Source organism: Aeromonas sp. R4-3 (assembly GCF_040908275.1).
Lineage (GTDB): Bacteria > Pseudomonadota > Gammaproteobacteria > Enterobacterales > Aeromonadaceae > Aeromonas > Aeromonas rivipollensis.
In genome coordinates this window covers 58,632-114,648 of record NZ_JBFODK010000061.1, presented here as the reverse complement: position 1 = coordinate 114,648, position 56,017 = coordinate 58,632, and the positions used below count along the sequence as shown (strand labels likewise).

The 56,017-nt window shown below is 63.7% G+C and carries 51 protein-coding genes (1 of these 51 running past the window's edge); 20 read left to right on the top strand and 31 right to left on the bottom strand.

Translation table 11 applies throughout. The features are described 5' to 3' along the window. The 8 genes from fbaA to AB5Y91_RS19245 form a co-directional block, all read right to left on the bottom strand. A protein-coding gene (fbaA, locus tag AB5Y91_RS19280; RefSeq protein ID WP_368170562.1) for a class II fructose-bisphosphate aldolase crosses the window boundary here: on the bottom strand, window positions 1–1,029 show its 5' portion. The gene continues 51 nt to the left of window position 1, outside the view; the window shows 1,029 of its 1,080 coding nt (coding positions 1–1,029); its start codon is at window positions 1,027–1,029; the stop codon falls past the left edge of the window. A 116-nt stretch (window positions 1,030–1,145) separates the two neighbouring features. Further along, the gene (locus AB5Y91_RS19275; RefSeq protein WP_005332815.1) at window positions 1,146–2,309 is read right to left on the bottom strand and encodes a phosphoglycerate kinase; all 1,164 of its coding nucleotides are present in this window, start codon (window positions 2,307–2,309) and stop codon (window positions 1,146–1,148) included. A 66-nt stretch (window positions 2,310–2,375) separates the two neighbouring features. After that, complete coding sequence (epd, locus tag AB5Y91_RS19270; RefSeq protein WP_111910490.1) at window positions 2,376–3,386, bottom strand: erythrose-4-phosphate dehydrogenase; 1,011 nt, start codon at window positions 3,384–3,386, stop codon at window positions 2,376–2,378. A 49-nt stretch (window positions 3,387–3,435) separates the two neighbouring features. Then, window positions 3,436–4,365 (bottom strand): ROK family protein, encoded by a 930-nt coding sequence (locus tag AB5Y91_RS19265; RefSeq protein ID WP_368170561.1) that lies wholly within the window; start codon window positions 4,363–4,365, stop codon window positions 3,436–3,438. A 187-nt stretch (window positions 4,366–4,552) separates the two neighbouring features. Next, on the bottom strand, window positions 4,553–5,620 hold the full coding sequence (gene hemE, locus AB5Y91_RS19260; RefSeq protein WP_368170560.1) for a uroporphyrinogen decarboxylase: 1,068 nt from the start codon (window positions 5,618–5,620) through the stop codon (window positions 4,553–4,555). 150 nt (window positions 5,621–5,770) lie between these two features. Continuing rightward, entirely contained in the window at window positions 5,771–6,550 is a 780-nt protein-coding gene (gene nudC / locus AB5Y91_RS19255; protein ID WP_368170559.1) for an NAD(+) diphosphatase, read from the bottom strand. 168 nt (window positions 6,551–6,718) lie between these two features. Next, on the bottom strand, window positions 6,719–7,324 hold the full coding sequence (locus AB5Y91_RS19250; RefSeq protein WP_025328281.1) for a TIGR04211 family SH3 domain-containing protein: 606 nt from the start codon (window positions 7,322–7,324) through the stop codon (window positions 6,719–6,721). 153 nt (window positions 7,325–7,477) lie between these two features. Continuing rightward, a complete protein-coding gene (locus AB5Y91_RS19245; protein ID WP_368170558.1) occupies window positions 7,478–8,299 on the bottom strand; it encodes a potassium channel family protein in 822 nt (273 codons plus the stop codon). Between the two features lie 32 nt (window positions 8,300–8,331). On the opposite strand from AB5Y91_RS19245, the gene AB5Y91_RS19240 reads away from it, so the two are divergent. The 4 genes from AB5Y91_RS19240 (at window position 8,332) to AB5Y91_RS19225 (ending at window position 14,861) form a co-directional block, all read left to right on the top strand. Then, window positions 8,332–9,582, top strand: coding sequence for a methyl-accepting chemotaxis protein (locus AB5Y91_RS19240; RefSeq protein ID WP_234690845.1), 1,251 nt, complete (start codon window positions 8,332–8,334; stop codon window positions 9,580–9,582). 437 nt (window positions 9,583–10,019) lie between these two features. Then, a complete protein-coding gene (locus AB5Y91_RS19235) occupies window positions 10,020–10,460 on the top strand; it encodes a GNAT family N-acetyltransferase (RefSeq protein WP_368170557.1) in 441 nt (146 codons plus the stop codon). A gap of 138 nt (window positions 10,461–10,598) precedes the next feature. Further along, on the top strand, window positions 10,599–13,493 hold the full coding sequence (gene glnE / locus AB5Y91_RS19230) for a bifunctional [glutamate--ammonia ligase]-adenylyl-L-tyrosine phosphorylase/[glutamate--ammonia-ligase] adenylyltransferase (protein WP_368170556.1): 2,895 nt from the start codon (window positions 10,599–10,601) through the stop codon (window positions 13,491–13,493). A 330-nt stretch (window positions 13,494–13,823) separates the two neighbouring features. Further along, a complete protein-coding gene (locus tag AB5Y91_RS19225) occupies window positions 13,824–14,861 on the top strand; it encodes a type I restriction endonuclease (protein ID WP_246866488.1) in 1,038 nt (345 codons plus the stop codon). Between the two features lie 50 nt (window positions 14,862–14,911). On the opposite strand, the gene AB5Y91_RS19220 is transcribed toward AB5Y91_RS19225, so the two are convergent. From AB5Y91_RS19220 to AB5Y91_RS19210, 3 genes are all read right to left on the bottom strand, one after another. Next, the gene (locus AB5Y91_RS19220) at window positions 14,912–15,646 is read right to left on the bottom strand and encodes an SDR family oxidoreductase (protein ID WP_163137640.1); all 735 of its coding nucleotides are present in this window, start codon (window positions 15,644–15,646) and stop codon (window positions 14,912–14,914) included. Between the two features lie 144 nt (window positions 15,647–15,790). Further along, window positions 15,791–17,947 carry an AsmA family protein gene (locus AB5Y91_RS19215; RefSeq protein WP_368170555.1) on the bottom strand — a complete coding sequence of 719 codons (2,157 nt, stop codon included), beginning with the start codon at window positions 17,945–17,947 and terminating at the stop codon, window positions 15,791–15,793. A gap of 192 nt (window positions 17,948–18,139) precedes the next feature. Next, window positions 18,140–20,287, bottom strand: a complete 2,148-nt coding sequence (locus AB5Y91_RS19210; RefSeq protein ID WP_368170554.1) for a prolyl oligopeptidase family protein — start codon at window positions 20,285–20,287, stop codon at window positions 18,140–18,142. 183 nt (window positions 20,288–20,470) lie between these two features. Between AB5Y91_RS19210 and AB5Y91_RS19205 the strand changes: the two genes are divergently transcribed. The 3 genes from AB5Y91_RS19205 (at window position 20,471) to AB5Y91_RS19195 (ending at window position 22,669) form a co-directional block, all read left to right on the top strand. After that, the gene (locus AB5Y91_RS19205; RefSeq protein ID WP_368170553.1) at window positions 20,471–21,664 is read left to right on the top strand and encodes an MgtC/SapB family protein; all 1,194 of its coding nucleotides are present in this window, start codon (window positions 20,471–20,473) and stop codon (window positions 21,662–21,664) included. Window positions 21,665–21,743: 79 nt separating this feature from the next. Beyond that, window positions 21,744–22,334 (top strand): sugar O-acetyltransferase, encoded by a 591-nt coding sequence (locus AB5Y91_RS19200; protein WP_368170552.1) that lies wholly within the window; start codon window positions 21,744–21,746, stop codon window positions 22,332–22,334. Continuing rightward, window positions 22,331–22,669 (top strand): DUF1294 domain-containing protein, encoded by a 339-nt coding sequence (locus tag AB5Y91_RS19195; RefSeq protein ID WP_106885790.1) that lies wholly within the window; start codon window positions 22,331–22,333, stop codon window positions 22,667–22,669. The genes AB5Y91_RS19200 and AB5Y91_RS19195 overlap by 4 nt, the downstream gene beginning before the upstream one ends. 134 nt (window positions 22,670–22,803) lie before the next feature. Here the strand turns inward: AB5Y91_RS19195 and ptsG are convergent, their stop codons facing one another. From ptsG to AB5Y91_RS19175, 4 genes are all read right to left on the bottom strand, one after another. Beyond that, on the bottom strand, window positions 22,804–24,258 hold the full coding sequence (gene ptsG / locus AB5Y91_RS19190) for a glucose-specific PTS transporter subunit IIBC (protein WP_368170551.1): 1,455 nt from the start codon (window positions 24,256–24,258) through the stop codon (window positions 22,804–22,806). A gap of 108 nt (window positions 24,259–24,366) precedes the next feature. Next, entirely contained in the window at window positions 24,367–25,614 is a 1,248-nt protein-coding gene (locus tag AB5Y91_RS19185) for an ABC transporter substrate-binding protein (protein WP_368170550.1), read from the bottom strand. Next, on the bottom strand, window positions 25,607–27,049 hold the full coding sequence (locus AB5Y91_RS19180) for a HAMP domain-containing sensor histidine kinase (RefSeq protein ID WP_262111881.1): 1,443 nt from the start codon (window positions 27,047–27,049) through the stop codon (window positions 25,607–25,609). The genes AB5Y91_RS19185 and AB5Y91_RS19180 overlap by 8 nt, the downstream gene beginning before the upstream one ends. Continuing rightward, on the bottom strand, window positions 27,039–27,743 hold the full coding sequence (locus AB5Y91_RS19175) for a response regulator (RefSeq protein ID WP_005891778.1): 705 nt from the start codon (window positions 27,741–27,743) through the stop codon (window positions 27,039–27,041). Before AB5Y91_RS19175 ends, AB5Y91_RS19180 begins: the two co-directional genes overlap by 11 nt. 196 nt (window positions 27,744–27,939) lie before the next feature. Here AB5Y91_RS19175 and AB5Y91_RS19170 point away from each other — a divergent pair, with 196 nt between their 5' ends. Further along, the gene (locus AB5Y91_RS19170; protein ID WP_025328300.1) at window positions 27,940–28,152 is read left to right on the top strand and encodes a hypothetical protein; all 213 of its coding nucleotides are present in this window, start codon (window positions 27,940–27,942) and stop codon (window positions 28,150–28,152) included. A 150-nt stretch (window positions 28,153–28,302) separates the two neighbouring features. Here the strand turns inward: AB5Y91_RS19170 and AB5Y91_RS19165 are convergent, their stop codons facing one another. The 4 genes from AB5Y91_RS19165 to AB5Y91_RS19150 form a co-directional block, all read right to left on the bottom strand. Then, window positions 28,303–28,953: an FMN-binding negative transcriptional regulator gene (locus AB5Y91_RS19165; protein WP_368170549.1), complete on the bottom strand. Its 651-nt coding sequence runs from the start codon at window positions 28,951–28,953 to the stop codon at window positions 28,303–28,305. Window positions 28,954–29,094: 141 nt separating this feature from the next. Further along, window positions 29,095–29,622 (bottom strand): DUF4865 family protein, encoded by a 528-nt coding sequence (locus AB5Y91_RS19160; protein ID WP_368170548.1) that lies wholly within the window; start codon window positions 29,620–29,622, stop codon window positions 29,095–29,097. Further along, a complete protein-coding gene (locus tag AB5Y91_RS19155) occupies window positions 29,619–30,011 on the bottom strand; it encodes a tautomerase family protein (RefSeq protein ID WP_163147162.1) in 393 nt (130 codons plus the stop codon). The genes AB5Y91_RS19160 and AB5Y91_RS19155 overlap by 4 nt, the downstream gene beginning before the upstream one ends. After that, complete coding sequence (locus AB5Y91_RS19150; protein WP_234676740.1) at window positions 30,002–30,328, bottom strand: carboxymuconolactone decarboxylase family protein; 327 nt, start codon at window positions 30,326–30,328, stop codon at window positions 30,002–30,004. The genes AB5Y91_RS19155 and AB5Y91_RS19150 overlap by 10 nt, the downstream gene beginning before the upstream one ends. Before the next feature lie 96 nt (window positions 30,329–30,424). Between AB5Y91_RS19150 and AB5Y91_RS19145 the strand changes: the two genes are divergently transcribed. Then, a complete protein-coding gene (locus tag AB5Y91_RS19145) occupies window positions 30,425–31,315 on the top strand; it encodes a LysR substrate-binding domain-containing protein (protein ID WP_368170547.1) in 891 nt (296 codons plus the stop codon). A gap of 109 nt (window positions 31,316–31,424) precedes the next feature. Here the strand turns inward: AB5Y91_RS19145 and argH are convergent, their stop codons facing one another. The 5 genes from argH to argC all read right to left on the bottom strand — a co-directional run bounded on the left by argH (window position 31,425) and on the right by argC (window position 37,389). Then, window positions 31,425–32,810 carry an argininosuccinate lyase gene (gene argH / locus AB5Y91_RS19140; protein ID WP_368170546.1) on the bottom strand — a complete coding sequence of 462 codons (1,386 nt, stop codon included), beginning with the start codon at window positions 32,808–32,810 and terminating at the stop codon, window positions 31,425–31,427. A gap of 541 nt (window positions 32,811–33,351) precedes the next feature. After that, a complete protein-coding gene (locus tag AB5Y91_RS19135) occupies window positions 33,352–34,587 on the bottom strand; it encodes an argininosuccinate synthase (RefSeq protein WP_005324853.1) in 1,236 nt (411 codons plus the stop codon). A 54-nt stretch (window positions 34,588–34,641) separates the two neighbouring features. Continuing rightward, the gene (locus AB5Y91_RS19130; protein WP_368170545.1) at window positions 34,642–35,553 is read right to left on the bottom strand and encodes an ornithine carbamoyltransferase; all 912 of its coding nucleotides are present in this window, start codon (window positions 35,551–35,553) and stop codon (window positions 34,642–34,644) included. Window positions 35,554–35,578: 25 nt separating this feature from the next. Further along, window positions 35,579–36,358: an acetylglutamate kinase gene (gene argB, locus AB5Y91_RS19125; RefSeq protein WP_171276872.1), complete on the bottom strand. Its 780-nt coding sequence runs from the start codon at window positions 36,356–36,358 to the stop codon at window positions 35,579–35,581. A 23-nt stretch (window positions 36,359–36,381) separates the two neighbouring features. Continuing rightward, on the bottom strand, window positions 36,382–37,389 hold the full coding sequence (gene argC, locus AB5Y91_RS19120) for an N-acetyl-gamma-glutamyl-phosphate reductase (protein WP_368170544.1): 1,008 nt from the start codon (window positions 37,387–37,389) through the stop codon (window positions 36,382–36,384). 261 nt (window positions 37,390–37,650) lie between these two features. Here argC and argE point away from each other — a divergent pair, with 261 nt between their 5' ends. Beyond that, on the top strand, window positions 37,651–38,796 hold the full coding sequence (gene argE / locus AB5Y91_RS19115; RefSeq protein ID WP_368170543.1) for an acetylornithine deacetylase: 1,146 nt from the start codon (window positions 37,651–37,653) through the stop codon (window positions 38,794–38,796). Between the two features lie 216 nt (window positions 38,797–39,012). Further along, the gene (gene ppc / locus AB5Y91_RS19110) at window positions 39,013–41,646 is read left to right on the top strand and encodes a phosphoenolpyruvate carboxylase (RefSeq protein ID WP_111910512.1); all 2,634 of its coding nucleotides are present in this window, start codon (window positions 39,013–39,015) and stop codon (window positions 41,644–41,646) included. Between the two features lie 78 nt (window positions 41,647–41,724). Here ppc and AB5Y91_RS19105 read toward each other — a convergent pair whose 3' ends face one another. Then, window positions 41,725–43,206, bottom strand: coding sequence for a diguanylate cyclase (locus AB5Y91_RS19105; RefSeq protein WP_368170542.1), 1,482 nt, complete (start codon window positions 43,204–43,206; stop codon window positions 41,725–41,727). A gap of 200 nt (window positions 43,207–43,406) precedes the next feature. Between AB5Y91_RS19105 and ybaK the strand changes: the two genes are divergently transcribed. Then, window positions 43,407–43,871: a Cys-tRNA(Pro) deacylase gene (ybaK, locus tag AB5Y91_RS19100; protein WP_163147155.1), complete on the top strand. Its 465-nt coding sequence runs from the start codon at window positions 43,407–43,409 to the stop codon at window positions 43,869–43,871. A gap of 109 nt (window positions 43,872–43,980) precedes the next feature. On the opposite strand, the gene AB5Y91_RS19095 is transcribed toward ybaK, so the two are convergent. From AB5Y91_RS19095 to AB5Y91_RS19085, 3 genes are read right to left on the bottom strand one after another with little or no spacing between them, the layout of a single operon-like run. Then, the gene (locus AB5Y91_RS19095) at window positions 43,981–44,706 is read right to left on the bottom strand and encodes a GNAT family N-acetyltransferase (protein ID WP_368170541.1); all 726 of its coding nucleotides are present in this window, start codon (window positions 44,704–44,706) and stop codon (window positions 43,981–43,983) included. Then, window positions 44,696–45,145, bottom strand: coding sequence for a rhodanese-like domain-containing protein (locus tag AB5Y91_RS19090; protein WP_289976470.1), 450 nt, complete (start codon window positions 45,143–45,145; stop codon window positions 44,696–44,698). Before AB5Y91_RS19090 ends, AB5Y91_RS19095 begins: the two co-directional genes overlap by 11 nt. A gap of 17 nt (window positions 45,146–45,162) precedes the next feature. Beyond that, complete coding sequence (locus tag AB5Y91_RS19085) at window positions 45,163–45,630, bottom strand: OsmC family protein (RefSeq protein ID WP_338890370.1); 468 nt, start codon at window positions 45,628–45,630, stop codon at window positions 45,163–45,165. Between the two features lie 142 nt (window positions 45,631–45,772). Here AB5Y91_RS19085 and AB5Y91_RS19080 point away from each other — a divergent pair, with 142 nt between their 5' ends. The 3 genes from AB5Y91_RS19080 to AB5Y91_RS19070 all read left to right on the top strand — a co-directional run bounded on the left by AB5Y91_RS19080 (window position 45,773) and on the right by AB5Y91_RS19070 (window position 48,348). Further along, window positions 45,773–45,910 (top strand): hypothetical protein, encoded by a 138-nt coding sequence (locus tag AB5Y91_RS19080; protein ID WP_368170540.1) that lies wholly within the window; start codon window positions 45,773–45,775, stop codon window positions 45,908–45,910. Beyond that, window positions 45,907–47,334 (top strand): PLP-dependent aminotransferase family protein, encoded by a 1,428-nt coding sequence (locus AB5Y91_RS19075; RefSeq protein ID WP_368170539.1) that lies wholly within the window; start codon window positions 45,907–45,909, stop codon window positions 47,332–47,334. Before AB5Y91_RS19080 ends, AB5Y91_RS19075 begins: the two co-directional genes overlap by 4 nt. 102 nt (window positions 47,335–47,436) lie before the next feature. Next, a complete protein-coding gene (locus AB5Y91_RS19070; protein WP_368170538.1) occupies window positions 47,437–48,348 on the top strand; it encodes a hypothetical protein in 912 nt (303 codons plus the stop codon). 3 nt (window positions 48,349–48,351) lie between these two features. Here AB5Y91_RS19070 and AB5Y91_RS19065 read toward each other — a convergent pair whose 3' ends face one another. Next, window positions 48,352–49,236: a LysR family transcriptional regulator gene (locus AB5Y91_RS19065; RefSeq protein WP_168235840.1), complete on the bottom strand. Its 885-nt coding sequence runs from the start codon at window positions 49,234–49,236 to the stop codon at window positions 48,352–48,354. Window positions 49,237–49,361: 125 nt separating this feature from the next. Between AB5Y91_RS19065 and AB5Y91_RS19060 the strand changes: the two genes are divergently transcribed. Next, a complete protein-coding gene (locus AB5Y91_RS19060; RefSeq protein ID WP_163154671.1) occupies window positions 49,362–49,763 on the top strand; it encodes a CidA/LrgA family protein in 402 nt (133 codons plus the stop codon). Next, entirely contained in the window at window positions 49,756–50,445 is a 690-nt protein-coding gene (locus tag AB5Y91_RS19055) for an LrgB family protein (protein ID WP_111910520.1), read from the top strand. The genes AB5Y91_RS19060 and AB5Y91_RS19055 overlap by 8 nt, the downstream gene beginning before the upstream one ends. A gap of 67 nt (window positions 50,446–50,512) precedes the next feature. Here the strand turns inward: AB5Y91_RS19055 and AB5Y91_RS19050 are convergent, their stop codons facing one another. Further along, the gene (locus AB5Y91_RS19050) at window positions 50,513–52,981 is read right to left on the bottom strand and encodes a bifunctional aspartate kinase/homoserine dehydrogenase II (protein WP_368170537.1); all 2,469 of its coding nucleotides are present in this window, start codon (window positions 52,979–52,981) and stop codon (window positions 50,513–50,515) included. Beyond that, window positions 52,981–54,159 (bottom strand): cystathionine gamma-synthase, encoded by a 1,179-nt coding sequence (metB, locus tag AB5Y91_RS19045; RefSeq protein ID WP_368170536.1) that lies wholly within the window; start codon window positions 54,157–54,159, stop codon window positions 52,981–52,983. Before metB ends, AB5Y91_RS19050 begins: the two co-directional genes overlap by 1 nt. Window positions 54,160–54,453: 294 nt before the next feature. Between metB and metJ the strand changes: the two genes are divergently transcribed. From metJ to AB5Y91_RS19030, 3 genes are all read left to right on the top strand, one after another. After that, window positions 54,454–54,777 (top strand): met regulon transcriptional regulator MetJ, encoded by a 324-nt coding sequence (gene metJ / locus AB5Y91_RS19040; protein WP_005327165.1) that lies wholly within the window; start codon window positions 54,454–54,456, stop codon window positions 54,775–54,777. A gap of 35 nt (window positions 54,778–54,812) precedes the next feature. Continuing rightward, window positions 54,813–55,559 carry a helix-turn-helix domain-containing protein gene (locus AB5Y91_RS19035; RefSeq protein ID WP_368170607.1) on the top strand — a complete coding sequence of 249 codons (747 nt, stop codon included), beginning with the start codon at window positions 54,813–54,815 and terminating at the stop codon, window positions 55,557–55,559. An 84-nt stretch (window positions 55,560–55,643) separates the two neighbouring features. Continuing rightward, on the top strand, window positions 55,644–55,982 hold the full coding sequence (locus AB5Y91_RS19030; protein ID WP_106885764.1) for a tRNA-binding protein: 339 nt from the start codon (window positions 55,644–55,646) through the stop codon (window positions 55,980–55,982). The last annotated feature ends 35 nt before the right edge of the window (window positions 55,983–56,017 follow it).

The following is a 56,017-nucleotide window of genomic DNA, read 5'->3' as shown; positions in this document are numbered from 1 at the left end:
GATCATGGAAGTCTGACCGGCACGCAGCCATACGCGCGGATCGTAGAACTTCTTGTTCGGCTTGTCGGCGCCTTCCGGGTTGCCCAGCTGGCCTTGCAGGTAGGCTTCGTTGGTCTTGTAGAAGTTCAACAGACCTTCCCAGGTAGCCCACTGGGTGTCGGTGTCGATATTCATCTTCACCACGCCGTAGGAGATGGATTCGCGGATCTCATCCAGGGTGGAACCTGAGCCACCGTGGAACACGAAGTCCAGGGACTTGGCAGGCAGACCGAACTTCTCGGAAACGAACTTCTGGGAAGCATCCAGGATGGACGGGGTCAGCTTGACGTTACCCGGCTTGTATACACCGTGTACGTTGCCGAAGGAGGCAGCGATGGTGAAACGCGGGCTGATCTTGGACAGACGCTCGTAGGCGTAAGCCACGTCTTCCGGCTGGGTGTACAGGGCGGATTGATCCATGTGGCTGTTGTCCACACCGTCTTCTTCGCCACCGGTGCAACCAAGTTCCAGCTCCAGAGTCATGTTCATCTTGGCCATGCGGGTCAGATACTCGCAGCAGATGTCGATGTTCTCTTCCAGAGACTCTTCGGACAGATCCAGCATGTGGGAGGAGAACAGCGGCTTGCCGGTTTCAGCGAAGTGCTTCTCGCCCGCTTCCAGCAGACCGTCGATCCACGGCAGCAGCTTCTTGGCGGCGTGGTCGGTGTGCAGGATCACGGGAACACCGTAAGCTTCGGCAACGGCGTGCACGTGCTTGGCACCGGAGATGGCACCGATGATGGCAGCCTGCTGGCCTTCCAGCTTCAGACCCTTACCGGCGGTGAACACGGCACCACCGTTGGAGAACTGAACGATGACCGGGGCTTTGACCTTGGCGGCAGCTTCCAGCACGGCGTTGACGGAGTCGGTACCCACGCAGTTCACGGCAGGCAGAGCGAAGCCGTTCTCTTTAGCGATGGCGAACACTTTCTGAACGTCATCACCAGTGATCACGCCGGGTTTTACGAAGTCGAAAATTTTCTTAGACATGTTTAATCGTCCTGTTCTCGTATGCCGTTAATAAAAAATGGGGGGTTCATCATGAACCGGCACAACGGCCACATGATAAACGAAACGGGAGGCTTTTGCCCCCCGTCCCGGGTCAATTAGGCTTTGGCGCGTTCTTCAAGAATCGCGACAGCCGGCAGTACCTTGCCTTCTACGAACTCCAGGAAGGCGCCGCCGCCGGTGGAGATGTAGGAGACCTTGTCGGCGATGCCGAACTTGTCGATGGCAGCCAGGGTGTCACCACCGCCAGCGATGGAGAAGGCCGGGGAAGCGGCGATGGCTTCGGCGATCACCTTGGTGCCTTCGGCGAACTGGTCGAACTCGAACACGCCGACCGGGCCGTTCCACAGTATGGTCTTGGCGTTCATGATGATGTCGGCCAGGGCCTTGGCAGAGTCAGGGCCGATGTCGAAGATCATGTCACCGTCGGTCACATCGCTAACGGACTTGATGGTGGCCGGAGTGGACTCGGAGAACTCGGTACCCACGACCACATCAGTGGTCACCGGAATGTTGGTCTCGGCAGCCAGCTTCTTGGCGGTGTCGATCAGGTCGTGCTCGCACAGGGACTTGCCAACGTTGTGACCGGCAGCGGCGATGAAGGTGTTGGCGATGCCACCACCGACCACCAGCTGGTCAGCGATCTTGGAGAGAGATTCCAGCACGGTCAGCTTGGTGGAGACCTTGGAGCCGCCAACGATGGCAACCATGGGGCGCTCGGGCTTCAGCATGGCCTTGCCCAGGGCATCCAGTTCACCGGCCAGCAGGGGGCCTGCACAGGCAACCGGGGCGAACTGGGCCACACCGTAGGTGGAACCTTCGGCGCGGTGAGCAGTACCGAATGCATCCATTACAAAGACGTCACACAGGGCGGCGTATTTTTTGGCCAGCTCTTCGGTGTTCTTCTTCTCGCCTTTGTTGAAACGGCAGTTTTCCAGCACAACCAGCTCACCGGCGGCGACATCTACGCCATCCAGGTAATCCTTGGCCAGGCGCACCGGGCAGGACAGAGCGTCTTTCAGATAGTTGACTACCGGGGCCAGGGAGAATTCTTCGTTGTATTCACCCTCGGTCGGACGACCCAGGTGGGAAGTGATCATCAGCTTGGCGCCCTTTTCCAGAGCCAGCTTGATGGTCGGCAGGGTAGCCACGATACGTGCGTCGGAGGTGACCTTGCCGTCTTTTACCGGCACGTTCAGGTCAGCACGGATCAGAACGCGTTTACCCGCCAGATCCAGGTCGGTCATCTTGATAACAGACATATTCAGTCCTCTATATATTTTCAGGTAATGTTAAAAAAACAGTAACCTTGCGCCCGGTGCAGGCTCTCAGCCTGCGGCCATCATGGCCCGGGTGGTATCCAGCATGCGGTTGGCGAAGCCCCATTCGTTATCACACCACATCAACATCTTGACGAGGTTGGCATCGCTCACCCGGGTCTGGGTACCATCAATGATGCAGGAGTGTGCATCATGATTAAAGTCTACGGAGACCAGCGGCTCTTCCGTGTAGTCCAGGATACCCTGTAATGTACCTCTGGATGCCCGTTGCAGGGCTTGATTTACGTCACTAACTGTCACTTTTTTACGAACAGTAATGCTCAGATCCATGGCGGTGACGTTGATGGTCGGCACCCGCACCGCGATCGCCTCGAACTTGCCGGCGAAGTGGGGGAGGATTCGCTCCAACCCCTTTGCCAGCTTGGTATCCACCGGGATGATGGACTGGCTGGCGGCCCGGGTTCGACGCAAGTCGCTGTGATAGGCATCGATGACTTGCTGATCGTGCATGGCCGAATGAATTGTCGTAATAGTACCACAATTTATCTCGAATTCTCGATGCAATGTTTCGATGACGGGCACCACGCAGTTGGTGGTACAGGAGGCGTTGGAGACGATCCGCTCCCGTCCCGTCAGCACCTGATGGTTCACCCCGTAGACTATGGTCGCATCCACATCCGCATCCGCCGGATGGGAGAAGAGCACCTTGCCCGCCCCCGCCCCAAGATGGAGTTCGGCATCGGCCCGGGAGCCGAATACCCCGGTGCAGTCCAGCACCACATCCACCCCTAGCGCCCGCCAGGGCAAGCGCGACGGATCCCGTTCGGCAAACAGGGAGATGAGATCCTCCCCCACCAGCATGCTGTTGCCCGCGAGCTGCACCGGATAGCCGAAGCGGCCGTGGCTGGTATCGAAGCGGGTGAGGTGCACCATGGCTTCGGGGGCCGCCAGCTCGTTGATGGCGACTATCTTAAGCTGGTTATCGCGGCCGCTCTCGTAGAGGGCCCGCAACACGTTGCGACCGATGCGCCCGTATCCGTTGATGGCAATCTTGATCATGAAAAATCTGTGTCCTTACCTGCGACAAAGTGACGGGCCCCTGACTGCTTCACGACAGCAGGGCCTCCCGGAAGACGCCCCTGGCCAGCAGCGCTGCCCCGAACACACCGGCGCTGTCGCCCAGGGCCGGGGCAATGATGGGGGTGGCGAAGCGGGGATTGAAGAGAAATGGCAGCACTGTCTGCCGACCGACGCTGTAGAGACTCTGCACGTTGCCCACCCCGCCGCCGATGACGATGACGTCCGGATCCAGGATATTGATCACGTTGGCGAGGGCCTGGCCGAACAGCAGGTGCAACCTGTCCATGGTGAGCCTGGCGACATGATCATGGGCACTGGCCGCAGCTATCTGGGCCAGGGACAGATGGCGCCTGGCCTTGGCTTCATACCAGGCCTCCAGAGCCGGGCCGCTGATGAAGGTCTCGACGCAGCCGCGCTTGCCGCAGTAGCACTCGGGACCGTCGGGGGAGAGCACGTTGTGACCCCACTCCCCGGCGATGCCGTGATGGCCGTTGAGGATCTGGCCGTTGATGACGATGCCGGACCCAACCCCTGTGCCCATGATGATGCCGAACACCACTTTCGCATCGGGATGCTGCTGGCGCACCGCACCGAGATGGGTTTCCGCCAGGGCGAAGCAGTTGGCGTCGTTGGCAATGAGCACCGGAACGCCGAGCCTGCGCTCCAGATCTTCCTTGAACGGCTTGCCGTTGAGCTCTGTGGTGTTGCAGTTCTTCATCAGCCCGGTCTGGGGATCCCGCGCCCCGGGCGTGCCCATGCCGAGGATGGCGGGACGCTGGCCGAGCCGCTCGGCGCACTCGTCCACCAGCTTGGCGATCTGGCCTATCATGTGCTCGTAACCGCCACGGCGTTCGGTGGGGATACGATGGCGCAGCAGCACCTCGTCACCCGCCAGCACCACGCACTCGCACTTGGTCCCGCCAAGATCGATACCCCAGTCCCAAGAACCCTTGCTCATCCTGCCTCCTGCCATGTTCAACGACGCCCTCACCCAGTCGTCAGGAGGCGTACTCGCCCATCCTGTCCGCGACTGTGTTCAGTGGTGGTGCAGTGTAACCCGAGCGGTGACCAGGATGCAGCCCCCGCGAGGCCGGGCAGCAAAACGGGGCCCGCAGGCCCCGTTCTTATTATGCAGTCTGCCGCGCTCAGCGGCCGTGGTACTGAGCCGACAGCTCGTGCACCGCGTTGACAAACACCCCGGCGTGCTCCGGGTCCACATCCTGATGGATGCCGTGACCCAGGTTGAAGACGTGGCCGTTGCCGCTGCCAAAGCCCGCCAAGATGGTGGCGACCTCTTCGCGGATGCGCTCAGGGGCGGCGTAGAGCATGGAAGGATCCATGTTGCCCTGCAGCGCCACCTTGTCGCCGACCCGGCGCTTGGCGTCCGCTATGTCTATGGTCCAGTCCAGCCCCAGGGCGTCGCAGCCGGTGGCGGCGATCTGCTCCAGCCACTGGCCGCCGTTCTTGGTGAACAGGGTGACCGGCACGCGGCGGCCCTCATTCTCACGGATCAGGCCATCGACGATCTTGTGCATGTACTGCAGGGAGAAGTCGCGGTAATCCCGCGGGGTCAGCACGCCGCCCCAGGTGTCGAACACCATGACGGACTGGGCACCCGCCTTGATCTGGGCGTTGAGATAGGCAATCACGCTGTCCGCCAGCTTGTCCAGCAGCAGGTGCAGGGTCTGCGGCTCGGCGTACATCATCTGCTTGATCTTGGTGAACGCCTTGGAGCTGCCCCCCTCCACCATGTAGGTGGCCAGGGTCCAGGGGCTGCCGGAGAAACCGATCAGCGGCACCTCGCCCTTAAGTTCGCGGCGTATGGTGCGCACCACGTTCATCACGTAGCCGAGCTCGTCTTCCGGATCCGGGATGGGCAGCGCCTGCACGTCGGCCATGGACTTGATGGGGCGCTCGAAGCGCGGGCCTTCCCCGTGCTCGAAGTAGAGGCCCAGCCCCATGGCGTCGGGCACGGTCAGGATGTCGGAGAAGAGGATGGCGGCATCGAGGGGATAGCGGCGCAGGGGCTGCAGGGTGACTTCACAGGCCAGCTCGGCGTTGCGGCACAGGGACATGAAGTCCCCCGCGACGGCGCGGGTCGCCTTGTATTCCGGCAGGTAGCGGCCAGCCTGACGCATCATCCACACCGGGGTCATGTCCACATCCTGGCGCAGCAGGGCACGCAGGTATCGATCGTTCTTCAGCTCTTTCATCCCAGTTCCTGAGTTCATATCCAGCATAAAATGGCGGATATGATACCACTTTGTGCGAGGCTGAGGGCGGCACAAACGCGCCGCAGGGCCGCCGGAGTGCAAAGATGTGAGGGGGCGCAAACCAGGGCCCCGCTTTTCAGGGCCTCGCCCTCACCACTTCTCTGCGAGGCTCTGCTCGATCAGCCGCCGCGCTATGGTGCCGTGGGGGGGCAGCCGTGGCAGTTGGTCCGCCTCGAAGAAGTCGGCGGCCACCAGCTCGTCGTCCTGCACCTTGATCTCGCCGCTCTGGTAGTCGGCGGTGAAGCCCATCATCAGGCTGTGGGGGAAAGGCCAGGGCTGGCTCGCCACATAGCGCACGTTGCATACCCGGATGCCGCTCTCCTCGAATACCTCCCGCGCCACGCACTGCTCCAGGTTCTCCCCCGCCTCCACGAAGCCCGCCAGCACCGTATACATGGGATCATCGGCCTGATAGTGACGGCGATGGGCCGCCAGCAGGATCGCAGGCCCCTTGCGCACCGCCACTATGATGCAGGGGGAGATGCGCGGGTAGACGACGTGACCATGATGGCACATCTGTGCCCACTCCCCGCTCTTGGGTGCCATGGGCGCGCCACATTCGCCGCAGAAGCGATGGCTGCGGCGGAAGGTGGCCAGCTGCCAGGCGCGTCCGGCGAGGCGAAAACCCTCTTCGTCCCCCGCCACCATCAGCTGGCGCAGCCCCACCAGGGGGCAGCTCCCGGCATCCGGTCCCAGATCCAGCAGTTGGCAGGGCAGTCCGTCCCACTCGTCGAAAGGCTCGAAATGGGCGGAGTGCAGATGGGCGGGCAGGCAGGACTTGGGGCCTTGGGGGATCTGCCCCCGTTCATCCAGCAGGACGAGGTGATCGCCCCCCAGCACGAACCAGCGGGCCTGTTCGGTTGATGACATATGTGAAGGCTCTTGTTGAGAAGGGCGTGCGAGGCACGGACAAGTGGGGTTCATCTTACGATCGGGCAGGCCCGGAGGCGACCCCAAGATGGTCCCATCGACTCTCTTGCCGCCCAAAAGCAGAGGGGCCGCCTTGGCGACCCCTCTCTCGTTCAATCGATCCTTCGATCAATTCATCCAACGCTCGCTGCTCTTGCGACGACGGGGGAGCATGGGGAGCAGAATACCGAGCAGTATGCCACCGAGCACCATGGCACCACCGCGGATGAACCAATCCATCTGCATGTCGTGCTCCTGGTTGTCATAGCTCTGGGTCAGGGCGTCGTTCTGTTCCTTGAGGCTGCTCATCTCTGTGCTCTGGCTGGCGAGCTGGGCCTTCAGGCTGGCGATCTCCTTGCTCTGCTCGGTGATCTGGCCATCCTTCTCGGCGAAGCGTCGCTCGTTGTCGCCATTGAGGTTCAGCAGACGGGCCTTGGCCTCATCCAGCTCTTTCTGAACCTGGGGCAGACGCTCGCGCAGGCTGATCTCCGCCTGCAGTTCGCTGTTCTTGATCCAGCCTTCACGACCACGGCCGTCCACCACCTGGGTGAAACCGGCGTCGTTGTTCACCGCCTTGACCTCCAGCGGTTCACCGGCCTTGACGCTGCCGAGGATCCGGTACTGGGTGCCAGGACCGTTGTGGATATAGGTAAAGATGTTGTCTGAGACATAACGGGTATCGGCCAGTACCTGTTGGGCACACAAGCAGATCAAGATCCCGAGAAGGGCGCGCATGGTCGATCGATTCTCTTCGTTGAATTAGGTTGCAGGCCGAATGTTAAGCCGCCAGCGGGTCAAAGGACAAGCAAAGAAAAACGGCACCCCCCTGACTGAGAGGCGTCTCACGGCTTCTCCGGTTTGTCACGCGACCATTCCAGACGCCGCAGGCTACTTCTGTTGCAATGCCTTCACCTCGGAGCGCAGGGCCTTCAGCTCCTGCAGCAGTTGCGCCTGCTGCTCGCTCTGCTGGTGCCGCCACAGTGTGGTGTCGTCGTTGGTCTTGCCGGGATGGACGAACAGGCTGGCCATGAAACCGCTGAGGGCACCGAACAGACCCACACCAAACAGGATCAGCAGGCTGGCGACGAAGCGCCCCTCCTCCGTCCTGGGCACCAGATCCCCGTAGCCCACGGTCGAGAGCGTCACGAGCGTCCACCAGAAGGCATCGTAGGGCGTCTGGATCAGGCTCCCTGGCTGGCCCGTCTCCAGCCAGTACATGACGCCCGAGCCCACCCCTAGCAGCAGGAAGAAGAGGAAGAGGATGCCGGACAAGGTGGTCTCGTTGCGCTCCCGGCGAAACATGACCAGCAGGTCCGGCCTGTCTCGCAGCAGCTGATAGACCCGCCACAGCTGGATGAGCCGTGCCCAGCGCAGCTGCTCCACCATGGGCAGGCTGCCCGGCAGATAGAACCAGTTGGCCTTGAAGAAGGCCATGCGATCGGGGGCCCTCACCCAGCCGTAGGCGAAGTGGGCGAGGAAGAAATAGCAGATCAGGCTGTCGACGTCATAGAAGAGTTGCAGGGTCTGCGGGCTCCACTCGCGGTGACCCCACCAGCGTGCGCAGACCAGACAAACGGAGATCACCGACAGAAACGCCATCAGCAGATCCATGGATCTCAGGCCAGAAGAGTGATGTCGCATACATTTTCCTACTTTAGGCACAGTGCGAATTAATAAAACGGAAGATAATGCCGATAGTCCTGAGGACAAAGGAAAAATGGCCATTAAGAAGGAGAAAGGTTATGCAGTTAAACTCGCTGGAGAGGCGAATGAGCAACATCCGACTGGTGCCCAAGGTGGTGCTGCTCATGGTGTTCAGCACGCTGCTCTTGCTGGCCAAGCTCTGGTTCGATGCCAGCAACCTGGAAGCCACCCTGCTCGGCGAGGGCATAGACGCCGCCAAGGCCAATGCCATTGCCGATCGCCTGCTCTGGACCGGTCTGATGGAGACGGCGCTGATGGGGGTCGTCTTCGTGGTGCTGCTGCTGACCGGCTCCCGCCTCATGGTCAAGCAGGTGCATTACCTGGTGGGGCTGCTGGAGCGCTTCGCCCGCAAGGATCTCAGCCACAGCGTGCTGCTCAAGTCCCGGGACGAGTTCGGTGACATCGCCAAGGCGGTCGCCCACTCTCAGGAGAACCTCAAGGAGGTGTTCGGCACCCAGCGCGCCGCCTGCAAGGAGCTCAACGACATCGCCTCCCAGGTGACTCTGTGCATGGATGAGGCCAACGAGGCGATCAACGAAGAGTTCACCCAGATAGAACAGCTCGCCAGTGCCATGAGCCAGATGGTGGGCGCCATTCGCGAGGTGGCCAACCATGCGGAGCAAGCCTCCCACGCCACCGCCGACGCCAGCGCCCTGGCCGAGGAAGGCAGCCGCTGCGTGGCCGCCACCGTCAGCACCATAGACACCCTCTCCGGCAACATCCAGCGCTCCTCCGCCGTGGTCAACGAGGTGGAGCACGGGGTCGATCGCATCGGCTCCGTGGTGGACACCATCCGCAGCATCTCGGAGCAGACCAACCTGCTGGCCCTGAACGCCGCCATCGAGGCCGCCCGCGCCGGCGAGGCGGGACGCGGCTTCGCCGTGGTCGCCTCAGAGGTGCGCGAACTCGCGAACCGGGCTCAGGCAGCCACCGTCGAGATCCAGAAGATGATCGAGCTGCTGCAGGGCAATGCCCGCCAGGCCGTCGGCCTGATGGCCGAGAGCGTGCAGCAGGCGGACAAGGGGGTCGAGCAGGTGACCCAGGCAGGCACCCAGCTCGCCACCATAGTGCAGCGGGTGCGCGGGGTGGCCGACATGAACCGCCAGATCGCCGCCGCCTCCGAGCAGCAGAGCTCGGTGGCCGAAGAGATGAACGCCAACCTGGAACAGGTCAAGCAGGTGGTGGAAGGATCCGTGGTGGTGCTGCGGGAGCTGAAAGATGCCTCCGAACTGGTGGAGCACCACAGCCAGACCCTGGATACCCATATCCAGGCCTTCAAGCTGGCCTGATATCATCAACCTGGTACGCACAAGGGCCCCGTCAGGGGCCTTTCTTATTGATATCACAGCAAGGTGTCAGACACAGCTAGACCCTGGACATCCATGCCACCCAGGCCTTCAAGCTGGCCTGATGGCATCAATCTGGCACGTACAAGGGCCCCGTCAGGGGCCTTTGTTATTGATATCACAGCAAGGTGTCAGACACAGCCAGACCCTGGACATCCATGCCACCCAGGCCTTCAAGCTGGCCTGATGGCATCAACCTGGTACGCACAAGGGCCCCGTCAGGGGCCTTTGTTATTGATATCACAGCAAGGTGTCAGACACAGCCAGACCCTGGACATCCATGCCACCCAGGCCTTCAAGCTGGCCTGAAGCCGTGATTTGAGTAAACTGGAAGGCCCCGCGAGGGGCCTTTTCATCTCATGTCACGGCAAGGAGCCAGGATGCAGCACACCCAATCCCCACTGGAGATCAGCGACGACAAGGGACGGCTCAATGTCCCCCTCATTCACCGTTTCCTGTCCGAGGAGGCCTACTGGAGCCTCGGCATTCCCCTCTCCACAGTGCAGCGGGCCATCAATCATTCGCTGTGCTTCGGCGGCTATGTCGACGGCCAGCAGGTGGCCTTCGCCCGGGTCATCACAGACAAAGCCACCTTCGGCTATCTCTCCGATGTGTTCGTGCTGCCCGCCCATCGCGGTCAGGGCCACAGCAAGGCCCTGATGGCCGCCATCCTGGCCCATCCAGCCTTGCAGGGGCTGCGCCGCCTCATGCTGGCTACCTCGGATGCCCAGGGGCTCTATGCCGGTTTTGGCTTCGCGCCGCCCCGCGCCCCTGGCAGCCTGATGGAAAAATACGACCCCGAGATCTATCAGCGCCCCTGAGCCTGCGCCGGCGGCCCATTTTCCCCGCCGGCTCATGCTTCTCTCTCCCGGGCTGTGACGCAGGCGCGGGACAATGCTAGATTGGCTGCCGGTGTTTTCATTCCCTCTGCAGACCCGTTAATCACAAGGACGGCAACCGTGGCCCAGCATTCCTCTTCTCTCCCCCCATCTCCGGCATCCCTCTCTGCTCTGTCACCCCTGCTGCAGGATCAGGCCGGGCGCCAGTGGCAGCGGCTGCTGGCGCTGGCCCCCGACTATGGCGATTTACCCGCGATGGAGCAGCAGACCCTGCTGACCCTGTTTGGCCTCTCGGATTTCGTCGCAGACTCCCTCATCAAACAGCCCGAGCTGCTGGCACAGACCCTGGCCTCCGGGGATCTGGCGCTGTCCGAGCGCTGGCCCGCCTACCAGGGCGATCTGGCTGCGCTACTGGTCGAGGTCAATGACGAGGAGGCGCTCAAGCGGGTGCTGCGCCAGTTCAGACGCAGCCGCATGCTGGTGATCGCCTGGCGCGAGCTGCTGGGTCAGGCCGAGGTGGAAGAGAGTTTCATCCATCTCACCAGGCTCGCGGACGCGCTGATCTGCGGCGCCCGGGACTGGCTCTACGCCAAACAGTGCGCCGAGCTTGGCACCCCCATGGACGGCAACGGCGACCCTCAGCCCCTGCTCATCCTCGGCATGGGCAAGCTGGGTGGCGGCGAGCTGAACTTCTCCTCGGACATCGACCTCATCTTCACCTTTCCCGACAACGGCTACACGGTCGGCGGGCGGCGCGAACTCGCCAACCAGCAGTTCTTCATCAAGCTGGGCCAGCGCCTGATCAACGCCCTGCACCAGCCCACCCAGGATGGTCAGGTGTTCAGAGTCGACATGCGGCTGCGCCCCTTCGGCGAGGCGGGGCCGCTCGCCATCTCCTTTGCCGCCATGGAGGATTACTACCAGCACCATGGCCGCAACTGGGAGCGCTACGCCATGGTCAAGGCCCGGGTGCTGGGGCCCCAGTGCGAACACGCCCAGGCCCTCACCGAACTGCTGCGCCCCTTCGTGTTCCGCCGCTACATCGACTTTGGCGTCATCGACGGCCTGCGCCAGATGAAGGCGATGATCGCCGCCGAGGTACGCCGCAAGGGGCTGGAGGGCAACATCAAGCTGGGGGCCGGCGGCATCCGCGAGGTGGAGTTCATCGCCCAGGCGCTGCAGCTCATCCGTGGCGGTCGCGAGCCCGCCCTGCGGGTACGCCACCTGCCCGAGGCCCTGGCGGCCATAGCCCAAAGCGGCGCCCTCGATGAAGAGCGCTGCGCGCGCTTGCTCCAGGCTTATCGCTTCCTGCGCCGGGTCGAGAACATATTGCAGGAGATAGGGGATCAGCAGACCCAGACCCTGCCCACCGAGGAGCGGGATCGCCAGCGACTGATCGCCGCCACCGGCTTCGCCGACTGGGACGCCTTCATGACGCACCTCGACGAGGAGATGGCCATAGTCCATCAGGAGTTCGTCGCCGTGGTGGGGGAAGAGAAAGAGGCCCCCGCTCACCTGGAGCAGCTCTGGCTCGATCTCTGGCGCACCGAGCTCGATGCCGCCGAGCTGGAGAAACTGCTCACGACACAGGGAGTTAGCGATCCGGCTCCCCTCTGCGCCGCCCTGCTGCGCTTCAAGGAGGAGTACAAACGTCGCCAGGTCGGCCCCCAGGGGCGCATCGCCCTGGACTGGCTGATGCCTGAGCTGCTGCGACTGGTGGTGGCGAGCCGTGAGCCCGCCCGCCTGTTCGAGCGGGTCTGCACCCTGCTGACCCGCATCTTCACCCGCAGCGCCTACCTGCAGCTGCTGGCGGAGAACCCCGCCGCCCTGCGCCAGCTGGTGCGCCTTTGCGACGAGAGCAACCTGGTGAGCGAGCAGCTCGCCCGCTACCCCATACTGCTGGACGAGCTGCTGGATCCCCAGCACCTCTACCACCCCACCCCGCTGGATCAGTACAAGCCCCAGTTGCGCCAGTTCCTGCTGCGCATCCCCGAAGAGGACGTGGAGCAGCAAATGGAGGCGCTGCGCCAGTTCAAGCAGGTACAGCTGCTGCGCATCGTCGCCGCCGACATCGCCGGCGCCCTGCCGCTGATGAAGGTGAGCGACCACCTCACCTGGCTGGCGGAGGCCATCACCGAAGAGGTGGTCAATCAGGCCTGGGCCCAGATGAGCGAGCGCTACGGGGTGCCCCCCGAGGTGGCACTGAGCGGCCAGCGCGGCTTTGCCGTGGTGGCCTACGGCAAGCTGGGCGGCATAGAGCTGGGTTACGGCTCGGATCTCGATCTGGTGTTCCTGCACGGCGGTGACCCCAACGGCTACACCGACGGGCGCAAGCCCATCGACAGCCGCCAGTTCTACCTGCGCCTGGCCCAGCGGATCCTGCACCTGTTCAGCACCCGCACCCCGTCCGGGATCCTCTACGAGATCGACATGCGGCTGCGCCCCTCCGGCGATGCCGGCCTGCTGGTCTCCTCTCTCGCCGCCTATGAGCAGTACCAGCAGCACGAGGCCTGGACCTGGGAGCATCAGGCCCTGGTGCGGGCCCGCCCCATCTATGGGGACGAGGGGGTCATCGCCGACTTTGCCCGTATCCGCCGCGCCGTGCTGGCCAAGGAGCGCGACCTTCCGACCCTGGCCCGCGAGGTGCGCGAGATGCGCCACAAGATGCGGGATCACCTGCTCAAAGCGGGCGAGGGGGAGTTCGATCTCAAGCAGTCCCCGGGCGGCATGGTGGACATAGAGTTCATCGCCCAGTACCTGGTGCTGGCCCACGCCTGTGGCGAGCCTGAGGCCCTGACCCGCTGGTCGGACAACGTGCGCATCTTCGACGAGTGCGTGATGGCGGGGGTATTGACCCTGGAGCAGGCGGAGGGGCTGAAACACGCCTATCTGGAGATCCGCAACCAGGGCCATCGTCTCAACCTCTCGGAGATCTCCCGCAAGGTGGGGGACGATCAGCTGCTGACCGAGCGGGGCCATGTGCTGGCGGTCTGGCAACAACTGCTGGGGGAGTAAGACTCTCGCCGCATCAGCAACAAGGGGCGCCACGGCGCCCCTTGTTGTATTAATGCCCGCTCGAACAGAACCCCTCGATTTATTTCATATACAGCTCAATAGCGGTGAGCTGGATCCTGTTTCAGGCATTCACATCTTGGCATCGTATGGCGCTTTGCTGAATATGGTCAGAGATATGGGTATCTGGGTCACAGGCATACCGTTAATCCAGAGAGAAGCATCCAACCCCTACTGAACAGTACCAACACAATGCGTCGATGCAGAGAGGAAATAATGGATTTTTCAGAACAGCTACAGAGCCTAGCCAAAAAGATCACTCAGCAGTCATCCATGATCGCAACCGAAGAGGCAACAAAGAACGCCTTTGTCATGCCATTTCTCAACCGCGTACTCGGTTATGATGTGTTCGACCCCACTGAAGTCATCCCCGAGTTCACCGCAGACACGGGCATCAAGAAAGGCGAAAAGGTTGACTACGCCATTCTCAAGGATGGTCAGGTGCAAATATTGGTGGAGTGTAAGAAATACAGTGAGAAACTCTCTGCCAAACATTCAGGACAACTGTTCAGGTATTTTTCCGTCACCAATGCCCGTATCGGCATACTGACCAATGGTGCTCAATACGAGTTCTATACCGACCTTGATGCCCCGAACAAGATGGATGAAAAGCCATTTCTGACGCTGGATCTGGAGGATATCGATGAGCATGTAGTACCCGAGGTACTGAAGCTGACCAAGACTGCCTTTGATGTAGAATCCGTGGTCGACGCGGCGGGAGAACTGAAATATCTCAGTCAGATCAAGAAATTGCTTGCCGAGCAATTTGGCTCGCCAGAAGAAGACTTTGTGAAATTCTTTGCATCCCGTATTTATGACGGCGTCCTTACTGCACGAGTGAAACAGTCTTTTACCGACATAACCAAGAAAGCCCTCAGCCAGTTCCTCAATGACAGCATCAATGCCAGATTGAAATCGGCGATAGGTAGCACTGTCAATGCCTCAACAATTCAGCCCGCCTTTGACAGTAGTGGCTCAAACGATAGCAATGAGGTTGAGAGTAATAATGAAGAAAAATCGAAGATAGACACCAGCATTGAAGAGGTTGAAGGCTTCAACGTCGTCAAAGCCATCCTGAGGCAGCGGTTTGATGTAACCAGGATAGCGGCAAGGGATACCCAGAGTTATTTTGGTATCTTGCTCGACGACAATAACCGCAAGCCTCTGTGCCGATTACATTTCAATTCGAAGCAGAAATATCTTGGTTTATTTGATGCCGACAAGAAAGAAACCCGACATCCTATTGGCTCCGTTGATGAGATATTTACCTTTGCCGATCAGTTGCTGACTGCAACAGCTGTCTACGAATAACCCTGATCCAGGGGGAGCGACGCCTCCCCCTTTTCCCTCCAGAAAAACCCCTAGCGTCCCCCGGCCAGATCGATAAAGGTGCCTGTGGCATAGGAGGCTTGGTCCGACAGCAGCCAGGCGATGGCGGCGGCCACCTCCACCGGCTGGCCGCCCCGTTGCAGCGGAATATTGCCCTTGATCCTGTCCACCCGACCGGGCTCGCCGCCATCGGCGTGCATCTCGGTATAGATAAAGCCCGGGCGCACCCCGTTGACCCGGATCCCCTGGGCCGCCACCTCCAGGGACAGCCCCCTGGTCAGTACGTCTATGGCCCCCTTGGAGGCGGCGTAATCCACATACTCCCCCGCCGAGCCGAGGCGGGCGGCGGCCGAGGAGACGTTGACGATGGCGCCCCCGCTCGTCATGCGGCGCACCGCCTCCCGACAGCAGAGGAAGTAGCCGGTCACATTGGTGGTCAGGGTCTTGTTGATGCGCTCGGCGCTCATCTCCAGCACCTTCATCTGGGGCTGCAAGATGCCTGCGTTGTTCACCAGATGGGTGATCACCCCGAGCCGCGCATCCATCTCCTCGAACAGGCGCACCACCTCGGTCTCCACGCTGACATCCGCCTGCACCGCTATGCAGGAGACCGGATGGCGGGCCCGGATCTCGGCCACCAGCGCCTCGGCGGACGCCCTGTCATGGCGATAGTTGAGGCAGAGGTGATACCCCTGCCCCGCCAGATAGCGGGCCGTCGCCGCCCCTATCCCCCTGCTGCCACCTGTGATCAGCACCTGCTTGTTCATGGACGCTCCCTGTTCCTTGTCTCTCGTCTCGACCCGGATATTACCCCATCCTCGGGGCCAACGCCTGGCCCCATGGCGCTATGTTCGGCAACAAAGAGCCCGCACTGGGCGGGCTCTTTATGGTGATAAGACGCGGGGCCAGTGTTATTTGAACAACCCCTTGAGCAGCTGATCCGCCACCCCCTTGATCTGCTCGTCGTCGGCCTTGTCTCCCAGCAATTTCTTGAGACCGCGCTCGGCCTCCTTGCGGGCCTTCTCCTCCAGCACCTTGTTGTTGCTAAGCAGCTCCTTCACGTCGAGCCGGTAGCTCGGGGCCTGCCAGTGGCCGCCGATGCGCACCGGTATGGTGACGTCCTTGAGCTCGTCCACGCTCTTGCCCCCCTGGCCCTTGCTGCTCTCCACCACAGAGGTGAGGAACAGGAAGTCGAGGGTCTCGGGTACCAGGGCGGTCTGGCCCTGGCCCTTCACCCGCAGGGCGGGCGCGAGCAGCTGGATGTCGTCGCTGCGAGCCACGCCATTGGCGATCTGGAAGTTGGCGGTCAGGGCGCTGAAGTCGGTCTTGCGCGCCTCCTTGACCTGATCCGCCCCCTTGCCGGTCAGGGCGGCCCGCGCCTCGCGGATCATCTCCGCCAGGTTGATGCCGTGCAGGGCACCGTCGCTCAGCCTGAGGCTCAGCTTGCCCTGCATCTGGCTGCGCAGGGCCTGCTCGGAGAGGCCAGTGCCCTGTACCTGCACCTCGAGATCCCCCTTGCCTTCCAGTCGATCGTTCTGGGCCAGGGTCTGCAACAGGGGCCGTACATCCACCCCTTGTATCCGCTTATGAACCTGATAGCGGGCGGGTTGCTGGCGGGCATCGAGCACGCCGCTCGCCGTCACCTGACCGCCGGCCACGCCGGCGCTGAACTGCTTGAGGCTGAGCTGGCCACCGGCCAGGGCGAGCTGCAGATCCACTGTGCCGAGATCCAGCCCCTTCAGCCGCAGGCTGCCCAGTTGCAGCCGGCCAGCCAGGTCCACCGACTTGAGGACGGCCAGGTCAGGCTCTTGCGTTGAGAGCGCCTTGGCGGCGGGGGCGGCCCCCTTGTCTCCCCCTTTCGCAGAGGCGACGGGCGCGGCCGCCACCTTGGCCGGGGCAGCTTGACCGAGCCAGGCGTCGAGATCGAGTTTCTCCCCCTTGAGGTCGAACTCCACTTTGGGGACGGCCCCCAGGTGGACGGCACCGCTGCCGCTCAGCAGGGCGTCATCGGCACCCATCACCAGGTTGCTGAGGGTGACGGTCTGCTTGTCCAGCTCGGCACGGGCAAAGCCCGCGAGCTTGAGGTTCATCTGCGGACGCGGCAGGCTGTCGCCGCTCAGCCTGGCGGCCAGCACGGCGTCCGATACCTCCACCAGTTGCAGCCCCTGATCGAGCCGCGCCTTGAGGGTCCCCTCCAGGGTGCCCGCCAGGGTCGGCTGGTCCGCCGCCCCCTGTGCGCCGCTCAGGCTCAGTGCAAGGCTGCTCCACTGCCCCAGCGCCAGCCGGTCAGCCTTGAGGGAGAAGGCATCGAGCCGCTGTGTCGGCTCGCTCAGGCTGCCGCCCAGGGTCAGATCCTTGAGCTCGCTGGCCTTGACCTCCCGGGCCAGCTTGAGCTGCGCCTGTCCCTTGAGATCGAAGGCCCTATCCCCCTGCGCCCCCTTGGCGGCCAGGGTCACCGGCACCCACTCACCCGGGATCAGCTGACCCAGATCCAGATCCAGCCTGTCGAGACGGGAGACGGCGCCGCTGCGATCGTCCCGCACCAGGGCGCTGGCCTCGACAAGTGCCACCCCTTGCAGGCTGATCTGCCAGGGTTTTTCTTCACTGGCGGCAGGGGCGGCAGGCTGGCTCTCGCCAGCAGGGGATTGAGTGCCATCGCCCTTGTCGGCAGCAGAGGTCTTGACCAGACCGCTCAGGTTGGAGCTGCCATCGGCCCTGGTCTGGATGAAGAGATGGGCGCCACTGAGCGTCACCTTGCCAATCTCCAGCCGGTGGGAGAGCAGCGGCAGCAGGGCGACAGAGGCGTCACCCTGCGTGAAGCGGAGCAGGTCCGGCTCGGCAAAGCCGGCGGGGTTGCGAAGTTGCACCTTCTCGAGAGAGAGACCGAGGCTCGGCCAGAAGCGCCAGCCGATATCCCCTTCCATCACCAGATCGCGGCCCGTGCTCTTGCGCACCTGCTCCGCCAGCTGGGGCTTGAATTGATTGGGGTCAATCAGCGACACCAGGGTGGCGATGGCCACCACGGCCGCCAGCGCCAACCCCAGCAGTATGTAGATGATCTTCTTCACGACGAACTCCTCAATGCAGATCCTGTGGCTGACTATACCACCGGGGGCGCGGCGCAGGCTGTACAGGCCCCAAAACGGGCAAATGGCGAGACAGGGATGGTCGCGCCCGCCTGCCCCACCACAGAAAAGGGCCCCGCAGGGCCCTGGTCTCACGGGGCGACCGGCAGTTACCGGTAACCCATCTCGCATAAGTCATGGTTGGCGCGGCAGTTGTCGGTAACCCATCTCGTACAAGGTGAAGGCATAGATATCCGCACTCTGCTCGATCAGCTTGGCCACAGGCGTGCCCGCCCCGTGCCCGGCATTGGTCTCGATGCGGATGAGCTGGGGATGGGGGCCTGCGTCGTCCGCCTGCAGGGTGGCGGCGAACTTGAAGGAGTGGGCCGGCACCACCCGATCGTCATGATCCGCCGTGGTCACCAGGGTCGAGGGGTAGCTGACCCCGGGCCTGACATTGTGCAGGGGCGAGTAGCCCTTCAGGTAGTCGAACATCGCCTCGTTGTCGGCGCTGGTGCCGTAGTCGTAGGCCCAGCCCGCCCCGGCGGTGAAGCTGTGGTAGCGCAGCATGTCGAGCACCCCTACCGCTGGCAGGGCGACCCGCACCAGATCAGGGCGCTGGGTCATCACCGCCCCCACCAGCAGACCGCCGTTGGAGCCACCGCGGATCGCCAGCCGGTCGGTGCGGGTGTAGCCCTCGGCCTTAAGGTACTCGGCCGCGGCGATGAAGTCGTCGAACACGTTCTGCTTGTTCATCCTGGTGCCAGCCAGGTGCCAGGCCTGGCCGTACTCGCCGCCGCCCCGCAGGTTGGCCACCGCATAGACACCCCCCAGATCCAGCCAGTTTGCCACCGATACGCTGAAGCTCGGGGTCAGGCTCACGTCGAAGCCGCCATAGCCGTAGAGGATGGTGGGGTTGCTGCCATCAAGCTTGAGCCCCTTGCGGTAGCTGATGATGAGCGGCACCCGGGTGCCGTCCTTGCTCCGGTAGAAGCGCTGCTCACAGACGTAATCCGCAGGTTTGAACGGCGCCGCCGAGGCGCGATAGAGGCTGATGGCCCCGCTCTTTGGCTCGAACTTATAGAGAGCCGGCGGCTGAGCGTAGTTCTCGAAGCCGAAGTAGAGGGCGGGATCATCCTGCTTGCCGCCAAAACCGCTGACGCTGCCAAGGCCCGGCAGCGCCACCTCGCGTACCCGCTTGCCTTCGTAGTCGAACTGCTCGACCCGGGCGGTGGCGTCCACCATGTACTCGGCAAACAGATAACCGCTGCCGCTGTGCACCCTCAGCACCTGCTGGCGCTCGGGGATGAGATCGCGCCAGTGCTCGGGGCCCGGGTTGTCGGCCTCCACCCTCACCAGCCGGCGGTTGGGGGCGTCCCGGTTGGTCAGCAAATAAAGCGCGCTGCCCTTGTTGTCCACCAGGCTCACGTCCGCCTCCAGATCCCCCTGCACCGTCAGCAGCGGCGCGTTCTCCTCGCTCAGATCCTTCACATAGAGGCGGTTGCCCGAGGTGGAGTTCGCCGCCGAGATGAGCAGGAAGCGATCATCCTCGGTGACGCTGGCCCCCACGTAGCGGTGCTGCTGGGCCGGGATGGCGCCGAACACCAGCCGGTCCTCCTGCTGCGCCGTGCCGAGCCGGTGGAAATAGAGCTTGTGCAGATCGGTCTTGGCCGACAGCTCGCTGCCGTCTGGCTTGTCGTAGCTCGAGTAGAAGAAGCCCTCGTTGCCGAGCCAGCTGATGCCGCTGAATTTCACGTCCTTGAGGGGCGCCTCCAGCGGCTCTTTGCTCTCCACGTCCATCAGGTGGATCTCGCGCCAGTCGCTGCCGGCCAGGGACAAGGAGTAGGCCAGCAGCTTGCCATCCCGGGAGAAGCTCAGCTGATCCAGCGCCGTGGTGCCATCGGGGCTGAGCAGGTTGGGATCGAGGAACACCTCCGCCGGCTTGCCCGGCAGCTGGCGCCACAGCACGTTCTGGTTCTGCAGGCCGTCGTTCTTGAAGAAGTAGTGGTAGCGCCCCTCGCGAAACGGCGCTCCCTCCTTGGCGTAGTTCCAGGACGAGGCCAGCCTCTCCCTGATGGCGACGCGATACGGGATCTGCGCCAGGTAATCCTGAGTTACCCGGTTCTGGGCCTTGACCCAGGCCTCGGTCTCGGGGCTGCGATCGTCCTCCAGCCAGCGATAGGGATCGGCCACGGCCTGGCCGAAGTAGTGATCCACCTGCTCGCTCTGGCGGGTGGCGGGGTAGTGAAGGCGCGCTTTCCCTGACATGGCATCCTCTTTGGTTGGCTGGCCGCTGCAGCCACTCAGCAGTGACAGGGCCAGCAGACTGACAATGGCTCGCATCGAGGCGGCTCCCTGCGGTTTGGGTGAAACGGGCAGGGTAACAAAGAGTGCCAGGTGGCCCAACCCCCCAGGGGGGCCCCTCGCCTGTGCAGCCAAAGCCTGCGCCCGCTCTGTGAGCCAGCTCCCCCTGCTGGCGCACCGTCTGTGCCATCCTGACAGGGAGAGCAATGAGAGGAGAACCCCATGTGGATCGAGGCGGAGCCCGTCTATGGCGCCCTGGTGTCACTGGCCATAGGGCTCATCATAGGACTGGAGCGGGGCTGGCAGGTGCGCCAGCTGGGGGACAACCAGCGCATCGCCGGGATGCGAACCTATGGTCTCATCGGCCTGCTCGGCGGCGTCTGCGCCCTGCTGCTGCCAACCCTGGGATCCTGGTTGGCCCTGCTCGGCCTGCTGGCTGTGGCGGCTGGCTGCGGCCTCTCGGTCTGGCTGGCCCAGCGCTGGCAGGGGGAATTTGGCCTCACCAGTTCGGTGGCCATGGTGCTCACCTACCTGCTGGGACTGATGTCTGTGCTGCAGAGCCCGAGCGAGGCGGTGGCCTGCGCCGTGCTGGCGGCGCTCTTGATGGGGCTCAAGGGCCAGATCCAGCAGGGCATGCTGTTTTTGAGCGAGACGGAATTTCACGCCACCCTGCGCTTCCTGCTCATCTCTCTGGTGCTGCTGCCGGTGCTCCCCGACGTCGAGATGGGCCCCCTCAACGCCTTCAACCCCTTCAAGATCTGGCTGATGGTGGTGGTGATCGCCGGCATCTCCTTCTCGGGCCACTTCGCGGTGCGCCTGCTCGGCACCCGCGCCGGCCTGGTGCTCACCAGCATGCTGGCGGGGCTCGCCTCCTCCACCGCCCTCACTCTGCAGTTTGCCCGCCTCAACAAGGAGCAGCCCGGGCTGGAGCGGCTGCTGGCCACCGGCATACTGCTGGCGGGCGCCACCATGTGGTTGCGACTGCTGGTGCTGGTGCTGCTCATTCACAACGAACTGGCCATGCGTCTGGCCCTCCCCCTGCTGCTGCTGGCGGCCATCGTCTACGGCTTCGCCTTCTGGTTCTGGCGCCAGCGCGAGGAAATGACCGACAACCCGGTGCAGCCCGAAACCCGCAATCCATTGGATCTCGCCACCGCCATCAAGTTCGGCCTGCTGCTGGCGCTGGTCTCCGGCATCACGGACGTGGACGCCATCACCTTGTCTCTCTCCCAGCTCTCCCACAAGGAGCTGGCCCTAGAGGTGGCGGCCCGGGCCATTCTGCTGGCCGGGCTGGTCAACTCCCTGGTGAAGGGGCTGCTGGCCCTGGTGATCGGCGGCCGCCGTCTGGGGCTGAGGGTGATGCTGCCCTACCTCCTCTCAGTTCTGCTGATCCTGCCCCTCCTCTGGGCGGGCTGACCTGGTCATCAGGGATCCCCTGACGCCGCCCTGCCCGTCACGTATACTGGCACCTCTTGGCACATGAGAGGAGGTGAGCATGGCAAGCGACTGGGACAAGGTACTGGCGGGAGGCGCCCTGAACAGCCAGAGCGAGGAGATAGCGAACGACCGCATTCGCGGCCAGGCCCTGCTGGCGAGACTCAACGCCACACCGGCGGGGGATCACCAGGGGCGCCAGAGCCTGTGCGCCGAGCTGTTCGGCTACTGCCCCGACTCCTGCTGGATAAGCTCCCCCTTCATCTGCGAATTTGGCCGCAACATCCATCTGGGGGAGAAGACCTTCTTCAACTTCAACGTCACCATACTGGACGTGGGCGAGGTGCACATCGGCAGCCATGTGCTGCTGGCCCCCAACGTGCAGATCTACACCGCCACCCACACCATGGACTATCTGGAGCGGCGCAACTGGACCGCCTACAACAAGCCGGTGCGCATCGGCGATGACTGCTGGATTGGCGGCGGCGCCATCATCTGTCCCGGCGTCACCATAGGGCCGCGCTCCATCATAGGCGCAGGCGCCGTGGTGACTCGGGACATACCGGCGGACTCACTGGCGGTGGGCAACCCGGCCCGGGTGATCCGCACATTAAGCCCGGACGAGCCCCGGGATCCGGCGCTGCTGTCATGATGGCCCTGGCCCTGCTGCCACTGATCGGTACCGCCTGGCTCGGCATTGAGGGGGCCAACTGGTGGCCGCTGGCCCTGGTCACCACCATGAGCCTGCTTACAGTGCTGGCCTACGCCCACGACAAGCGCCAGGCCATTCGCGGCGGCTGGCGCGTCCCGGAATCCCGCCTTCACCTGCTGGAGCTGCTCGGCGGCTGGCCCGGCGCCCTGGTGGCCCGCCACTGGCTGCGCCACAAGACCCAGAAGGGGAGCTACCGCCTGGTGTTCTGGTTTATCGTGCTGCTGCACCTCAGCCTGTGGGGGCTCTGGGTCAGCCGGCCGCTCTGGCAGGCCTGACCCCCTTTCCCTCGCACGGCAAACACCGAGAGGGCCCAACCATGGGGTTGGGCCCTCTCGTCATTGCGAATGCATCAACACCCGCCGACCGCCCGGGCCTCTCGGCCCTGGCAGGGTCGGCGCGGTTTCCGCGTTCACACCGCCAGCGCCGCCGACATCTCGGTCTTGATGTTGTCGGATTGGGTGCCGAAGATGGCCTGCAGGTTGTTGCCCATCACCAGCACGTCGATGGCGCCAAGGGCCTTGATGCGCGGAATATCCGCCAGCTTGATGTCGTGCAGGCTGACCCGCAGCCGGGTGATGCAGGCATCCAGATGAACTATGTTCGCCGCCCCGCCCATAGCCTCGACCAGATCCAGCGCCAACTCGTCTTGCTCCTTGATGTCCACCGCCTGCAGCGGCTGGCTCTCCCGCCCCGGGGTCTTGAGGTCGAACTTGCGGATGAGGAAGCTGAACAGGCTGAAATAGAGCAGCGCCCAGAGCGGCCCAATGATCAGGAACCACCAGGTGTTGTGGGTCTGGGGCAGGCTCAGGTAGAGGAAGAACTGCAAGGCGCCATGGGCGAAGTCGGTGCTGTGCACTATCCCCAAATAGTTGGTCAGCGCGAAGGCCACCCCGGTCAACAGGGTGTGGATCACATAGAGCATGGGAGCCACGAACAGGAAGGCGAACTCCACCGGCTCGGTGATCCCGGTCAACCAGGAGGTGAAGGCCGCAGACAGCATCAGCCCCCCCACCAGCTTGCGTTTCTCCGGGCTGGCGCAGCGATAGATCGCCAAAGCCGCGGCAGGCAGGGCCCACATGGAATACATGTATCCACCGGCCAGACCACCGGCACTGGGATCCCCCTTGAAGAAGCGCACCAGCTCCCCGGTCACCACCTCCCCGGTCTGGGGATTGGTCCAGCTGCCCAGCTCGTTGAAGAAGAAGGCATTCCAGATATGGTGCAGGCCGGTCGGGATCAGGGCGCGTTCCACCAGGCCATAGAGGCCGAAGGTGACCGACTTGTTCAAGGTGCCCAGGTAGGCGGTGAACTCGAAGATGGCGCTGCCCACCACGGGCCAGATGAAGCCGAGCATTACCCCGAGGAAGATGCCGCTAAAGCCGGTGATGATGGGCACGAAACGCTTGCCGGCGAAGAAGCCCAGGTATTCGGGCAACTTCAGGGTGTGGAAGCGATTGAAGAAGTAGGCCGCCAGGGATCCCATCAAGATGCTGCCGAGGATCCCCATGTTGAGGGTCGGAATGCTCAGCACCTCTGTGTTGGTCTCCAGGCCGCGCAACACTACCGTCTTGCCGAGGGCCGCATTCATGGTGATGAAGCCCACCACGGCGGCCAGGGCGGCGGTGCCGTCGTTGTTGCGGGCAAGGCCGATGGCGATGCCGATCAGAAACAGCAGCGGCATGTTGCCGAAGATCCAGTCCCCCGACACCATGAGCACGCTCCAGAAGGAGGGGGGCAGGAAGAGGTGCCCCTGGGCACCGAAGTTGCCTATCCCCAGCATCAGGCCGGCGGCAGGCAGGGTCGCCACGGGGAGCATCAGGCTGCGCCCGACCCGCTGCGCCTGGGAAAAAAATGATCCGGACATGTCTCAATTCCTCTTTGATGGTTGTCCAGAACAGGGTATAGGGTCGGCGCCAGTCATGAGTATCAATAGGCTATGGGATTGTAATCAAACGCTTACAAAAGGGATGCCTCATCCCTTGGAGGAGGCGCTGCGCGCCACGGCGCCGAGGCGTCGGATCACTCCCTCCCTGTCGAGATCGGGCTGATTGAAGAAGCGATAGAGCTCGCTCTCCACCGCCTTCTGGTAGAGGGGATGCAGGGCCATGGAGTCCGCCACGCTAGGCATCAGGTTGCCGGCGGCCTCCGCCCTGTCGTAGTCGATGCGCGACAGCTGGGCACAGGGATTGAAGTCAGTCAGGGAGAGATCCCGGCGCACCGGGATAGACCCCTTGGCGCGGTTGAAGGCGAGCTGGAAATCCGGGCTGGCCAGCGCCCTGGCAATCCCGAGATGGTCTTTGGGCAGGTTGGCGTTGAACATCACGAAGCTGTCCATGTTGTAGACATAGAGCCCCTGGGTGCCAGGGGCAGGCAGGCACTGCACCTGCTCGGGCACGGCCACGCCACGGGCCAGCAGATCCCCCAGCACCCAGTCCCCCATCAACTGGAAAGCTGCCCTGCCCTCGGCGAGATCGGCGGTGGCCTGATCCCAGCTCTGGCCGCTCAGGGTGGGCAGCACCAGCTCGCTCAGCTCGCGAAAGCGGTCCAGGATCTGACGACTGGTGTCGCTGCCGAGCGCCACCGGATCCAGCTCGACGAAGGCCTTCTGGTAATACTCCTTGCCCCCCATCCCCAGCGCCAGGCTCTCGAACAGCAGGGCCACCTGCCAGGGGTCGTTGCCGAGCGCCAGCGGTTTGATGCCCTTGGCCCTGAGGGCTCGCACCGCATCGAGAAAGCCGGGCCAGTCGGTGGGGGGATCCATGTCGAGGCGGGCCAGCAGGGCACGGTTGACCCACATCCAGTTGAGACGATGCACGTTGACCGGGATCCCCATGTAGTGCCCCCCTATCTTGTTGACCCTGGGGGCCACCCCCAACAGTTGCCGATCCCACTCCTGCTCACCCGCCACCTCGTCCTGGGGCTGGATGAAGCCGAGCATAGTCCAGGAGGCGATGGCCTGCCCCTCCAGCTGAGCCAGGGCCGGGGGATTGCCCGCGATGGCTCTGGCCTGCAGCACCTCCATGGCGCTGTTGCCCCCGCCGCCGAGGATGGCGGCATTCTTGAGCTCCACTCCGGCCCCTTGCAACTGGGTCGTCACCACGGCGAAGGCGGCCTGCTCCCCCGGGGAAGTCCACCAGTGCAACATCTCCACCTCGCCGGCCAGGGCGTCATGGAGCGGCAGGGCCAGCAACCAGGCCAGGGCGCGCAGGGAATCAGTCAAGGTTGAGCTCCAGTACCAGGGTCAGACCATGGGGTTGATGATTGTGAAGATGAATGTCGCCGCCGTGGATACGGGCGATGTGGCGGGCTATGGTGAGGCCGAGTCCGCTGCCGGGCAGGGCCTTGGTCGACGCGACTCGAAAGTAGGGATCAAATACCCGCTCCATCAGCGCCGGACTGATGCCCGGCCCCTGGTCGCTGAACGCGATCCTCACCTTGTCCCCCTGATGCGTCACTTGCACCCGCAGGCGCTCTCCGTACTTGATGCCGTTATCTATGATGTTTTGCAGACAGCGCTTGATGGCCAGCGGCTTGCCGACCAGCATCAGGCTGGGAGGCCCTTGCAGCGTCATCCTCAGCTCATCGTGGTTATGGAGCTCGCCGCAGCGGCGCAAGATCTGCATCAGATCCAGCGCCTCTATCTCCTCGTGAATGTGGGTCTCTTTCATGCACTGCAGGGCCCCCTTCACCATCAGTTCCATCTCGTCCAGGTGGGCGGCAAACTTGCTCTGCTCCACTGGGTCCGCCAGCATCTCGGTGCGCAGCTTGAGACAGGCCAGTGGGGTCTTGAGATCATGGGACATGGCGCTGAACAGCAGGTCCCGCTCGTGCAGATGGCTGCGGATGCGTCGCTGCATCTTGTTGAAGGCATGGATGGCAGCCCGGGTCTCGCTGCTCCCCTCCTCCTGCACCTCGGGCACCTCGCGCTTGCTGTCGAGCAGGGTGGCAGCCCGCGCCAGGTTGCGGATGGGCCTTATCTCCTTGCGCACCACCCACCAGGTGGCGATCAGGATGATCAGCGCCGACCCCAGCATGAAACCCAGCTGGCTCGGAGTAAAGAAACGGGGATCCAGGCTCTCGTAAGGGGCAGGCAGGGCCGCCGCCAGATAGAACCAGGCGCCGGGCGCGACGGCAATCTGGATCACTAGGATCGGCGGATTGAGCTCACCCAGGGCCAGGCTGTAGTGAGCCCAGTTCAGGGGCAGATCGTCGATGGGGATTTCTGTATTGAATACCCGCAGCTCGGCGCGACTGGTGAAGTCGACCCGGGTGGTCACCTCCCGCCCCAGCTCCTGTTGCAGCACCCGCTCCACCTCCCCCACCATCTGCGCCCGTCGGGACGAACCCGAGATGGGGGTCACCGGCAGCGGGTGGTTGTTGAGGGAGACGAAGAAGCGGGTGCCCCCCATGTTGCGCAGTTGCTCCAGCACCAGATGACGATAATCCTGGGGCAGCTTGCGAAAGAAGGCGATGGTGGAGGAGGCGCTCAGGGCCATGCTGCGCACAGTGCTGATCAAGCCCTGCTCCTGTGCCTGATTGCTGTGGCGATACCAGAAAAAACCGGCGCACAGTTCGGCCGCCAGTATGACGCACAGCAGAAACAGACTGGTACGACTGGCCAGGGAGCGGGGCCCCCAGCCCCGGTTAGGCCTCATAGACGGTCTCGGTCGCCAGCATGTAACCCTTGTTGCGCACCGTCATTATCAGGGTGCGATCCTTGTCATCCAGGGCCTGGCGCAGCCGGGAGACTTGCACGTCTATGCCCCGCTCGAAGGGGTCGCTCTCCCGCCCCCAGATCTCCTGGGAGATGAGATCCCGGCTGAGCAACTCGTTGGGGTGGCGAATGAAGAGGCCGAGCAGGGTGTAGTCTGCCCCCGACAACTGCCGTGGCGCCTCCCCCGCCCGGGAGAGCTGGCGGGTCACGCTGTCCAGGGTCCAGGGGCCGAAGCTGATGCGCCTGGCGGTCGCCGCCTGCTGGGTGAGACGACTGCGCCGCAGCAGTGCCTTGATCCGGGCCAGCAGCTCGCGGGGATTGAAACTCTTGGTGAGGTAATCATCCGCCCCTATCTCGAGCCCGGCGATGCGATCGGCATCCTCAGTCACGGCGGTCAGCATCATGATGGGCACGTTGGAGAGGCGGCGCAGCTGGGAACAGAGGGTGAAGCCGTCATCCCCCGGCAGCATCACGTCCAGGATCACCAGATCCGGCATGCCCTGGCGCACCTGCTGCCACATGGCCTCGCCATCGCAGGCGGTGCGTACCTCAAAGCCCGCACGACCCAGATACTCGGTGAGGGTATCGGTCAGCGCCTGGCTGTCATCGACGATGAGAATGACTTTACTGTCCATGGCATTATCAATCTGGCTACGAAGATCGGCCCTAAGTTACCAGCAGAGGCGCGCCAGGGTCGAGGCAATTGGCGGGCTTTTTGTAACCAGATGCTTACAAATCGCCGTCACCCCGACCGGTCACTGGGCAAGGTTCCCCCAGGGTGACAAAATGGCTCTACTCACCCCGACGGGGAGCAGATGACAGGGAGGCAATATGAGTCTGTGGACAGGCATAGTCCTGATCGTCTTTATCAGCGTGCTGTTCGGCTATCTTGGCAAACGCGCCCGCTACCAGCTGGGGGATGCCCGCATCACGGATCGCCTCGGCAAGCAGGATCTCATTATCAGGGAGTTGCAGGAGCGGGTTGCCAACCTGGAGGCCATAGTGCTGGAGCAGGAGAAGCGCCGCCCTTTCGACGAGCTATAGGGATGCCGCAGGGCAACTAGCAGGAGAGCTGTGCCCCGGGCACAGCCCCCTGACGAAAGCCAATGCAGCAGGGGCGGGAGCAGGAATAAAAGAAACGGCAACCAAGGTTGCCGTTTCTTTTATTCACTCGAACCCCGGACTCCGGGGCGGCTAGTCTGCTGCAGGCGGCATGGCCTCTTGCATGCTTCCTTGCATGGCATTGGCCAACGCCTCCCCGCCCCGCTCACGGGCCCCCTGGATGGCGCCCTCCCTGTCTTCTTTCTCCTTGTTCTGACTCAGCTTGAACTTGCCGACCAACTGATGGATCTCGATCTCTATGCCCACCACAGCCTGCACCATGGCCTCGATATAGTCTCTCGGTGCATCCGCCATCTTCCAGGGAGCGGGCTCGGCGGCCTCATGTACCCGCGTCAGGCCCGCCAGCAACCGGCGCACGAAGCGGGCATCGTCCCGCACCCGGATGCGGCCGTGGGCATGCACCACGGCATAGTTCCAGGTGGGCACCTGTTTGTGGTGCGCCTGCTTGCTCGGATACCAGCTGGGGGAGATATAGCCCTCGACGGCCCTGAAGATCACCAGCACCTCCTGCCCTTCCTTCACCTCCTGCCAGAGCGGATTGTTGCGCGCCACATGGGCCCGCAAGATCCCATGCTCCCCCTCATCGGCATCGAACTCGAACGGCAGGTGGTTTGCATCCAGCCCCTGCTCGCCCTGGGTGACCAGGGCCCCCAGGGGATGGGCACGCATCAGCCGATGCAAAGAGGCGGGATCTGTGGCGGCGAAATGGGGTGGCAGATACATGCAGGCTCCTTTATCCGTGGTGGTGTGTCCGTACTAAACCCGTCGAGATGATCCCATGGCGGGAAAGCATCATCTCGAGTTTGCCTTCCGAGCGCCACCGAAGAAAGCCTTGGCCGCCACCGGATATCCGCTGTCACCCGTTCAGGGCAAAGGGCTCCCTTTGGCCAGATAACCGATGCGATAGGCATCGGCCCCTGCCGGTATCGCCTGTGGGAGCGACGCCAGGAGATCCACCTCCAGCCACTGCCAGCGGGAGAGGTCCCATCCGCTCACCATGGCCCCGGTGCGCAGCTCGGCCAGGCTGGAATGGGGGGCAATGGGAGTGCGCCGCAAGATGGCCACCCTGGCATGCTCAAGATCCTCCACCTGCGGGGCTGACAGCAGCTGCCAAGTCTCGATATGGGGCCAGCCAAACTGCCTGGTGAGCGCCGCGAAGCCCTCGCTGACAATGAAGCTGCGCATCGCATCGGCGCTTTGCCACACATAGAAGGGGGCATAGCGATTCTCCCGGCATGGCAGTGCGGCCTCGTCATGGCGGCCATAGAGATAGGCCTTGAACAGCAGACCGGGGAAGCCGTCGAGTCTGGCGCCATTACTGGCAATCCGCGCCTCGATGAGCGCCATGTCGTAGTCAGCCGGCAGGGTGAATCTGTAGTGCATGGCGATCATAAGATCACCTCCTGCCGAAACATCAGACCCCGTCCGAAGCTCCACTCCTCGCAGCCGTTCAGCTGGATCACCACCATGAGGTTGTCGGGATGGATGCCCAAGTCCGCATGCAGGCGCTCGGCGAGCCGCTCATAGAGCCGCTGCTTGACCGCAGTGCTGCGGGGCTTTCCCGCCAGGATCTGGAACAGGATGAAGTCGCCATCCCGGCGGCCAGTCTGATAGTGGGGATGATAAACAAGCGCCTTGGCTGGCAAGGCCTCCAGGATCTGGAACTTGTCCTCCGGCGGCACATCAAACACCTCCACCAGGGTCTGGTGATAGAGATCGGAGAGCTGTTGCAGGCGCGCGTCACTCATCCCCTCGCGCACCGTGATACGGGTCAGCGGCATGGGTTGGCCTCCTCGCGGGCAGGCAGCAGGCTCACGGCGGTGACAGCGGCGGGCAAGCCGGCGTAGAAGGCGAGATGGGTGAACAGCTCCTCCAGCTGATCCCGTGTCAGGCCGTTTTGCTGGGCGAACGCTATGTGCCAGGGCAACTGTTGCACCCGGCCCAGCGACGCCAGTATGGCCAGGGTGATCAGACTGCGCTCGCGGGCTGACAGGGCGGGCCTCTGCCAGATATCGCCAAACAGCGTCTCTTGTGCCAACTGGGACAGTCTCGGCGCCACCAGCGCCAGGTCGTCACGATCAAGAACAGGGTGGGTCATGGCAATCTCCTTGGATGGTGAAGCCACTCTCTCCCACTGCTACAATTTATAAAATCGAAATATAAAAGACCAACAATCCCGATTATCAGGACAATCATGACACCCCTTCCCCTGAACCTGGATCTCGATGCCCTGCGCAGCTATGTCGTCGGCATGGAGTGCGGCAACTTTGCGCTGGCGGCGCAGCGGCTGTGCCGTTCCACCTCGGCAGTCAGCGCCCAGTTGAAAAAACTCGAGCAGCAATGCGGCACGGCGCTGGTCGCTCGCAGCGGGCGCCACCTGGTCCCGACCCCCCAGGGCGAACTGCTGCTGGGGTATGGGAAACGGCTGCTGGATCTCAATGACGAGGCCATGCGCGCCCTGAAGGGGGAGTTGCTGCAAGGAGAGATCAGGCTGGGAGTACAGGAGGACTTTGGCGAGTCTTTGCTGCCGGCTGTGCTGGGGCCCTTCTGTCGCCTGCATCCCGGGCTGCGCATGACGACCCGCATCGATCGCAATGGGCCGCTGACAAAAGGGATCAGGGAGGGCAGCCTCGACATGGCCCTGACCTGGCAGCCACAAGATGAGGGGATGGATGCCCGGCTCATCGACCTGGTGCCACTGCAATGGATAGCACACCCGGACTGGGAGCTCACCCCTCTGCTGGCACGGGGGGAGCCTCTGCCCCTGGTGGTCTTCGATGCCCCCTGCCTGATGCGATCACGGGCCACCCGGGCCCTCGACGAGGCCGGGATCCCCTGGCGCATCGCCTTCACCAGCCAGAGTCTGGCGGGGATCTGGGCGGCCTTGCAGGCAGGGCTTGGGCTCACTGTGCGCTCCACCCTAGGCATGCCGGCCAGTCTCGTGACCCTCGGCAGCGTGCTGCCGTCACCGGGCACCCTGGGGATCGCCCTGCTGAGGGCGGGCAATGAACCCAATGAGGCCGAGCACCAGTTGCAGAGCCTGCTCACCGATGCCGTGCATCAGGCCAGTGCCAGCAAGGGCTGAGGGCCCTCGCTGACATAGCCGCAGACCAGCCCGCACAATAGGGCACATAAAAAAACGGCAACCCCGAGGTTGCCGTTTTACTTTCCATTGCGATGGCGATCCTCGCGGATCAGCCAGCCCGCTTGGCCAGCCACTGTTCGGCGGCGACCAGCGCAGCGTCTATCTGCTCGCGGGCGACGCCGCCCTTGGCGACCCGCTTGGCCAGGGTGGCTTCCAGCTCCAGGTTCGGATAGACATCCTCCCCCACCACAGGGCTGAAACGCTGGAACTCAGGCAAAGAGAGCTCCTCCAGCGGCTTCTTCACCTGGATCGCGTAGACCACAGTCTCGCCGACTATGTGGTGCGCCTCGCGGAAGGGGATCCCCCTGGCCACCAGGTAGTCCGCCAGCTCGGTGGCATTGGCGTAACCGCCCTGGGCCGCCGCCTTGGTGCGCTCGCCGTTCACTTTCAGATCGATCAGCACCAGGGCCGCCATGTCGAGGCAGTCGTGCCAGGTGTCGAGGGCATCGAACAGCCCTTCCTTGTCTTCCTGCATGTCCTTGTTGTAGGCCAGCGGCAGCGCCTTCAGGCTCATCAGCATGCCCATCTGGGCGCCGACTACCCGGCCAGTCTTGCCACGGATCAGCTCAAGGGCGTCCGGGTTCTTCTTCTGGGGCATCAAGGAAGAGCCGGAGGTGACCGCATCGGAGAGCTCCACGAAGCCCGCCTCGCCGGTGTTGTAGAAGATAAGATCTTCCGCAAAACGAGAAAGGTGGGTCATGGAGAGGGACGCCACGTGCATCAGCTCCACCACGTGATCCCGATCCGAGACCGAATCCAGACTGTTGCGGGTGGCGCCACTGAAGCCCATGTCGAGCGCCAGCGCTTCCCGATCGATGGCATACGCCGTACCCGCCAGGGCGCCACAGCCGAGCGGGCTGGTGTCGAGGCGCTTGAGGGCATCCTGCAGACGGGAGTGATCCCGCTCCAGCATCTCCACATAGGCCAGCGCCCAGTGGGCGAAGGTGACCGGTTGGGCACGCTGCAGGTGGGTGTAACCCGGCAGCACGGCGGCCTGGTTGGCACGGGCGGAAGCGACCAGCCCCTGTTGCAGCGCCGTGATGGAGCCGAGCAGCAGCTCGCCCTGGGCCTTGCACCAGAGCTTCAGGTCGGTGGCGACCTGATCGTTGCGCGAGCGGCCGGTGTGCAGCTTCTTGCCCAGGGTGCCGACGGCATCGATGAGCTTGCCCTCGACCCAGGAGTGGATGTCTTCGGCATCCGAGCTCAGGATCTGCTGGGGATCCTGCTGCACCGAGGCCAGCAGCACTTCCATCGCCTGCTGCAGTTTGCCCTGCTCATCGCTGGTCAATACGCCCACCTTCACCAGCGCCTTGGCCCAGGCCATGGAGCCCTGGATATCCTGCTCCGCCAGGCGGTAATCGAACCGCAGCGAATCGTTGAACTGCTTGAACCTGCTATCGGCTCCCTGACTGAAGCGTCCACCCCAAAGTGCCATACTGCTCTCCTTGAATGCGTTGTCGGCAGGCGCCTGCGCCTGCCCTACTCGCGCGGCCCCTTGGCCTGCGCGCTGAAATCTTGCACTGTATTTTTCTGCATAACAGTGCGGTGGTGATCGATGCTGTTACAGTTACCGCCCCCTCATCCCCAACCCTTCTCCCGCAAGGGGAGAAGGGAGCAAGACGGTGATCTACGGGTAAATCGTGGTTAATCTGCCAACCAAAAATGAGCTGCCACCACACCTAACCTCGATCGGTGCCCTCTCCCTCTGGGAGAGGGCTAGGGTGAGGGCAATCCCTCATCCCCGCCCCTTCTCCCCTCGTTTCTCAAGTAAGCGGGAGAAGGGAGAAAATGCTTCAGCACCATATTCACACTGCCCCTGTTATCTCACAGAAGCGGCCAGGGTGCTGCCGCTCTTGTCACAGCTCATCGGTTATCCTTCCCCCTCTTACAGACGAGGGAACCAGGTCGCCGCTTAGCCGCTTATAAGTGAGGGGGCCAAGCCCCCTCACCGGTATCAGCGGATTTAATCCTGCGGCTTAGCCGTGGGTATGGTCACCGCCGATGGCCTGATGCTGCTCCTTCATGGCGCGGATCCGGCTGGCCAGTGTGTAGAGACGGATGAAGCCTTCTGCGTGGCTCTGGTCGTACACTTCGTCGGCGCCGAAGGTGGCGAAGTCTTCGGAGTAGAGGCTGTTGGGTGACTTCTTCTGCACTGCCGTGACCTGGCCCTTGTACATCTTCAGCACCACTTCACCGTCGAGATCCTCGGCGATGGCGTTGGCGGAGGCGACAATCGCCTTACACAGCGGGGTGAACCAGCGACCGTCATAGACCAGATGGGAGAACTCGGCACCCAGCTTCTCGCGCCAGGCGCGGGTCGGTCTGTCCAGTACCAGCTCTTCCACGGCGCGCAGTGCCGCCACCATGACGGTGCCACCCGGGGTCTCGTAGCAGCCACGGGACTTCATGCCCACCATGCGGTTCTCGGTGATGTCGATGCGGCCCACGCCGTGCTTGCCGGCACGCTCGTTCAGGGTCATCAGGATCTGGTGCGGAGTCAGCGGCTGGTCATCAACGGCCACCACTTCGCCCTGAGCCACGGTCAGCTTGACGTATTCCGGCTCGTTCGGTGCCTGCTCGGCGGAGACAGTCCACTGCCAGACCGCTTCGGACGGCTCGTTCCAGGTGCTCTCCAGCTCGCCACCCTCGGTGGAGATGTGCCAGGCGTTGGCGTCGCGGCTGTAGATCTTCTTCAGGGTTGCCTTGCAGGGGATGTCGCGGGCTTCCAGATAGGCCAGCAGATCTTCCCGAGAACGCATGTCCCACAGACGCCAGGGGGCGATCACTTTCAGCTGGGGCGCCAGGGCGGCGACCGCACCTTCGAAACGCACCTGATCGTTGCCCTTGCCGGTACAACCGTGGGAGATGGCGTCTGCGCCTTCCGCCAGGGCCGCTTCCACCATCGCCTTGGCGATGATGGGACGGGCCATGGAGGTGCCCAGCAGGTAGGTGCCTTCGTAGACGGCGCCTGTCTTCAGGGTCGGATAGACGTACTCTTTGACGAACTCTTCCCGCAGGTCCTTGACGATGCACTTGGTGGCGCCGGAGGCGATGGCTTTTTGCTCGATCCCTTCCAGATCGTCACGCTCCTGACCGACGTCGGCGACGAAGGCGATGATCTCCGCATCGTAGTTCTCCTTCAGCCAGGGAATGATGGCCGAGGTATCCAGTCCGCCCGAGTAAGCCAGTACGATCTTGTTGATTCCGCTCATTTACTTCTCTCCGTGATGATTCGATAAGGTTGTGATTCAGGGTCGGTTGCCGCGTTACTTGTGCCCGAACAGGGTCAGCAGCACGGCATTCTGGATATGCATACGGTTTTCTGCCTCATCCATGATGAGGGAGGCTGGTCCGTCCATGACCTCCGAGGTGATCTCAAGCTCCCGGTGCGCCGGCTGGCAATGCAACACATGCTGGATGCCGGTGCGATCGAGCAGGGCCTGGTTGATCTGATAAGGCATGAAGATATCTTTTACCTGCTCCATTGGTGTGTTGTCACCCATGGAGACCCAGGTGTCGGTATAAACCACGTCAAAGCCTTCGATGGCGCCCACGTCATCGCTGATGTGGATCTGCGCGCCAGATTGCACCGCCAGCGCCTGGGCCTGCAGGAAGATCTGGGTGTCCGGGCCATGGCCCTTGGGGCAAACCAGGGTCACATCGGTGCCGAGCGTCGCCCCCAGCAGCAGCAGGGAGTGGCTGACGTTGTTGCCATCGCCGAGGTAGGCCAGCTTCACCTTGGAGAGATCGCTGTAGTGCTCGGCGATGGTCATGAAGTCCGCCAGCCCCTGGCAGGGGTGGTAGAGGTTGCACAGGCTGTTCACCACCGGCACGGAGCCATGCTCCGCCAGCTCGACCAGGGTCTGGTGATCGAACACCCGGGCGACTATGGCGTCACACCAGCGGGACAGGTTGGCGGCGAAATCCTTCACCGATTCCCGCTTGCCAAGCGCGCCGTTCTGCTGATCCAGATAGACGCTGTGACCCCCGAGCCGGGCGATGCCGATGTCGAAGGTGACCCGGGTGCGCAGGGAAGGCTTCTCGAACAGGGTGACCACGCTCTTGCCCGCCAGCGCCTGGCCGTACTTCTTCGGGTCGGCCTTGACCGATTTGCCCAGAGCTATCAGCGCCTCGATCTGGGCCTTGCTCAAGTCGCTGTCTTTCAGAAGATGTTGCATCGGATGTTCCTTTTTCCGGCCAGGGTTAGAGGGTGACTTGGGTGCCGACGGCACCGCCCGCCAGCAGCTTGAGCAGCTGATCCGGGTAGCGCCAGCTGGCGACACAGACAGGTTTGCCCAGGGTCTCTGCGGCGTGCAGGGCTGCCTTCACCTTGACCGCCATGCCGTCCGTAATAACGCCCTTCTCCATCAGGTCCAGCGCGCTCTGCTTGTCCAGTTGCGGCACCAGCTTGCCCTTGCCATCCAGGATGCCGCTCACGTCGGAGAGCATCACCAGATCGGCACCGAGCGCCTCGGCAATGGCGGTGGCCGCCTGATCCGCGTTGACGTTCATCAGCTGACCGTCAGCGGTGATGCCGATGGAGCTCACCACCGGCAGGAAGCCCTGCCCCAGGATGCCGGCCACCAGCGCCGGGTTGCCCGGCTGGCAGTCACCGACCGCGCCGAGATCCGGGTCGAGCTGGGTCACCTGGCAGAGGCCGCCGTCGGCGAGGCAGAGCCCCACCGCCGGGATGCCGGTGGCGATGGCCTTGGCCATCATCATCTTGTTCGCCGTGCCCGCCAGGGCCCCGGCGATGAAGGGGATCTGCTCGAACGGGGTGACCCGCAGGCCGTTCTTCTTGGTGGAGGTCATCCCCAGCCCCTTGAGCAGGTCATCCACCAGGCAGCCACCACCGTGTACCAGCACCAGGGGACGGTGCTGATCGTCCAGGAAGGTTTTCAGGGTAGCGAACAGGGCGGTCAGGGCCTCGTCGTTCTCGATCAGGGCACCACCCAACTTGATTACCAGCGTCTGCTTGTCCATCTTCTCGATCCTTCCTTAAAGCGTTAAATCAGGCCGGTGGCCGGTTCAAAACCAAACTTGATATTTATGCACTGCATCGCCTGGGAGGCGGCGCCCTTGAGCAGGTTGTCGATGGCGGACACCACCACCAGCATGTTGCCCTGCTGCTGCCAGGCGAGGTCGCAGTAAGGGGTATTGGCCACGCCACGGATGGAGGGCATCTGGCCGGTGAGGCGCACCAGGGGCTTGCCTTCATAGGCCTTGAGATAGGCTTGAACCACCTGGGTCTGCGTCACGCCATCCGCCAGTTGCACATAGATGGTGGCCAGTATGCCCCGCACATAGTTGCCAAGGTGGGGCTGGAACAGCACCCCCTTGCCGAGGTGGTGGCTGATCTCCGGCTGGTGTCTGTGATTGAAGGTGCCATAGGGGCTCAGGCTCACCTCGCAGAAGCTGGTGTTGATGGCGGCCTTGCGACCGGCCCCGGAGACACCGGACACCGCGTTGATGATGGGCTGCCATCCCTCGGCAATCAGACCGGCCTGCTGCAGCGGCTTGAGGGCGCAGAGGGACGCGGTCGGGTAGCAGCCGGGCACCGCAATCAGCTGGGCGGCGGCAATGGCATCGGCATTCCACTCCGCCAGACCGTAGACGGCCTGGTCCAGCCACTGCTCACTCTCGTGGGTGAAGCCGTAGAAGGAGGCGTAGAACCCCTGATCCTTGACCCGGAAGGCGCCGGAGAGATCGAACACCGGCAGCCCCTTGGCCAGGAACTTGGGGGCAAGCTCGGCGCTCACCTCATGGGCGGTGGCCAGCAGCACCAGATCGGCCTGGGTCAGGATCCGGGTCATGCCGTCCTCGTCCAGCGGCAGCAGCGGCTGATCCAGCTCACCGACCCACTGGGGATGCAGGGAAGAGAAACGCTTGTGGGCGTCCTGGCTGCCGGCGGAGACATAGAGGCCGAACAGCTTGAGCTCTGGATGGTTCTGGACCAGTGCGGCCAGTTCGGCCCCCGCGTAGCCACTGGCACCGACGATAACGGTATTGAGCATGTTTGAGTATTCCAAGTCTGGGTTCGAAATTCACAGCGTGGTGCTGCGGTGCAAGGGGTCGGCTAGCGCCCCTTAGATGCAACGAGTGCGGAGGGGCAATTCAGGCGGATATGCGTCGTCGGTTACAGATCAGGTGACAGAACATTAACTTTCCCTTACAACTAGAAGCCTTGTTGATGAGCGCTCGAACAGAATATTCATGCACTCACTTTGCATTTGTATTTTCTAACAGAAACACTCCGGGGACGCAAGGAGCAGCTGATGGCCAATCTGGATTTTTTTTCACTTTATAAGAATATTATTGCGATTCCCTCTATCAGCAGCACGGATCCCCGCTGGGATCAGAGCAATGAGGCGGTGATCCGGCTGCTGGCCGACTGGTTCGGCCAGTTGGGTTTCCAGTGCGAGGTGACGGCGCTGCCCGACCTGCCTGGCAAGTTCAACCTGGTGGCGACCTATGGCCAGGGGGAAGGGGGCCTGCTGCTGGCGGGCCATACCGATACTGTGCCCTTCGACGAGGGGGGCTGGAGCAAGGATCCCTTCAAGGTGACCGAGGAGGGCAACCGCCTGTACGGGCTCGGCACCATCGACATGAAGGGCTTCTTCGCCTTCATCGTGGAGGCGCTGAAAGATATTGATCTGACCACCCTCAGCAAGCCGCTGCGCATCCTGGCCACCGCCGATGAGGAGACCACAATGGCGGGCGCCCGTGCCATCGCCGCGGCCGCCGAGATCAAACCCGACTATGCGGTGATAGGTGAGCCCACCGGCCTGGTGCCCGTGGTGGCTCACAAGGGCCACATGTCGGAGGCCATCCGCATCACGGGCAAGAGCGGCCACAGCTCAGATCCCGCCAACGGGGTCAACGCCATGGAGATCATGCACAAAGCCATGGGCCAGGTGCTCAAGCTGCAGCGGGATCTCAAGGAGCGCTACGCCGACCACAGGTTCGCGGTGCCACAGCCCACGCTGAACCTCGGCTACATCCAGGGGGGCGACAGCCCTAACCGCATCTGCGGCTGCTGCGAGCTGCACATCGACATGCGCCCCACCCCCCAGGTGGGGCCGGATGAGCTGATGGGCATGCTGAAAGAGGCGCTCTCCCCCATCGAGATCCACCAGCCGGGTTGCCTGCACCTGCAGCACCTGCACGAACCCATCCCGGCCTATGCCTGCGAGGAGGGCTCAGATCTGGTACGTGAAGCCGAGAAGGCGAGCGGCCGCGCCGCCGAGTCAGTGAACTATTGCACCGAGGCCCCCTTTATCCAGCAGTTGGGATGCCAGACAATAGTGATGGGCCCGGGCCATATCACCCAGGCCCATCAGCCGGACGAGTATCTGGATCTGTCGTTCGTCAAACCGACCACAGCGGTGCTGCAGCACCTGATCCGGCGTTTCTGCATCTAGCTCGACGGGAATGTAAGTAAGTTACATGACAAGCCGCCCAGGGACAGGTGAGGGAAATACATGTTCTGAATCGGCTTGTTATTTGACCTTGCGCAGACAATCTGGGTAGATTGTCCCCCTAAGATGACGGAGCATATGTTGTAATCGCACAACAATAAGTGAGGCTGCCTCTCCCCCCGGAAGGTCAAGGGGCACCAACAAAAATAAGGATGTGGAATGAACGAAAAGTACGCCGCACTACGGGCCAACGTAGGCATGTTGGGCCAACTGCTGGGTAAATCCATCAAGGATCATCAGGGTCAAGCCTTCCTCGACAAGATTGAGACCATTCGTCAACTGGCCAAGTCCTCCCGCAAGGGCAACGAGACAGACCGGGAACGCCTGCTCGAGACCCTGCGTACCCTCTCCGATGACGAGCTGCTGCCGGTGGCCCGCGCCTTCAGCCAGTTCCTCAATCTGGCCAACGTGGCGGAGCAGTTCCACACCATCTCCCGCCGCTGCGAAGAGCAGGAGTGCACGCCGGACCCGCTTGAGCAGATGTTCGCCAAGCTCAAGGCGTCCAACCTCTCCCAGGAGGCCATCATCCAGGCGGTGCGCGAGCTGGACATCGATCTGGTGCTGACCGCCCACCCCACAGAGGTGACCCGTCGTACCCTGATCCACAAGCACGTCCAGCTCAACGACTGCCTGGAAGCGCTGGAGCTGTCCGACCTGCTGCCCCGCGAGCGGGACAAGATCCTCAATCGCATCGAACAGCTGGTCAATCAGGCCTGGCACACCAACGAGATCCGCGAACAGCGCCCGACCCCGGTGGACGAGGCCAAGTGGGGCTTCGCCGTGGTGGAGAACAGCCTGTGGCCGGCCATTCCCGAATTCATGCGCAATCTGGACGAGCGTCTGCAACACCACCTGGGTGTGCGGCTGCCGCTGGATGCCGCGCCGGTCAAGTTCACCTCCTGGATGGGCGGTGACCGCGATGGCAACCCCTTCGTCACCGCCAAGGTGACCGCCGAGGTGCTGGAGCTGGGCCGCTGGATGGCAGTCAACCTGTTCTACAAGGACATCAAGGAGCTCACCTCTGAGCTCTCCATGGCCGACTGTACCGAGGCCCTGCGCGCCCGGGTCGGTGACAACCCCGAGCCCTACCGCGCCCTGGTGCGCGAGCTGCGCGAAGCGCTGCGCGAGACCCAGGAGTTCCTCACCGCCAAGGTGCAGGGTCAGGCGAGCGAGAGCCGCGATCTCATCAAGACCACGGCCCAGCTGCGCGAGCCCCTGGAGCTCTGTTATCACTCCCTGCACGCCTGCGGCATGGGCAACATAGCCGACGGCATGCTGCTGGATGTGCTGCGCAAGCTGGCCTGCTTCGGCATCCACCTGGTCAAGCTGGACATCCGCCAGGATGGCGAGCGTCACGGTCAGGTCTTCTCCGAGCTGACCCGCTACCTCGGCATGGGGGACTACGCCGAGTGGAGCGAGGATGACAAGCAGGCCTTCCTGCTCAACGAACTGAACTCCCGCCGCCCGCTGATCCCCACCGACTGGGCACCGAGCGACGAGACCCGCGAGACCATAGACACCTGCCGGGTGATCGCCGGTCACGACCCCGATGCGTTCGGCATCTACATCATCTCCATGGCCGGCGCCCCCTCTGACGTGCTGGCGGTGCAGCTGTTGCTGAAAGAAGCCGGCTGCAAGTTCCGCATGCCGGTCGCACCGCTGTTCGAGACCCAGGAAGATCTGATGGCGGGCACCGCCGTGATGGATCGCCTGCTGTCGGTGGACTGGTATCGCGGTTACATCCAGGGTCGCCAGTACGTGATGATCGGCTACTCGGATTCCGCCAAGGATGCGGGCATGATGGCCGCCGGCTGGGCCCAGTACGCCGCCATGGAATCCCTGGTGGGGCTGGCTGAGGCCAACAACATCCGCCTCACCCTGTTCCATGGCCGTGGCGGTACCGTCGGTCGTGGCGGCGCCCCCGCCCATCAGGCGATCCTGTCCCAACCGCCGGGATCCCTGCGCGGTGGTCTGCGGGTCACCGAACAGGGGGAGATGATCCGCTTCAAGTTCGGTCTGCCCAAGGTCGCCATCCACAGCCTGAACCTCTACACCAGCGCCGTGCTGGAGGGGAACCTGCTGCCGCCGCCCAAGCCCAAGGAGTGCTGGCGCGCCGTGATGGAGCAGCTGGCCACCGTCTCCTGCGATCACTACCGCAGCATAGTGCGCGGCCACCCGGACTTCGTGCCCTATTTCCGCGCCGCCACCCCTGAGATGGAGCTCGGCAAGCTGCCCCTCGGTTCCCGTCCCGCCAAGCGCAAGCCCAACGGCGGCGTCGAGAGCCTGCGCGCCATCCCCTGGATCTTCGCCTGGACCCAGAACCGGCTGATGCTGCCGGCCTGGCTCGGTGCCCACAAGGGCCTGCAGCAGGCCATAGATGACGGCCAGAAGAGCGTGCTGGACGAGATGAGCCGCCAGTGGCCCTTCTTCCGCACCCGCCTCGAGATGCTGGAGATGGTGTTCCTCAAGGCCGACCTCTGGCTGGCGGAGTACTACGACACCCGCCTGGTGCCGCAAGAGCTGTGGGCCCTCGGCAAGCAGCTGCGTCAGGAGCTTGCCGACTCCATCCAGGTGGTGCTGGAGCTGCGCCCGCAGGGTGACCTGCTGGACGACCAGCCTTGGATCAAGGAGTCCATCAAGCTGCGCAACCCCTACACAGACCCGCTCAACGTGCTGCAGGTCGAGCTGCTTGGTCGCTCGCGCAAGAACCCGGAGACCCTGCACCCCGAGCTGGATCAGGCGCTGATGGTCACCATAGCCGGCATAGCCGCAGGCATGCGCAACACGGGTTGATGGCCGGGCTATCCAGCTTCACTTCCTGACATAAAAGGGCGCCTATATGGCGCCCTTTCTATTTTGGCTATTCAGCCCCTAGGCAATACGGTTGCGTCCCTGGCGCTTGGCCTCGTAGAGGCGCTGATCCACGCACAGCAGCCAGTCATCCATGCAGCGGTAGCCCATCTGATAGGGGGTGAGGCCCACGCTGATGGTGACGGCTATTGGCTGGTGCTGATGCAAGAAGGGGTGCTGCTCTATCTGCTGGCGGGTGCGATCCATGATGCCGCGGGCCTCCTCCTGGGTGGTGCCGCGCAGCAGCATGATGAACTCCTCCCCGCCGAACCTCGCCACCAGATCCTGGCTGCGCACCGCCTGCATCAGCAGACGGGCCAGCTCCTCGAGCACCGCATCCCCGGCAAGGTGACCATGCTCATCGTTGATCTGCTTGAAGAAATCGATGTCGATCAGGGCCAGGCAACAGGCTTCCCCCTCGGCCGGATGGCGCTGGATGTGCTCGAGCAGCACATTGGCCTGACTGAAGAAGCTGCTGCGGTTGGGCAGTTTGGTGAGAAAGTCGTGTTCGGCGTTGAAGCGCAGCACCCGCTCCATGTGGCTGCGTTCGTCCTCCAGATTGCGGGCGTGGATCAGGGTGCCCAGGGCAGTGGTGAGCGGCTCCAGCAAGCTCACCAGGGTTTCGTCGAAGCCGCCCGGGCGGTTGGCCAGGGCTATCATGCCGATGGCTTCCCCCTTGTGGCGTATGGGAATGCCGAGAAAGCTGTCCAGATGGGGGTGACCCCGGGGAGAGACGCCGCGACTCGCCGGATGACTCGGCAGATCGTTGCAGCACACCAGGGTGTTGTGAGTGACCACGTGGCCGAACAGGTTGTCGAGCTTGTTGAAGATGAGCCCCCCTCTGCTCTGGCGTTGCTGCTCGTACCAGGCGTGGGTCGCCTGATCCCAGGAGATGTTGGAGATGGAGGGGATGTAGAGGCTGGGACGCTCGTCTTCGTACTGGATGATGCCGATGAAGCCATAGGCGCTCTGGCTCACGCTCAGCAGCCGATCGAAGACGGTGTCGCAGGCGGAGCCGAGATTGCGATCGAGCAGAAAGCTCTGGTGGGCGGCCACCACTATGTCGAACAACTGGCTCTGCTGCTCGACGCGCTGCTCCGCCAGCACTTCGGGGGTGATGTCATGGGCCAGCTTGATCACCCCGAGCAGGGTCCCCGCCTCGTTGGTGATGGGCATGTAGGTGGCGTGGATCCAGACACTGCCGCCCCCGCGCATGATGCGGCGAAACGACCCAGAGCGGATCTCGCCGCTGAGCACCCCCTGCCAGAAGCTATCGTGCTCCTCCTGCTGCTCGGGGGGAAGCAGCAACAGGTGAGACTGACCTATCAGCTCCTCGGAGGCATAGCCGAGGAGGTCGCAGAACAACCCATTGACCGACACCATGCGGCCATCGAGATCGAACTCGGCTATGCCATAGGCTCGGTCCAGGGCGGTCAGCCGGGCAAGGGCGTCATAACGCCCCAGGGTGCCCATGTCGATGAAGCTGTTTACCGGGGTATTCATGTCCAGGATTCCTTTCGATCGCCAACACCTGCTCACAGCCAGTATAGGCAGGGGGAGAGACAGCCCCAGATCATAGGTGTGAGGCGGCCGTTTCGCGAATATGGGTCCCCCCAAAGATGAGCACCATCGAGGACGGCCACTTGCCATGCCCGCCGCCCGGGCGCAGACTGTCTGGCCTTGTTTAGGCCCGAGGAGACCCCATGACACCCGCCATCAACCTGCTGAAGAAGCTCAAGATCCCCCACAAGCTCTACCCCTACGAGTGCGAGGCCCACGACGATTTCGGCAAGCATGCCGCGACCCAGCTCGGCCTGCCCCAGGCTCAGGTGTTCAAGACCCTGCTGGCCCACCACGACAAGCAGGCGGTGGTCGCCATAGTCCCCTCCTCCGGCATGTGCAGCCTCAAGCAGCTCGCCAAGGCCACCGGGCTCAAGAAGGTGGAGATGATGAAACCGGCCGAGGCCGAGAAGCTGACCGGCTACAAGGTGGGGGGCATAAGCCCGCTGGCTCAGAAGAAGCTGCTGCCGACAGTGCTGGACGACTCCGCCATGGCGTTTGACGAGATATTGGTGAGCGGCGGCAAACGCGGCCTCTCGGTCGGGGTGGCGCCACAAGACATGCTTCGCCTTCTGAAGTGGATCGCCGCGCCCATCGGTGAACACTAAGGGACGAGCACCATGAGTAAGGCCACTCGTTAAGCAAGATCCAGCATGAGAGAGGCCCCGCAATCGGGGCCTCTCTCGTTTTGCCAGTGGGGTCCAAGGGAGCACAGGCTTATGGCGTCATCCGGCAGGCGGCGGTCAGCTCTGAGAGCCGCAGCCGCTGGCGCCCCTGTTCGTCGAAGTTGGCATCCGCCAGCCAGCGCTCGAAACAGCCCTTCAGGGCGGGCCACTCGCCGTCTATCACAGAGAACCAGGCGGTATCCCGGCTGTGCCCCTTGTCCACCCTGGCCTGGCGGAAGGTCCCCTCGTAACTGAAACCAAGGCGCAGCGCCGCCTGCCAGGAGGGCCGATTCAGGGCATTGCACTTCCACTCGTAGCGGCGATAGCCCAGGGCGAAGGCATTGGCCATCATCAGCGCCATGGCCGCCGTCGCCAGCCGCGACTGCTGCAGGGCTGGCGAAAAGTGCAGCCAGCCCACCTCCACGCTGCCCGCGGCGGGGTCGATGCGCAGGTAGCTGGCAAGCCCCAGCGCCCGGCCACTCCCCTCATCGACAATGGCATAGAACTGGGGATCGACCCTGGCGGCGACTCCTCGCAGCCAGCCCAGCATGGCCGCCTCATCCTCGAAGGGGCCGCTGGTGAGATAGGTCCACATGGCCCCACTGTCGGCACTGAAGGCCTGCCACAGGCTGCCGCCGTGGCGCTCGGGATCGAGCGGTTCCAGGCGACAGCCCCAGCCCCTCAGCACCCGGTGAGGGGGGAACTCGGCGCCACGCCAGTCGGGCAGAGACTCGCCCAGGGGCTGGCCATGGCCGTTGAAGACGGGTTCAGCAGGCACAGGCGATACCCCCTTCCAGCAGCACACCGGCCTCGCTGCCGGTGGCGACGGCGAAGCCGTCCTGGCGCCACCAGTGCAGACCGCCGATCAGCTCCTTGACCCTGAAGCCCAGGGCCGCCAGCTTGTAGGCCCCCTGGGTCGAGCCGTTGCAGCCGATGCCATCGCAGTAGCAGACATAGACCTTGTCCCGCGACAGCCCCTGCGTGGTCGTCGGGCTCATGGTGCTATGGGGGAAGGAGATGGCACCGGGAATATGACCCTCGGCGTAGTGCGCGGGGGAGCGGGTGTCGATGACCACTATGCTGCCCCCCTCAGCCGCCTCCCCGGCCAGCAGATCGGCGGCGAGATCCGCCGGATCGGTGCGAAACTTCAACTGGGCCTCGAAGAAGGCACTGGCCTCCAGCGGGCTCGCGACCCCGGTACTCAATACATGACTCATCCTGAACCTCCTTGTGATTAGAGCGCTATCTCTGTGGTGACAACTGTGTTGACCGAGTTGGCGATAAAGCACTCCTCGTGAGCCTGATGGTGCAGCCGCTCCAGCGCGGCGAGGTCGGGCTGGCGCTCGCCGCCAAACCGCACCCTGGGGCGCAGGGTGACCCTGGTGATGGACTGGCGGCCCCGCTCATTCTTCTCCATGATGCCGACGGCCTCATCCCGGTAGCTCTCCACCAGATAACCCGCCCTGGCGACCAGCCAGAGGAAGGTCAGCATGTGACAGCTGGAGAGCGAGGCGACGAAAGCCTCCTCGGGATCCACGTGCTCGGCCACCGAAAAGGGCAAGGGCACCACATGGGGGGAGGAGGAGGCGGGCACCCTGACTCCGCCGTCAAACGCCCACTCATGGGCCCGGCTGTAGCGCTGATCGACAAAGGGCTCGCTTGCCCCTCGCTGCCAGCTGATGGTGGCGCTGTATTCCGACATGCAGACTCCTTCTGTGACCAATATGTGTTGCCAATGGGATTGCTTCACTTCCTTGTCCACCAATGTAGCGACAAAATGGCCTTGCCACCCCGACCAATTTTGCCAATATGGGCAGACCAATTTATCCGCAATGGGAAGTGCCATGACAGTCCTGCCGACCCTCTTTGCCAATCAGCAACACGGCGAGCTGCCGCTCCATGAGCAGCTGGTGCGCACCCTGCGGGAGGCCATGTCCGGATGGGGGGGCCACCTGCCCCGGCCCCGCGGAGGCCAGTCATGACTGTCCTGCCGACCCTCTTTGCCGACCAGCAACAAAACGATCTTCCCCTGCACGAACAGCTGGTGCGCACCCTGCGGGAAGCCATACTGGCGGGCCATTTGCCGCTGCACGGCAGGCTGCCGGCCAGCCGCATGCTGGCCCGGGATCTCGGCGTCTCCCGCAGCACGGTGGAGCTAGCCTATGGCCGGCTGGAGGCGGAGGGGTATCTGGTGCGCAAGGTGGGGGCCGGCAGCTTCGTCGCCCTGGCGGCGGTGCGCCCCGCGCCTCGCCCGCCCCAGTCGGCGGCGGGTCTCTCTCGCCGTGGTCAGGAGATGGCGCAAGGGGGGGCCTGCCACGAGGTGCCCGAGGTGGGCAGCTCATTTGCCTCCAGTCAGCCGGATCCCCGCCTCTTTCCCCAGGCGCTCTGGGGTCGCCTGATGCAGCAGCAGTGGCGCCAGGGTGCCAGCGACTGGATGAATTACGGGGATCCCCAGGGGTTGGGGGAGCTTCGCGCCGCCATCAGCAGCTACCTGGTGCAGTCGCGGGGCGTGGTGTGCGAGCCGGAGCAGATCCTGATCCTCACCAGCTCCCAGCAGGGCATATTGCTGGCGACCCAGCTGCTCATCGATGCCGGTGACACAGTCTGGGTGGAAGATCCGGGTTATCCCGGCGCCCGTACCGCCCTGGAGAGCGCCGGCGCCCGCATCCATCCGGTGCCGGTGGACGAGGAGGGGCTCAACCCTGCCGGTGAACACCCCAGCCCAAGGCTCATCTACTGCACCCCGGCCCACCAGTACCCCCTGGGCGTGCCCATGAGCCTGCCGCGCCGCATGGCACTGCTGGCCGAGGCCGAGCGACGCGGGGCCTGGATCCTGGAGGACGACTACGACGGGGAGTACCAGTACGATCAGCGGCCGCTCCCCGCCCTGCAGGGGTTGGATAGCCAGGGGCGCGTCCTCTATGTGGGGACCTTCAGCAAGGTGCTGTTTGGTTCCTTGCGTCTCGCCTACCTGGTCTTGCCGCGCCCCCTGATGGAGGCCTTCAGCCGGGCCCGCGCCGCCGTCGACGGCCACAGCAACCAGTTGCAGCAGGCGGTCACCGCGGACTTCATCCGCGCCGGGCACTTCGCCACCCACCTGCGCCAGAGCCGCCTCGTCTACCAGAGCCGGCGGGATCTGCTGCTGGCCGAGCTGACCGAGCACTGCCCCCAGCTCACCCCCATCCACAGCGGCGCCGGGTTGCAGTGCGCCGTGCTGCTTCCCGCCGGGGGCGAGGCCCGCTGGACCGAGGCGGCCAACGCCCGGGGGTTGGGGCTGCGCCCCCTGCACCAGTATCACCTCGCCCCTCCCACCCGGGAGGGCTGGCTGCTCGGCTTCGGCTGCCTCGACAACCAGACCCTGCGCCAGCTGTGTCGCCAGCTGGGCGCGCTGATGGAAACCGTCTGAGACCAGGCCCAGAGGTCAGAGGAGCCGGGGGCCATTAGCGCTGTGTCGCCGGTGGGGCACCGAACTATAATGGGCACAATCCCGTTGTAGAACCCGGCCAAGATGTATCGACTCCTGCTCCTGCTCCTCACGCTCTCCCTCTCATCCTGCCCGATGGCGGCCACCCGATTTACCCTGCTCAGCCCGGAAAACGAACAGGATGCCCGCATGGACTACTACCGGGAGGCGATGCGGCTGGCGCTGGAGAAGACCCGCCAGCTATATGGCGACTACGAGCTGCGTGACTCCCTCAAGATGAACAAGGCGCGGATGCGGCTCGAGGTGCAAAAACCGGGCAAGAGTGCCCTCTTCATCGTCGACAGCTGGCCCCAGAAGACGCCTCACCCCGAGGTCAGTCTGATCCCCTTCCCCATCGATCTCGGCATTCTCGGTTACCGGGTCTGCTTCGTCGGTGCCGACCGTGCGGATGCCCTGGCCGGGGTCCGTACCCTGGCCCAGCTTCAGGCGTTCAGTCAGGGGAGTGGCAAGGGGTGGCAGGATGCCGACATACTGCGCCACAACGGCTTCCAGGTGCAGGAGGTCGACAACTACGAGTCGCTGTTTCGCATGGTTGCCCGTGGCAGGGTCGATCTCTTCTGTCGCGGCGCCAACGAGATACTGACGGAGTGGGAGACCCACCACCCCAGGCTGCCGACCCTCACCGTCGATCCCCATGTGGCCCTCTTCTACCCGCTGATCCACGCCTTCTACAGCCATGCCACCTACCACAAGGAGCGCGAGCGCATCCAGCTCGGCCTGCGGCTGGCCTGGCAGGACGGCTCCCTCAAGCGGCTCTGGCGCCAGCACTTCCAACCCTCCCTGGCGTTCACCCAACTGGCCTCGCGCCAGCTGTTCAGGCTGAGCAACCCCCAGCTGCCCGGCGAGGGGAGCGACTACAGCTCCTATCTCTATGATCCGGCCCGGGATGCCTTCGGCATGCCTCCCCACGACAAGGCGGACAGGGTCGGCAAGTAGCGCCTAGCCCCGCGCCCCCTGCTCGCGACACAGGGCGAGCCAGGCCTCGGCGGTGCGGGATAGGTAGCGCCGACTCGGCCAGATCACTCCGAGACGCCAGCTCAGCTCCGGCAGCAAGGGCCTCAGCACCAGACCGTCCGGGGTCAGCCGCCGGCAGATGGGCTCGGGCAGGAAGGCGACCCCCATGCCGCTGCGCACCATGGCGGTGAGAAAATCCCACTGGCTGCTGCGCGCCGCCACCTGGGGCACGAAGCCCGCCTGCTGGCAGGCCTGCTCCAGCCGCTCGCTCAGGGTGAAGGCCTGGGTGTAGAGCAGGAAGGGCTCCTCCTGCAGCTCCGCCAGCCGGATCTCGCTGCCCCCGCGCCAGCGCGGCAGGTCCGGCAGTACCACCTGAATGGGATAGCAGTCCAGCTCCAGGGCGCTCAGTACCCCCTCTTCCTTGGTCGGCAGCATGGTGATGGCGAGATCCAGCTCCCCCTCCAGCACCGCCTGCTCGATGCGGCGCCCGCCGTACTCCACTATGGAGAGCTCCACCTTGGGGTAGCGGCTGCGGTAGGCGCGGATGAGATCCGCATAGACGTGACCCACCATGGGCGGTATGCCCAGCGCCAGGCGCCCGTGCTGCAGGCTCTGCAGATCCGCGAGCTCAGCCTCCAGCTGCTGCATCTGGGCCAGGATCAGCTGGCCGCGGGCAAACAGCACCTGGCCGCTGTCGGTCAGGGTGAAGCTGTGCCCCTCCCGATTGAGCAGCGGCTGGCCCAACTCCTCCTCCATGCTGCGGATCATCTTGCTGATGGTGGGCTGGGTGACGAACAGCTTCTCGGAGGCGCGGGTGAAGCTCTTCTCCCGCACCAGTTCGACAAAGTAACGCAGGGCTCGGATATCCATGGGACGCTCGTCTGGGGTGATCGCCAAATAATGCCAATTTGGCATATTTTTCATAATTTAAATTCATTTTTTGCAGGTTTAGCCCCCACTTATACTGTGACCAGGTTCACAGAAAGATGCCCATCATGAAAGCCTTCTGCCTTCGCTGGTTGCAAACCCCCTTCCAAATCGCCCTGCTGGCCGCCATCTGGTTGCTGGCGGACACAGCGGTACGCACCTTCCACCTGCCCCTGCCCGCCAACCTCACCGGCATGCTGTTGTTGCTGGTCTGCATCCTGCTCGGGGTGGTCAAGGCCCAGTGGTTCAGCGCCGGGGCACGCTGGCTGCTGGCGGAGATGCTGCTGTTCTTCGTGCCCGCCGTGGTGGCCGTGGTCAACTATCAGGATCTGCTGCTGCAGGAGGGGTGGCGCATCATGCTGGTGCTGGTGACAAGCACTGTGCTGGTGCTCGGCACCACGGCACTGGTGGTGGACAGGGTCTATCGCCTGGAGCTGAAGCTGGCCCGCCGGAGTCGCCGCCATGTCTGACACCCTGCTCGGCCTGCTCTGCTTCGCCCTCACCCTGCTGTTCTACTACGCCAGCAAGTGGCTCTATGGCAAGAAGCGCATACTGCCCCTGATGCCGCTGCTGCTGGCCCCCGCCCTGCTGGTGGCCGTGGTGATGCTGTTCCACATCCCCTATCAGGACTACATGGCCGAATCCCACTGGCTGCTCTGGCTGCTGGGCCCGGCCACCGTCGCCTTCGCGGTGCCCGTCTACGAGAACCGCGCGCTGATGCGCCGCCACTGGCTCTCCCTGTCGGTGGGGGTATTTGCCTCAGTGCTCATGGCGGTGGGCAGCACTGTGCTGCTGGCTCGCTGGCTGAACCTCTCAGAGCTGCTGCAGCGCAGCATGGCCATGAGATCCATCACCACACCCTTCGCGGTGGAGGCGACCCGCTCTGTGGGCGGCAACGCCGATCTCACCGCCCTGTTCGTGGTGCTGACCGGGGTGATCGGCATGGCGGTCGGGGAGAGCGTGCTGACGGTGCTCGCGATCCGCAGCCGCCTCGGCAAGGGGGCGGGTTTTGGCGCCTCGGCCCACGGGGCCGGCACGGCCCGGGCCTATCAGATGGGCAACGAGGAGGGGGTGGTCTCCAGCATGGTGATGATGATAGCCGGCATGGCCACAGTGCTGCTCGCCCCCTTGCTGGGCAAGCTGTTCTGGTAAGGCATTGTGACCACCAACGAGAAGAGGCGCCCAAGGGCGCCTCTTCTTTGTGTCATCCACCAGGCTCTTAGAGGCTGGCGCAGATCTGCCAGAGATCGTACTGGATGGCGGCTGCGGTCACCTCGCGCCCCGCCCCCGGCCCCTGAATGACCAGGGGATTGGTGCGATAGCTGTCGCTCTCGATGGCGAACACATTGTCACAGGGCAGCAAGTTGGCGAACGGATGGTGAGGCTCCAGGGTCTCCAGCCCGACCCGCGCCTTGCCGTCGTGCTCGAAGCGGGCGACGTAGCGCAGCACCTTGCCGACCCGGCGGGCCCCCTCGAAGGCAGTCTGGATGGGATCATCCAGATCTTTCAGCCTGTCCATGAACTGATCCGTGCTCACCTTGCGCAGGGAGACGGGCACCAGGTTCTCCAGCTCGATGTCGGCGGAGTCGAGCTCGAAGCCCGCCTCCCGCGCCAGAATGAGCAGCTTCCTGCGCACGTCCTGGCCGGAGAGATCCTCGCGAGGATCCGGCTCGGTCAGGCCGTGCTGCCAGGCCTCGTCCACCAGCTCGGAGAAGGGGCGCGTGCCGTCATACTGCTGGAACAGCCAGGATAGGGTGCCGGAGAAGATGCCGGAGACTCCCTGGATGCGATCCCCGCTCTGGCGCAGCATCTGGATGCTGGACTGGATGGGCAGCCCGGCCCCCACGGTGGCGTTGTAGCGCCACTGCACCTGGTGATCGCGACAAGTCTGCTTGATGCGCTGGTAGAACTCGCTGTCGGCGGCACCGGCAAACTTGTTGGCCGCTATGATGTGGATGCCGAGCTGGGCGAAGTCCGGGTAGTAGCGGCTCACCGTCTCGCTGGCGGTCATGTCCAGCGCAATCAGCGCATCGAAGCCGTGCTGCTCCAGCTGACCCAGCAGCTCCGGCCAGATCAGCGGCCTGGGATTGAAGTTGTCGCGCACCTTGAGGGGATCCAGCCCCTCCTCATCCAGCAGGCCCCCTTCCGAGCTGAACACCCCGTAGAGGGTGAGCGCCATATTGAGCTCATGCTCGAGCCGCGCCTTCTCGCGGGCGTAGAGCGCCAGCCAGTGACCGCCTATGTTGCCCTTGCCGAACACCACCAGACCGACCCGGGTCGGGCGGCTGAACAGGGCGCTGTGCAGGGCGATGAGCAGGGGCTCCAGCACCACCTGGCGCATCACGGCCACCAGACTCAGGCCGTCTCTGGCCACCTGGACGAACTCCAGGGGCTGATCCGCCAACAGCTGATAGAAGCGGTGACACTGCTCGGCGTTGTCGGTCACGCCAGCCCCCACCAGGGCCACCAGACTGAATCCCTCTTTCTGGATGAGACCGGTGAAGCTGCCCTGCAGCTGGAAGTCGCGCAGTATCTCGAAGGCCCCTTCTGCCACTTCCAGGGTGTAGGCCAGGCGCAGCACCCGCCGATCCGGCTGACGTTGCAGGGTGAGCGGGTTGAGGCGATGACGGGCCAGATGGGCCTCGATGGCGGCCACCGTCTGCTCATAACCTGTCTGGGGCAGCACCTTGAGTTCGATGAGGGCTATCTGATCCACAGAGGAGACGATGCGCGCCCCGCCGGAGCGCGGTGCCCGGCGCAGTATGTGGGTGCAGCCCTCGTCAGGGTTGTAGCTGCAGCGCAGGGTGAGGCGCTGGCGGCTGTCGGCCACGGGTTGCAGGGTACGGGAATGGAGCACGGAGGAGCCGAGGCGGGCCAGCTCGTTGGCCTCCGCCAGACTCAGGCGCTCCAGCAGGCGCGCCTCCTTCACCCGGCGCGGATCCGCGCTGTAGACACCGGCCACGTCGCTCCAGATGGTGGTGGACTCCCCGTCCGCCAGGGCGGCCAAGAGGCTGGCGCTGTAGTCGGAGCCGTTGCGACCGAGCAGCAGGGATCTTCCTTCCATGTCGGCGGCGATGAAGCCGGTCACCACTATGCGGCCGGGGTGCTCCGCCAGACGCGCCTTGAGCAGCTCGCCGGAGATGGCGGCATCCACCTTGACCAGGGCGCCATCCTCGGCGCGCAGGAAGCTGCGGGCGTCGAGCCAGATGGCCTTGTCGCCACGGCTGGTGAGCAGGGCGGCCAGCAGGCGCGCCGACCACACCTCGCCGAAGGCCAGCAAGCCGTTGCGCTCGAAGCGATCAAACTGCCCTTCCAGGGTCTTGGCGATCTGCTGCATGTCGTCGGTCAGCTGCTGGCTCAAGTCGAGCAGCAACTCCCCCTCCAGCAGGCCGTCGATCAGGCTCTGCTGGTAGGCGTGCAGGGCAGTGATGGCTTCGCCCGCGGCCTCGTCACCCGCCTCGGCCAGCTCCACCAGCTGGATCAGCCGGTTGGTGGTCTTGCCGGCGGCGGAGACCACCACCAGCTCTCTGCCCCCGCCCTGCTGCTCGGCCTGCTGTTCGAGAATGCTGGCGACCCGGCGATAGCAGACAGGATCCGCCAGACTGCTGCCGCCAAACTTGTGCACATGACGCCGCTTCAAGGCTCTCTCTGCCGCCACCGCACTCTCTCCTTGTTGTTGCTGTTCCATTACTTCACCTGTTCTGCCTGTTGTGCCAACTGCGCCTGTTCAAAGCCTTGAGCCAGATCGGCCACCAGGTCTTCACCGTGTTCTATGCCCACAGAGAGGCGCAGCAACTGGGCGCTGATGCCCGCCGCCTGCTGCGCCGCCGGAGTCATGGCCCTGTGGGTCATGCTGGCCGGATGGGCCACCAGGCTCTCCACCCCGCCGAGAGACTCCGCCACCGAGAACAGTCGCAGCGCCGCGAGGAAGGCGCGCAGCCCCGTCTCGTTGCAATCGAGTTCAAAACTTAGCATGGCGCCGAAGCCGGACTGTTGACGGCGCGCAATCTCGTGGCCCGGGTGGCTTGGCAGGCTGGGGTGATAGATTTTTTTGACCAGCGGCTGTTGCTGCAGGAAGGCCAGGATCCTGTCCGTGTTCTCCTGATGGGCACGCAGGCGCGGCGCCAGGGTGCGCAGGCCACGCAGGGTGAGGTAGGAGTCGAAGGCGCCGGAGGTGAGCCCCAGACAGTTGGCCCACCACACCAGGGAGTCGGCCAGCTCGGCCTCCCTGGCGATCGCTACCCCGCCCACCACGTCGGAGTGGCCGTTGATGTACTTGGTGGTGGAGTGCACCACCACATCGGCACCGAGCGAGAGCGGCTGTTGCAACAGGGGAGAGAGGAAGGTGTTGTCCACCACCACCTTGGCACCCACCTCATGGGAGGCGGCGGCGATGGCGGCCACGTCCACCACCCTCAGCAGGGGGTTGGAGGGGGTCTCTACCCACACCAGGGCCGGTTGCTGCGCCAAGGCCTCGGCGAGCGCAGCCTCATCCCCCTGATCGACGAACTGCACCCTGTAGTGGCCCTTGGCCGCCAGATACTCGAACAGGCGCCAGGTGCCGCCGTAGCAGTCGTGGGGGGCGATCAGCAGATCCCCCGCCTTGAGCAGGGCCGTGGTCACCAGATGGACGGCGCCCATGCCGGTGCCGGTCACCACGGCGCCGGCGCCCCCTTCCAGTGCCGCCAGCGCGTCCGCCAGATTGGTGCGGGTCGGGTTGCCTGAGCGGGCATAATCGTATTGACGGGGCTCGCCAAAGTCGGCAAAGGTGTAGTTGCTGGAGAGGTAGATGGGGGGCACCACGGCACCGTGCTGTGTGTCTGTCTCAATCCCGGTGCGTACCGCCAGGGTGGCCTTATGACTCATGATGCTCTCCTTGGCGCTGTGACTGTGCAGTTGCTCTGTCTCTATGTCCGATACAACGTACCGCCAGGGTGGCCTTGTGGGTCATTTCCGCTCTCCTTGAAGTGTCTCTGGACGATGGCCGCTGTGCCTCTGCCACGGCTATCCTGCCATTGCTGGCCTATGGTGAACCACCTTACGCCACCTCAAAAAAGCCGTCAACACTTCTAGACGTCTAAATGGCTTTGCTGTTGGATTGCCATTGAATTCCTTAAGGGTTAAAATCCGCGCTCACGGCCAAACGAGAACAGGTGGAACATGGGTACAGAGTGGAACGGCGACTACGTCAGCCCCTATGCGGAGCACGGCAAGAAGAGCGAACAGGTCAAGAAGATTACCGTCTCGATCCCGCTCAAGGTGCTGAAGGTGTTGACCGATGAGCGCACCCGTCGCCAGGTGAACAACCTGCGTCATGCGACCAACAGCGAGCTGCTCTGTGAGGCCTTCCTGCACGCATTCACCGGTCAACCGCTGCCCTGTGACGACGATCTGCGCAAGGATCATCCGGACAGCGTCCCCGCCGAGGCGCGCGCCATCATGGAGGCGCTGGGCAAAGAGATCGAAGATTTCGACGCCGAGTAATACGGCGGCCCATGGCACATAATCCCCCCTCTTCGATGACGCGGACCGGTGCCGCGTCATCCCTATCCGCCCCCTGCCCGTTCAGCCTGCGCCACTACCAGAGCGACATCAGCAGCCACAGTCACGACTTCGCCCAGCTGGTGATCCCCCTGGACGGCCCCCTCGAGATCGAGGTGCAGGGCCAGGGGCGCCGCCTCGCCCCTGGCTTTGCCTGCGTCATAGCCCCGGGTGAACGTCACGACTACGCCGCCGATCCGGCGCTCTCCTTCCTGGTGCAGGAGAGCCACTGGCTGCCCGAGGCGCTCGGCGAGCGCCCCTTCATCCCCCTGGACGAGCCCCAGCGCCACTACCTCGCCTTCCTGCATCAGATGGTGCGCCAGGGTCGCCATGTGGCCGGCATGGAGCAGATCTGGCTGAACCTCCTGGCCCAGGGTCAGGGCATGGGCCCCGCCCTGGCTCCGCGCATGACAAGAGTGCAGCGCCACATCGAGGCCCACCTCGCCGAGCCCCTCGGCAACGAGCGGCTCGCCGCTGTTGCCTGCCTCGGCCAGAGCCAGTTCAAGCACGCCTTTCGCCAGCAGTTCGGCATGAGCGCCTCCCACTACATCCGCGGTCGGCGCATGGCGCTGGCACGCACCCTGCTGTCCCACAGTGCCCTGCCCATCGGCGAGGTGGCCAACCGCTGCGGCTATCAGGATCAGGGAGCCTTCGCCGAGCGCTTCCTGGCCGAGACGGGGCTGACCCCGTCACGCTGGCGCCAGCAAAACGGCTCGCAACCATAACAGTCCGGCCCCTTGCCGAAGACAGGGGCTGCCGTTTCGAGGCATGCTGGCACCAATGCGAGGTGTGTGAAAGGAGGAGCCAAGATGCAGACCATAAGCTGGCAAGAGTTCGAGATGGTGGAGCTGAGAGTGGGCACCCTGGTGCGGGTCGAGCCCTTCCCCGAGGCGCGCAAGCCTGCCTACAAGGTGTGGGCGGATTTCGGCCCCGAGCTCGGGGTGCGCAAGAGCAGCGCCCAGATAACGGATCTCTATCAGCCGGAAGACCTGGTGGGGCGCCAAATAGTCGCCGTGGTGAACTTCCCGGCCAAGCAGATAGGCCCCATACAGTCGGAGTTTCTGCTGACCGGCTTCTACCGGGCCGATGGCGCCGTGGTGATGGCCATCCCGGAGCAGGCGGTGGAGAACGGCGCTAAGCTGGGCTGATGCCCTGGCTCCATGAAATGAGAAGAGGCGACCCC

Coding starts and splice junctions, on each gene's coding strand:
- argH (WP_368170546.1), bottom strand. CDS start 32,810: ATGGCACTTTGGGGTGGACGCTTCAGTCAGGGAGCCGATAGCAGGTTC.
- AB5Y91_RS19030 (WP_106885764.1), top strand. CDS start 55,644: ATGCAGACCATAAGCTGGCAAGAGTTCGAGATGGTGGAGCTGAGAGTG.
- AB5Y91_RS19160 (WP_368170548.1), bottom strand. CDS start 29,622: ATGATCGCCATGCACTACAGATTCACCCTGCCGGCTGACTACGACATG.
- nudC (WP_368170559.1), bottom strand. CDS start 6,550: ATGTCATCAACCGAACAGGCCCGCTGGTTCGTGCTGGGGGGCGATCAC.
- ppc (WP_111910512.1), top strand. CDS start 39,013: ATGAACGAAAAGTACGCCGCACTACGGGCCAACGTAGGCATGTTGGGC.
- AB5Y91_RS19210 (WP_368170554.1), bottom strand. CDS start 20,287: ATGCGAGCCATTGTCAGTCTGCTGGCCCTGTCACTGCTGAGTGGCTGC.
- AB5Y91_RS19180 (WP_262111881.1), bottom strand. CDS start 27,049: ATGAGGCCTAACCGGGGCTGGGGGCCCCGCTCCCTGGCCAGTCGTACC.
- AB5Y91_RS19205 (WP_368170553.1), top strand. CDS start 20,471: ATGTGGATCGAGGCGGAGCCCGTCTATGGCGCCCTGGTGTCACTGGCC.
- AB5Y91_RS19235 (WP_368170557.1), top strand. CDS start 10,020: ATGCAGCACACCCAATCCCCACTGGAGATCAGCGACGACAAGGGACGG.
- AB5Y91_RS19265 (WP_368170561.1), bottom strand. CDS start 4,365: ATGAGCAAGGGTTCTTGGGACTGGGGTATCGATCTTGGCGGGACCAAG.
- AB5Y91_RS19145 (WP_368170547.1), top strand. CDS start 30,425: ATGACACCCCTTCCCCTGAACCTGGATCTCGATGCCCTGCGCAGCTAT.
- AB5Y91_RS19275 (WP_005332815.1), bottom strand. CDS start 2,309: ATGTCTGTTATCAAGATGACCGACCTGGATCTGGCGGGTAAACGCGTT.
- AB5Y91_RS19075 (WP_368170539.1), top strand. CDS start 45,907: ATGACTGTCCTGCCGACCCTCTTTGCCGACCAGCAACAAAACGATCTT.
- AB5Y91_RS19065 (WP_168235840.1), bottom strand. CDS start 49,236: ATGGATATCCGAGCCCTGCGTTACTTTGTCGAACTGGTGCGGGAGAAG.
- epd (WP_111910490.1), bottom strand. CDS start 3,386: ATGATCAAGATTGCCATCAACGGATACGGGCGCATCGGTCGCAACGTG.
- argC (WP_368170544.1), bottom strand. CDS start 37,389: ATGCTCAATACCGTTATCGTCGGTGCCAGTGGCTACGCGGGGGCCGAA.
- argB (WP_171276872.1), bottom strand. CDS start 36,358: ATGGACAAGCAGACGCTGGTAATCAAGTTGGGTGGTGCCCTGATCGAG.
- AB5Y91_RS19090 (WP_289976470.1), bottom strand. CDS start 45,145: ATGAGTCATGTATTGAGTACCGGGGTCGCGAGCCCGCTGGAGGCCAGT.
- AB5Y91_RS19070 (WP_368170538.1), top strand. CDS start 47,437: ATGTATCGACTCCTGCTCCTGCTCCTCACGCTCTCCCTCTCATCCTGC.
- AB5Y91_RS19240 (WP_234690845.1), top strand. CDS start 8,332: ATGCAGTTAAACTCGCTGGAGAGGCGAATGAGCAACATCCGACTGGTG.
- ptsG (WP_368170551.1), bottom strand. CDS start 24,258: ATGTCCGGATCATTTTTTTCCCAGGCGCAGCGGGTCGGGCGCAGCCTG.
- AB5Y91_RS19150 (WP_234676740.1), bottom strand. CDS start 30,328: ATGACCCACCCTGTTCTTGATCGTGACGACCTGGCGCTGGTGGCGCCG.
- AB5Y91_RS19170 (WP_025328300.1), top strand. CDS start 27,940: ATGAGTCTGTGGACAGGCATAGTCCTGATCGTCTTTATCAGCGTGCTG.
- AB5Y91_RS19220 (WP_163137640.1), bottom strand. CDS start 15,646: ATGAACAAGCAGGTGCTGATCACAGGTGGCAGCAGGGGGATAGGGGCG.
- AB5Y91_RS19105 (WP_368170542.1), bottom strand. CDS start 43,206: ATGAATACCCCGGTAAACAGCTTCATCGACATGGGCACCCTGGGGCGT.
- AB5Y91_RS19225 (WP_246866488.1), top strand. CDS start 13,824: ATGATCGCAACCGAAGAGGCAACAAAGAACGCCTTTGTCATGCCATTT.
- AB5Y91_RS19080 (WP_368170540.1), top strand. CDS start 45,773: ATGACAGTCCTGCCGACCCTCTTTGCCAATCAGCAACACGGCGAGCTG.
- hemE (WP_368170560.1), bottom strand. CDS start 5,620: ATGAAAGAGCTGAAGAACGATCGATACCTGCGTGCCCTGCTGCGCCAG.
- metJ (WP_005327165.1), top strand. CDS start 54,454: ATGGGTACAGAGTGGAACGGCGACTACGTCAGCCCCTATGCGGAGCAC.
- AB5Y91_RS19055 (WP_111910520.1), top strand. CDS start 49,756: ATGTCTGACACCCTGCTCGGCCTGCTCTGCTTCGCCCTCACCCTGCTG.
- AB5Y91_RS19060 (WP_163154671.1), top strand. CDS start 49,362: ATGAAAGCCTTCTGCCTTCGCTGGTTGCAAACCCCCTTCCAAATCGCC.
- AB5Y91_RS19250 (WP_025328281.1), bottom strand. CDS start 7,324: ATGCGCGCCCTTCTCGGGATCTTGATCTGCTTGTGTGCCCAACAGGTA.
- metB (WP_368170536.1), bottom strand. CDS start 54,159: ATGAGTCATAAGGCCACCCTGGCGGTACGCACCGGGATTGAGACAGAC.
- AB5Y91_RS19200 (WP_368170552.1), top strand. CDS start 21,744: ATGGCAAGCGACTGGGACAAGGTACTGGCGGGAGGCGCCCTGAACAGC.
- argE (WP_368170543.1), top strand. CDS start 37,651: ATGGCCAATCTGGATTTTTTTTCACTTTATAAGAATATTATTGCGATT.
- AB5Y91_RS19135 (WP_005324853.1), bottom strand. CDS start 34,587: ATGAGCGGAATCAACAAGATCGTACTGGCTTACTCGGGCGGACTGGAT.
- AB5Y91_RS19155 (WP_163147162.1), bottom strand. CDS start 30,011: ATGCCGCTGACCCGTATCACGGTGCGCGAGGGGATGAGTGACGCGCGC.
- AB5Y91_RS19165 (WP_368170549.1), bottom strand. CDS start 28,953: ATGTATCTGCCACCCCATTTCGCCGCCACAGATCCCGCCTCTTTGCAT.
- AB5Y91_RS19175 (WP_005891778.1), bottom strand. CDS start 27,743: ATGGACAGTAAAGTCATTCTCATCGTCGATGACAGCCAGGCGCTGACC.
- AB5Y91_RS19195 (WP_106885790.1), top strand. CDS start 22,331: ATGATGGCCCTGGCCCTGCTGCCACTGATCGGTACCGCCTGGCTCGGC.
- ybaK (WP_163147155.1), top strand. CDS start 43,407: ATGACACCCGCCATCAACCTGCTGAAGAAGCTCAAGATCCCCCACAAG.
- AB5Y91_RS19085 (WP_338890370.1), bottom strand. CDS start 45,630: ATGTCGGAATACAGCGCCACCATCAGCTGGCAGCGAGGGGCAAGCGAG.
- AB5Y91_RS19035 (WP_368170607.1), top strand. CDS start 54,813: ATGACGCGGACCGGTGCCGCGTCATCCCTATCCGCCCCCTGCCCGTTC.
- AB5Y91_RS19130 (WP_368170545.1), bottom strand. CDS start 35,553: ATGCAACATCTTCTGAAAGACAGCGACTTGAGCAAGGCCCAGATCGAG.
- AB5Y91_RS19050 (WP_368170537.1), bottom strand. CDS start 52,981: ATGGAACAGCAACAACAAGGAGAGAGTGCGGTGGCGGCAGAGAGAGCC.